The sequence below is a fragment of the Rhizobium sp. BK313 genome (assembly GCF_014193655.1).
In the GTDB taxonomy this organism is placed as follows: domain Bacteria; phylum Pseudomonadota; class Alphaproteobacteria; order Rhizobiales; family Rhizobiaceae; genus Rhizobium.
This window is the reverse complement of record NZ_JACHZQ010000008.1, coordinates 344580-401507: the sequence shown is the minus strand read 5'-3', so window position 1 is coordinate 401507 and position 56928 is coordinate 344580. Positions and strand designations below refer to the sequence as shown.

At 57.3% G+C, this 56928-nt stretch carries 54 protein-coding genes and 1 pseudogene (2 of these 55 running past the window's edge); 33 read left to right on the top strand and 22 right to left on the bottom strand.

Going from position 1 to position 56928, the window contains the following annotated elements:
* On the bottom strand, positions 1-849 hold the 5' portion of the coding sequence (locus tag FHT86_RS32345) for a TROVE domain-containing protein (protein WP_133710655.1). It extends 708 nt beyond the left edge of the window; 849 of the gene's 1557 nt are visible here — the first part of the coding sequence; its start codon is at positions 847-849; its stop codon lies off the left edge, out of view.
* A 210-nt stretch (positions 850-1059) separates the two neighbouring features.
* Between FHT86_RS32345 and rtcR the strand changes: the two genes are divergently transcribed.
* Complete coding sequence (gene rtcR / locus FHT86_RS32340; RefSeq protein WP_133710656.1) at positions 1060-2664, top strand: RNA repair transcriptional activator RtcR; 1605 nt, start codon at positions 1060-1062, stop codon at positions 2662-2664.
* Positions 2665-2782: 118 nt separating this feature from the next.
* On the opposite strand, the gene FHT86_RS32335 is transcribed toward rtcR, so the two are convergent.
* Positions 2783-4612 (bottom strand): tetratricopeptide repeat protein, encoded by a 1830-nt coding sequence (locus FHT86_RS32335; RefSeq protein ID WP_166656959.1) that lies wholly within the window; start codon positions 4610-4612, stop codon positions 2783-2785.
* A gap of 1219 nt (positions 4613-5831) precedes the next feature.
* On the opposite strand from FHT86_RS32335, the gene FHT86_RS32330 reads away from it, so the two are divergent.
* Complete coding sequence (locus FHT86_RS32330) at positions 5832-6044, top strand: DUF1515 family protein (RefSeq protein WP_312862604.1); 213 nt, start codon at positions 5832-5834, stop codon at positions 6042-6044.
* 269 nt (positions 6045-6313) lie between these two features.
* On the opposite strand, the pseudogene FHT86_RS38300 reads toward FHT86_RS32330, so the two are convergent.
* The 3 genes and pseudogenes from FHT86_RS38300 to FHT86_RS32315 form a co-directional block, all read right to left on the bottom strand.
* Positions 6314-6601: pseudogene (locus FHT86_RS38300) on the bottom strand (lactate racemase domain-containing protein); the annotation flags it as partial.
* A 21-nt stretch (positions 6602-6622) separates the two neighbouring features.
* On the bottom strand, positions 6623-7312 hold the full coding sequence (locus FHT86_RS32320) for an MBL fold metallo-hydrolase (protein WP_133710659.1): 690 nt from the start codon (positions 7310-7312) through the stop codon (positions 6623-6625).
* Positions 7312-8007, bottom strand: a complete 696-nt coding sequence (locus tag FHT86_RS32315) for a GntR family transcriptional regulator (RefSeq protein WP_133710660.1) — start codon at positions 8005-8007, stop codon at positions 7312-7314. The genes FHT86_RS32320 and FHT86_RS32315 overlap by 1 nt, the downstream gene beginning before the upstream one ends.
* A 196-nt stretch (positions 8008-8203) precedes the next feature.
* Between FHT86_RS32315 and pcaD the strand changes: the two genes are divergently transcribed.
* From pcaD to FHT86_RS38995, 9 genes are all read left to right on the top strand, one after another.
* Positions 8204-9031 (top strand): 3-oxoadipate enol-lactonase, encoded by an 828-nt coding sequence (gene pcaD / locus FHT86_RS32310; protein WP_133710661.1) that lies wholly within the window; start codon positions 8204-8206, stop codon positions 9029-9031.
* A gap of 31 nt (positions 9032-9062) precedes the next feature.
* Positions 9063-9821, top strand: a complete 759-nt coding sequence (locus FHT86_RS32305; RefSeq protein WP_133710662.1) for an SDR family NAD(P)-dependent oxidoreductase — start codon at positions 9063-9065, stop codon at positions 9819-9821.
* 40 nt (positions 9822-9861) lie between these two features.
* A complete protein-coding gene (locus tag FHT86_RS32300) occupies positions 9862-11397 on the top strand; it encodes a sugar ABC transporter ATP-binding protein (RefSeq protein ID WP_133710663.1) in 1536 nt (511 codons plus the stop codon).
* 14 nt (positions 11398-11411) lie between these two features.
* Positions 11412-12386, top strand: coding sequence for an ABC transporter permease (locus tag FHT86_RS32295; RefSeq protein ID WP_208116688.1), 975 nt, complete (start codon positions 11412-11414; stop codon positions 12384-12386).
* Positions 12383-13426, top strand: a complete 1044-nt coding sequence (locus FHT86_RS32290; protein ID WP_133710665.1) for an ABC transporter permease — start codon at positions 12383-12385, stop codon at positions 13424-13426. The genes FHT86_RS32295 and FHT86_RS32290 overlap by 4 nt, the downstream gene beginning before the upstream one ends.
* Before the next feature lie 55 nt (positions 13427-13481).
* Positions 13482-14711 (top strand): sugar ABC transporter substrate-binding protein, encoded by a 1230-nt coding sequence (locus tag FHT86_RS32285; protein WP_133710666.1) that lies wholly within the window; start codon positions 13482-13484, stop codon positions 14709-14711.
* A gap of 78 nt (positions 14712-14789) precedes the next feature.
* Complete coding sequence (locus tag FHT86_RS32280) at positions 14790-15671, top strand: amidohydrolase family protein (RefSeq protein ID WP_208116689.1); 882 nt, start codon at positions 14790-14792, stop codon at positions 15669-15671.
* A gap of 159 nt (positions 15672-15830) precedes the next feature.
* A complete protein-coding gene (locus tag FHT86_RS38295) occupies positions 15831-16010 on the top strand; it encodes a S41 family peptidase (RefSeq protein ID WP_246779753.1) in 180 nt (59 codons plus the stop codon).
* An 87-nt stretch (positions 16011-16097) separates the two neighbouring features.
* Entirely contained in the window at positions 16098-16289 is a 192-nt protein-coding gene (locus FHT86_RS38995) for a DUF3658 domain-containing protein (protein WP_133710668.1), read from the top strand.
* Here the strand turns inward: FHT86_RS38995 and FHT86_RS32265 are convergent.
* Positions 16263-16490, bottom strand: coding sequence for a hypothetical protein (locus FHT86_RS32265; protein WP_133710669.1), 228 nt, complete (start codon positions 16488-16490; stop codon positions 16263-16265). The two genes, FHT86_RS38995 and FHT86_RS32265, sit on opposite strands and share 27 nt — an antisense overlap.
* A gap of 318 nt (positions 16491-16808) precedes the next feature.
* On the opposite strand from FHT86_RS32265, the gene FHT86_RS32260 reads away from it, so the two are divergent.
* Positions 16809-17402: an ankyrin repeat domain-containing protein gene (locus FHT86_RS32260; protein WP_133710670.1), complete on the top strand. Its 594-nt coding sequence runs from the start codon at positions 16809-16811 to the stop codon at positions 17400-17402.
* A 13-nt stretch (positions 17403-17415) separates the two neighbouring features.
* A complete protein-coding gene (locus FHT86_RS32255; protein WP_133710671.1) occupies positions 17416-17925 on the top strand; it encodes a YHS domain-containing (seleno)protein in 510 nt (169 codons plus the stop codon).
* Between the two features lie 13 nt (positions 17926-17938).
* Here the strand turns inward: FHT86_RS32255 and FHT86_RS32250 are convergent, their stop codons facing one another.
* Positions 17939-20107 (bottom strand): adenylate/guanylate cyclase domain-containing protein, encoded by a 2169-nt coding sequence (locus FHT86_RS32250; protein WP_133710672.1) that lies wholly within the window; start codon positions 20105-20107, stop codon positions 17939-17941.
* 256 nt (positions 20108-20363) lie between these two features.
* On the opposite strand from FHT86_RS32250, the gene FHT86_RS32245 reads away from it, so the two are divergent.
* Positions 20364-20681: a hypothetical protein gene (locus FHT86_RS32245; RefSeq protein ID WP_133710673.1), complete on the top strand. Its 318-nt coding sequence runs from the start codon at positions 20364-20366 to the stop codon at positions 20679-20681.
* 110 nt (positions 20682-20791) lie between these two features.
* On the opposite strand, the gene FHT86_RS32240 is transcribed toward FHT86_RS32245, so the two are convergent.
* The 4 genes from FHT86_RS32240 to FHT86_RS32225 form a co-directional block, all read right to left on the bottom strand.
* Positions 20792-22327: a UxaA family hydrolase gene (locus FHT86_RS32240; protein WP_133710674.1), complete on the bottom strand. Its 1536-nt coding sequence runs from the start codon at positions 22325-22327 to the stop codon at positions 20792-20794.
* A gap of 171 nt (positions 22328-22498) precedes the next feature.
* Positions 22499-23629 carry an esterase-like activity of phytase family protein gene (locus tag FHT86_RS32235; RefSeq protein ID WP_133710675.1) on the bottom strand — a complete coding sequence of 377 codons (1131 nt, stop codon included), beginning with the start codon at positions 23627-23629 and terminating at the stop codon, positions 22499-22501.
* A 197-nt stretch (positions 23630-23826) separates the two neighbouring features.
* Positions 23827-25308, bottom strand: coding sequence for an AMP nucleosidase (locus FHT86_RS32230; protein ID WP_133710676.1), 1482 nt, complete (start codon positions 25306-25308; stop codon positions 23827-23829).
* The gene (locus tag FHT86_RS32225) at positions 25305-26381 is read right to left on the bottom strand and encodes a nucleoside hydrolase (protein ID WP_166656960.1); all 1077 of its coding nucleotides are present in this window, start codon (positions 26379-26381) and stop codon (positions 25305-25307) included. Before FHT86_RS32225 ends, FHT86_RS32230 begins: the two co-directional genes overlap by 4 nt.
* Positions 26382-26545: 164 nt before the next feature.
* Between FHT86_RS32225 and FHT86_RS32220 the strand changes: the two genes are divergently transcribed.
* Entirely contained in the window at positions 26546-27493 is a 948-nt protein-coding gene (locus FHT86_RS32220; protein ID WP_166656961.1) for a LysR family transcriptional regulator, read from the top strand.
* A gap of 174 nt (positions 27494-27667) precedes the next feature.
* Here the strand turns inward: FHT86_RS32220 and FHT86_RS32215 are convergent, their stop codons facing one another.
* Positions 27668-28618, bottom strand: a complete 951-nt coding sequence (locus FHT86_RS32215) for a LysR family transcriptional regulator (RefSeq protein ID WP_133710679.1) — start codon at positions 28616-28618, stop codon at positions 27668-27670.
* A 268-nt stretch (positions 28619-28886) separates the two neighbouring features.
* Between FHT86_RS32215 and FHT86_RS38990 the strand changes: the two genes are divergently transcribed.
* The 8 genes from FHT86_RS38990 to FHT86_RS32175 all read left to right on the top strand — a co-directional run bounded on the left by FHT86_RS38990 (position 28887) and on the right by FHT86_RS32175 (position 35734).
* The gene (locus FHT86_RS38990; protein ID WP_133710680.1) at positions 28887-29282 is read left to right on the top strand and encodes an ABC transporter substrate-binding protein; all 396 of its coding nucleotides are present in this window, start codon (positions 28887-28889) and stop codon (positions 29280-29282) included.
* A complete protein-coding gene (locus FHT86_RS38985) occupies positions 29279-29851 on the top strand; it encodes an ABC transporter substrate-binding protein (RefSeq protein WP_409527633.1) in 573 nt (190 codons plus the stop codon). The genes FHT86_RS38990 and FHT86_RS38985 overlap by 4 nt, the downstream gene beginning before the upstream one ends.
* Before the next feature lie 37 nt (positions 29852-29888).
* Positions 29889-30749, top strand: coding sequence for an ABC transporter ATP-binding protein (locus tag FHT86_RS32200; RefSeq protein ID WP_133710682.1), 861 nt, complete (start codon positions 29889-29891; stop codon positions 30747-30749).
* Positions 30746-31504, top strand: coding sequence for an ABC transporter permease (locus FHT86_RS32195; RefSeq protein ID WP_133710683.1), 759 nt, complete (start codon positions 30746-30748; stop codon positions 31502-31504). The genes FHT86_RS32200 and FHT86_RS32195 overlap by 4 nt, the downstream gene beginning before the upstream one ends.
* A gap of 8 nt (positions 31505-31512) precedes the next feature.
* Positions 31513-32259 carry an ABC transporter permease gene (locus tag FHT86_RS32190; protein WP_246779752.1) on the top strand — a complete coding sequence of 249 codons (747 nt, stop codon included), beginning with the start codon at positions 31513-31515 and terminating at the stop codon, positions 32257-32259.
* 77 nt (positions 32260-32336) lie between these two features.
* Complete coding sequence (locus FHT86_RS32185) at positions 32337-34190, top strand: adenine deaminase (protein ID WP_133710685.1); 1854 nt, start codon at positions 32337-32339, stop codon at positions 34188-34190.
* A 44-nt stretch (positions 34191-34234) separates the two neighbouring features.
* The gene (locus tag FHT86_RS32180) at positions 34235-35011 is read left to right on the top strand and encodes a TatD family hydrolase (RefSeq protein WP_133710686.1); all 777 of its coding nucleotides are present in this window, start codon (positions 34235-34237) and stop codon (positions 35009-35011) included.
* A 54-nt stretch (positions 35012-35065) separates the two neighbouring features.
* The gene (locus tag FHT86_RS32175; RefSeq protein WP_133710687.1) at positions 35066-35734 is read left to right on the top strand and encodes an aspartate/glutamate racemase family protein; all 669 of its coding nucleotides are present in this window, start codon (positions 35066-35068) and stop codon (positions 35732-35734) included.
* Positions 35735-36089: 355 nt separating this feature from the next.
* Here FHT86_RS32175 and FHT86_RS38290 read toward each other — a convergent pair whose 3' ends face one another.
* The 3 genes from FHT86_RS38290 to FHT86_RS32160 are packed head-to-tail and all read right to left on the bottom strand — an operon-like array spanning position 36090 to position 38541.
* Positions 36090-36557, bottom strand: coding sequence for a MarR family winged helix-turn-helix transcriptional regulator (locus tag FHT86_RS38290; protein ID WP_166656963.1), 468 nt, complete (start codon positions 36555-36557; stop codon positions 36090-36092).
* Positions 36558-36595: 38 nt separating this feature from the next.
* A complete protein-coding gene (locus tag FHT86_RS32165) occupies positions 36596-37312 on the bottom strand; it encodes a flavin reductase family protein (RefSeq protein WP_133710689.1) in 717 nt (238 codons plus the stop codon).
* A gap of 20 nt (positions 37313-37332) precedes the next feature.
* A complete protein-coding gene (locus tag FHT86_RS32160; protein WP_133710690.1) occupies positions 37333-38541 on the bottom strand; it encodes an alpha/beta fold hydrolase in 1209 nt (402 codons plus the stop codon).
* Between the two features lie 119 nt (positions 38542-38660).
* Between FHT86_RS32160 and FHT86_RS32155 the strand changes: the two genes are divergently transcribed.
* The 5 genes from FHT86_RS32155 (at position 38661) to FHT86_RS32135 (ending at position 43286) form a co-directional block, all read left to right on the top strand.
* Positions 38661-39560, top strand: coding sequence for an alpha/beta hydrolase (locus tag FHT86_RS32155; RefSeq protein WP_133710691.1), 900 nt, complete (start codon positions 38661-38663; stop codon positions 39558-39560).
* An 11-nt stretch (positions 39561-39571) separates the two neighbouring features.
* Positions 39572-40360 (top strand): enoyl-CoA hydratase/isomerase family protein, encoded by a 789-nt coding sequence (locus tag FHT86_RS32150; protein ID WP_133710692.1) that lies wholly within the window; start codon positions 39572-39574, stop codon positions 40358-40360.
* 53 nt (positions 40361-40413) lie between these two features.
* A complete protein-coding gene (locus tag FHT86_RS32145; protein WP_246779751.1) occupies positions 40414-41028 on the top strand; it encodes a DUF302 domain-containing protein in 615 nt (204 codons plus the stop codon).
* Between the two features lie 266 nt (positions 41029-41294).
* Complete coding sequence (locus tag FHT86_RS32140; protein WP_208116690.1) at positions 41295-42278, top strand: haloacid dehalogenase type II; 984 nt, start codon at positions 41295-41297, stop codon at positions 42276-42278.
* 540 nt (positions 42279-42818) lie between these two features.
* Positions 42819-43286 (top strand): cupin domain-containing protein, encoded by a 468-nt coding sequence (locus FHT86_RS32135; RefSeq protein WP_133710694.1) that lies wholly within the window; start codon positions 42819-42821, stop codon positions 43284-43286.
* Positions 43287-43644: 358 nt separating this feature from the next.
* Here FHT86_RS32135 and FHT86_RS32130 read toward each other — a convergent pair whose 3' ends face one another.
* Complete coding sequence (locus FHT86_RS32130) at positions 43645-44586, bottom strand: AraC family transcriptional regulator (RefSeq protein WP_166656964.1); 942 nt, start codon at positions 44584-44586, stop codon at positions 43645-43647.
* 107 nt (positions 44587-44693) lie between these two features.
* Here FHT86_RS32130 and FHT86_RS32125 point away from each other — a divergent pair, with 107 nt between their 5' ends.
* The 3 genes from FHT86_RS32125 to FHT86_RS32115 are packed head-to-tail and all read left to right on the top strand — an operon-like array spanning position 44694 to position 47267.
* A complete protein-coding gene (locus tag FHT86_RS32125) occupies positions 44694-45143 on the top strand; it encodes a nuclear transport factor 2 family protein (RefSeq protein ID WP_133710695.1) in 450 nt (149 codons plus the stop codon).
* Entirely contained in the window at positions 45140-46231 is a 1092-nt protein-coding gene (locus FHT86_RS32120) for a Gfo/Idh/MocA family protein (protein WP_133710696.1), read from the top strand. Before FHT86_RS32125 ends, FHT86_RS32120 begins: the two co-directional genes overlap by 4 nt.
* The gene (locus tag FHT86_RS32115) at positions 46224-47267 is read left to right on the top strand and encodes a zinc-binding dehydrogenase (protein WP_133710697.1); all 1044 of its coding nucleotides are present in this window, start codon (positions 46224-46226) and stop codon (positions 47265-47267) included. The genes FHT86_RS32120 and FHT86_RS32115 overlap by 8 nt, the downstream gene beginning before the upstream one ends.
* Before the next feature lie 259 nt (positions 47268-47526).
* On the opposite strand, the gene FHT86_RS32110 is transcribed toward FHT86_RS32115, so the two are convergent.
* The 4 genes from FHT86_RS32110 to FHT86_RS32095 form a co-directional block, all read right to left on the bottom strand.
* Positions 47527-48099, bottom strand: a complete 573-nt coding sequence (locus FHT86_RS32110; RefSeq protein WP_133710698.1) for a TetR/AcrR family transcriptional regulator — start codon at positions 48097-48099, stop codon at positions 47527-47529.
* A 759-nt stretch (positions 48100-48858) separates the two neighbouring features.
* On the bottom strand, positions 48859-50241 hold the full coding sequence (locus tag FHT86_RS32105; protein WP_133710997.1) for an NAD(P)(+) transhydrogenase (Re/Si-specific) subunit beta: 1383 nt from the start codon (positions 50239-50241) through the stop codon (positions 48859-48861).
* Between the two features lie 6 nt (positions 50242-50247).
* The gene (locus tag FHT86_RS32100; protein ID WP_133710998.1) at positions 50248-50556 is read right to left on the bottom strand and encodes an NAD(P) transhydrogenase subunit alpha; all 309 of its coding nucleotides are present in this window, start codon (positions 50554-50556) and stop codon (positions 50248-50250) included.
* Positions 50556-51695: an NAD(P) transhydrogenase subunit alpha gene (locus tag FHT86_RS32095; RefSeq protein ID WP_166656965.1), complete on the bottom strand. Its 1140-nt coding sequence runs from the start codon at positions 51693-51695 to the stop codon at positions 50556-50558. The genes FHT86_RS32100 and FHT86_RS32095 overlap by 1 nt, the downstream gene beginning before the upstream one ends.
* A 648-nt stretch (positions 51696-52343) precedes the next feature.
* Between FHT86_RS32095 and FHT86_RS32090 the strand changes: the two genes are divergently transcribed.
* Complete coding sequence (locus tag FHT86_RS32090; protein ID WP_133710700.1) at positions 52344-53768, top strand: aldehyde dehydrogenase family protein; 1425 nt, start codon at positions 52344-52346, stop codon at positions 53766-53768.
* Positions 53769-53937: 169 nt separating this feature from the next.
* Positions 53938-54990 carry a zinc-binding dehydrogenase gene (locus FHT86_RS32085; RefSeq protein ID WP_166656966.1) on the top strand — a complete coding sequence of 351 codons (1053 nt, stop codon included), beginning with the start codon at positions 53938-53940 and terminating at the stop codon, positions 54988-54990.
* Between the two features lie 359 nt (positions 54991-55349).
* Here the strand turns inward: FHT86_RS32085 and FHT86_RS32080 are convergent, their stop codons facing one another.
* A complete protein-coding gene (locus FHT86_RS32080) occupies positions 55350-56336 on the bottom strand; it encodes a LacI family DNA-binding transcriptional regulator (protein WP_246779749.1) in 987 nt (328 codons plus the stop codon).
* A gap of 153 nt (positions 56337-56489) precedes the next feature.
* Positions 56490-56928 carry the final stretch of an NAD-dependent epimerase/dehydratase family protein gene (locus FHT86_RS32075; protein WP_133710703.1) on the bottom strand. The gene runs 458 nt beyond the window's last position, so only the last 439 of its 897 coding nucleotides appear in the window; its start codon lies beyond the right edge, outside the window; it ends in the stop codon at positions 56490-56492.

Genomic DNA, 56928 nt, shown 5'->3' with positions numbered 1-56928 from the left:
TGCCTTGCGGATCTCATCCGGATCGGCTAGCCGCGCCGCCAGCGTCTCTGCAAAACCCTTCACCTCGAACACACCGTTGCGTGCGAAGGTGTTGAGGTTCTGCCGCACCATCTGCCAGCCGCCCTTGCGGGCGATCTCGACCCAATGCTCCCGCGTTAGAGGCAATGAGGTCAGCATCTGGAACGGGACCTCCGGAACTTGGCAGGTCTGGTCACGCCGAAAAGCTTCCAGTGCCTTGACGAGATCCGGCAGCGCCGCATAGTCGTACGGCTTGCCGATCGCCCAGGCATAGAGCGCCTTGCGCTCTTCCGTTGTCGGCTTCGGATGCACCATGCGGACGACATCGGCGAGCGAAGGATCGGTTCCGACCATCGCACGAAGGATCTGTGCGGTGCTGGCCCGTTCGAGCCATGCCTGCACGACCTTCTTTGGTCGTGTGCCAAGCGACTTGCGACCGGTGGCGCCGGAGCGCATGACCTGCACAAAGCCGCGCAGCATCTTGCCGCTCTTCACTACGCGCGGGAACGCACGGGCGAAGCCATCGCTCTGAAGGCTCGAGAGCATGGCGAGCAACGTCACCGGCATGTCCTTCATGTGACCCTTTTCCGCCGCGTAGATAGCTACCTTGGCGAGGAACTCCGGCTCGACCTGAAGGGCCAGCGTCTTTACCGTTTCGAGCTGCTCGGCTCCATCCGTGTAGAAGGTGCCGTTGAATGTGCCGGTCACAGCATACTGCGCCAGCGCGTCGCGCGGCGTTAGCTGATAGGCCGGCGCGGCTTCATGATTTGTCGTATCCGCTGCCGGGAGCAGTTTCCCGAAGTAGGATTTGAAGATTGCCTTGTTGACCATAACGGCACCTCTTGTTTCGTTCGTGCCAGGTACATTTCAAGAGGCGTGCCAGTTTGGAGAAAAGGTCGGGAGAAACGAGAAGCTTTCTTCTATCTGTTTGTTTTAACGCGGGAAAAAATTTTGACTCCATTCTTGAAATGCATGGTTGCAAAAATCCAGAGCCTGGGAATATTATTCTACTGTATAGACTTTTATAATTTTGGATAATCGATGAAGCGCCGCGTTGCCATCAGCATATTGGGAACCACTCTGGACGCGGGCAAATGGGAAAATCGTTGGAGCCGTTGGCGGCCCAATGTCGCGCTCTGCCAACAACCGGGTCTGTTCATCGACCGGCTGGAGTTGATCTACGACAACCACGCGCAAGCTCTCAGTCATCGTATCGTTGGCGACATCGCAACCGTTTCGCCGGCGACAGAGGTCAGAAGCAATGTTATCAACTTCCGCGATCCATGGGATTTTTCAGAGGTCTACACAAACCTCAGGGACTTCGCGCGCGGCTACAGCTTCGACCCTGACACCGAGGACTACCTCGTCAACATCACCACTGGCACGCATGTGGCACAGATTTGCTGGTTCCTGCTGACCGAAGCCCGCATTATTCCTGGTCAGCTGTTGCAGCTTTCGCCCCCGCGTGAACGCGAGCCAGCGGAGGATTTCGCCGGCACACATCGGATCATCGACCTCGACCTTTCCCGCTACGACGAGATCGCCAAGCGCTTTGCGTCCGAACGCGAAGACGCGGCCTCCTTCCTGAAATCTGGCATATCGACCCGCAATGCCGCCTTTAACAGGATGATCGATGAGATCGAGAGAGTGGTGATCCGCTCGACGGCGCCCGTTCTCCTGACCGGGCCGACCGGTGCCGGCAAGTCGCAACTTGCGCGCCGGATCTACGAGCTGAAAAAGAGCCAACGCAAAATCAGCGGCCCCTTCATCGAGGTCAACTGTGCGACACTACGGGGCGACCAGGCGATGTCTACGCTGTTCGGCCACGTGAAAGGTGCGTTTACCGGCGCTGCGGGTGAGCGTGCTGGTTTGCTCAAGTCGGCTGACAAGGGCGTTTTATTCCTGGATGAGATCGGCGAACTCGGCCTTGACGAACAGGCCATGTGTCTACGCGCAATTGAGGAAAAGAGATTTCTGCCCGTCGGTGCCGACCGAGAGGTCGCCGCAGACTTTCAGCTGCTTGCAGGGACCAATCGCGACCTCGGCGAGGATGTCCGCAAGGGAAGGTTCCGCGAAGACCTCTATGCCCGCCTCAATCTTTGGACGTTCCAGCTGCCGGCGCTACGCGAGCGCAAGGAGGACATCGAGCCCAATCTCGACTTCGAACTCAAGCGCTATCTGGAGCGGGAAGGCGAAAACATCACCTTCAACAAAGAGGCCCGCGATCGCTACCTGACCTTCGCCACCAGCCCGCAAGCCGTCTGGAGCGCGAACTTTCGTGATCTGTCGGCCTCAGTGACACGCATGGCAACACTCGCGCCGCATGGGCGCATCACGACCGACGTTGTTGATGGCGAGGTCCAGCGCTTGAAGGCTTTTTGGCGCACCTCAAATGACGATGACCCAACCGATGCTATTATCATGGAACTGCTGGGCCCCGAAGCTGCGACTCGTCTTGACCCCTTCGACGCAACGCAACTTGCCACCGTCCTTCGCACTTGCCGCGAGCACGCGACCGCAAGCGCTGCCGGTAGAGCACTGTTTGCCAATTCGCGCCTGGAGAAGAAAAGTAGCAACGACGCCGATCGCCTGACGAAATATCTTGCTCGCTTTGGTCTTAGGTTCGAAGAAATCAAAAGACTATGAGCCGCCTGTGGCAGGCACTTCATTGTGTTTCGGTGGAAAGTCGCCGGGCCGACTCTTTACGGGAAAGAATGATCACGATTTGCTGCTTACCGTTGCAGACCTCGTGACCTGATATTCATCACATAACGCAACCACCGTTTGAACTCAGTGATAAATCGATTTCGTGCAGTCGCGAGACGAGATCGGCATCGGCAAAAGAAAATTTACTGGCGGAAATCAACTCTGCGCAGGCTTCTCGTAAAAAAGTAAGCTTCTGATCGCCGTTTTCGCGGTCGGCCATCGTCTCCAGCACCTGAGCCAGTTTTGCATGAAGGGAGGAGTTCTCCGGCACACTCCTGATCGCCGTCTTGTAATTCTCGAGCGCATCGTTCAACCGACCCAGCTGTAGCAGTAAATCGGATAGCTCGATGTAAGTTGGCGCCAATGTCCGTGCGAGATGGATAGTCTCCCGCAATTCCTTGATCGCCTCGTCCACGTCACCATGGCCGCGCAAGGCAACTGCAAGATCTTCGTGATAAATAAAGATGGTCGGCGCCAATCTTATTGTTTCGCGAAATTCAGCAATGGCATCCTCAAGCTTACCCTGCCGCATAAAGGCTTGGCCAAGCGCCTCATGGTTGTCGAGATTGTTAGGACTGCGTGCGATATCGGCTTTGATGCGGGCGATATCCTCGGCGGCCACGGCGTCCGCCTCGGCGATACGTCCCGCAGCGCGCAGCACCTTCTGCAAGCCTTCCTTGGCCATTATATCAGCGGGATCCTGTGCAATAGCGAGCCGGTATTCATCAATAGCCTCGTTGGATCTGCTCTGAGCCTGATAAATATCGGCAACGCTCCGGTGATAGGCATGATGCTTTGGGTCGAGCCTGGTCGCCTCCTCATACTGGGCTAGTGCCTGATTCCATTTCCTCTCATCCGCATAGAGACTGGCGAGGTAGAAGTGTGGCGCGTATGCATTCGGAAACGTCGAGATTGCGTCGAGGTAAGCCCGTTCGGCTTCATCATACTTTCTAGTGGATTTGAGTTTGACGCCCAGCCGCATGCGGGCATCCAGATCTCCTGGAGCGAGGCGAATTGCTTCGCGATAATGCGAAATGGCCTCGGCATCCGCGCTGGGTGACCCCGTCAACTGGCCGGCGAGGCCGAGATGGGCGGTGGCGCTGTTGCCATCAAGGCGAAGTGCTTCGCGGTATTCTGCCAGCGCCTCCTTTTTGGCACCAGAAACGCTCAGCGCCAAATGGCGGGCCAGAGCGAGATGCGCCAGGACGTTCGCCGGTTCGACGCGTACCCATTCGCGATAAGCGATATCCTCATAATCGATATCCTGCGCGAACCCAAGGTGAGCGGTTCGAAGCGCCGGATTTTGCAGTATCGCATGCGTCGGGTCCGTATCGATAGCCGCCTTTAATTCGGAGACGGCTTCCTCCTTTTTTCCCTGGGTCGCCATTAGTATCCAAAGATACCCATGGGCTTGGGCGGCTTTTGGATCGACTTGGACCGCCTGACGCATCTCAGCCTCGGCCTTTTCGAACTTGGCCTGAAGCATGTAGATGGACCCCAGCCAAATATGCGGTTTGGCCGATTTCGGCGACACCAAAATCGCCTGCTGAGCCTGGGCGATGGCGTCCTCGTATTTTTTCTGAATGACCAGAACAGCGAATACCTTTTCCTGCGCAGCAGCCGATGAGGGATCCTCCTTCAGTGCCGCGCGGTAGACCTCGACCGCATCATCCCATTTATGCTGTCGCACCAACTGGTCGCCTTGCGTGAGGAGCAAGGCGATCTTGTCAACAGACGCAGAAGGTAATGCTTCTGCATCTCGCTTGGCATCGCTTCCGGTTTGCTCGGTTAGTTGTACTGTCACGAAAAGTGCATCGGCAGAGATATTCAGGTCGGCAGATGGAGCCGCGTAGGGCGACGAAGCGACACCAACGATAAAAAATGGCAACGCGATTGTCCGGAGAGAGCACAAAGTTGAAGCCATGGTGACATTTACTCGAAGGTTATGTTCTCGGTCGCCTTCGGGAATGCGAAATCCGAGATGATCGTGCGCAGGATTCCGAGGCCTTGCCGGGCAGTATTCCGACAATTGCCCACTAGCTCCAGTCCAATTAGAGGGCGCGGCGTTGTTTTCCCGTTAAACGTTATGACCTCTCCCACTTCCCGCAAAGCAGCCGGTGTAGGGGGCGGCTATCCCAGGCGAAGAAGCACGTCAGTTTGCGAGAAGGCTTTCAGGCCATGGGCTTTACGCCTCAGCAGATCGATGACTTCTTTGCCGCGGCTGAGAAGCTCTAGTCTTGATGACGGGAGTCCCACGTTCCCGACCAAGGGTTGCTCCGGGACTCCCGGCCGTCGCGTAGGTGTCCCCGCTTCAGCGCGTGCAATAAATCGCCCGTTGCCGGGTTAAACCAGAGCAAACCTCCTCGAGTCAGAAATGCGAGATTAATATCCACTGAGGCGTGTGCCGTTTCAGATCGCGGCCGCGCAAACACCCTGGCATCAAACCATGGGAAGGGAAATTCTTCGCTCCGCGGCGGCCGGGCTTCAGTGGTGCGAACGAAGCAGCACCATTGCCGGGCCTGCGAGAGCCGCAGCCGCGATCACGAGTGAAATCCCCACCTTTAAGGCCTTTATCCGGCGCGTCCTGACGCCGCTCCAATCGTACGCCAACTGATCCCCCCAAGTGCTGCTCAGCGTAAAGGACCTAGCGGCCTCCTACCGTAAGGCAAGGGGATCTATCCCCTTAAAAGGAGACGCAACCGAATGAAATGGCCCTACCTCGTGGCAGGGAGGTAGGGCCAGGGAACCGGGTACGGCTCATGCTGCGCGAGCAATTTTCCGGGGGGGGGGCGTCTTGTTCGCGCGAGGTTTGTTACCACCGCAAGATGAAACCAAGCTGAAATCCCGCTGAAGAAAGGAAAACATCATAGATCGCGCGAAGTTCTTCACCGCGGTGCGCCCAACCGTGTTTGACGGCCACCTCGCTTACATCCTGGCCATCCGATGATCGAGACAGGCGGCAGTTTTGTGCCAATCAGTGAGAACCCGAATTACAACGCCGTCGGGCTGCCGAAGACCTTCCCGAAGTACTTCACGGCCGCACAAATAGGCGCGTACGCCCACCAGCGGCAACGCATCGCAAACCGTGCCTCACGGCTAAGGTCGACATGCTGATTGAAGCGTCAAGACGATCGGAGGAGAAATCTGACGTAAGCCGCGCCTCTATGCATCGGCGCATAGATGAAATGGTCGACAGGGTAATCAAGGTCGAGACTTCGATGGCCACCGTCCAGGACGACATTTCGGAAATGCGACCTGTCACGGACGATGTTAAGCGCTGGAAGCTTATGGGACTCGGGCACTCGGAGTCATCGGGATAGGCGGCATGGCGATGGGGGTGAACATTTGCCGATGCGATACGGCGAATCCGCAGCGGCTCGCGCTGACAGAAGAAGGTAGCGACGGTTCGACTCTTTTCAAGGCGTGGGATCGCCACGAATCGACCTAAAAGAACGATCCTGTCATCTCCGGAGGACCTTCAAGAGCATGGCTCGTGAATTCAACCGCGTTGCGCAACGTATCGCATGGGATCGGGCCGCCGAGGCAGATGCGGACAGCTTCGTTTGCAGGACTCGGAAATCGCCTTGAGCGGAATGCCCGATGCGACCATAGTTTCGATCATCGGCCGCAGAAACAGCCCGTTCGGTACCGGCCGGGTGATATCGCAGATCAGAATGCAGGCGCCCGTGCGCCCTCGCGCCAGTTCGGCAAGTGGCGCCGAGCCGACCGGGGCCTTCAGCGCCGCCGCAATCGCCGCACCCGGATCGGCCAGCTTCGGCAGCGGCTTCTTGCGCACCAGCGTCGCTCTCGCATCCACAGGCAGGGCAATATCCAGGTGGCCGCGGCCGTAGGAAAGGGTAGTCGGATCCTGCGCCATTGATTGTCCTCCGATTCAAGCCTAGCGGATCAGCAGGTCGAAAGGCGCAGCATCGTTCCAGCTGAAAGCGCCATTCGGCTGTTTGATGAGTTCGGGAAAATGTCCCGGCATGATGCGGTCGGCACGATCGAGAATCCGCTCGATGGTGCGGGTACCGTTCTCGATCGTATCGAAGGCCATGTCGCAGGCCCGGATGATCGCCTCCTTCGCATATTTGATCGCATCTCCGGCAATGACCACCGTACCGCGATCATCGGTCGCAAGCTCGAGCGCGTAGCATCCGGGCGTGTGGCCGGGTGCGGGAAAGAAGCTGATGCCCTCATCGAGCATCCCTTCGCCTTCGATAAAATCCACTCGAGATTTCGACAGCTGCTGGCGGATGCCCCAAGGCACCAGCAGGTCGTTCGGATGGGGATTTTCGACATAGTCCCATTCTCTGCGGCTGACGATGAACCGGGCGTGGGAGAACAGATCGACATTGTGGGCATGGTCGAAATGCAGGTGGGACAGGAAGACGACCGGGATATCGGCTGGTCTCAGCCCCCGGGCGGCGAGCGCCTTGATGAGCCCTAACCGGGAAACATAGCCGCCGGTGTCAAACAGGATCGGACCGCTTTTGCCTCTAATCAGGGTCACGTTCGACATTCCGAGAAAATCGTCTTTCAGTCGCAGGTTGTTTCCCTGGACGAGCAGATCATAGGTCGGTTTCATCAGGGCACCTTTGGTTGTGCGATGTCGTCTGCCACAGCTACCGGCGCTGCGATACCGTGGGCACGCCGGAACGCCTCGAGTGGTGGCAGGATATGATCGACGGCGAGGGTGACGAAGCCGTCGCGGTCGCCGACTTGCAACTGCTCGATCATACGTTGGTGATCGCTGCGGGAATGAGAGAGAAGCACCATGTCGCCGACGCCGTACCAACGAATTCCGGTCGTTTCCACCCAGAGCCTTTCGATCGTGTCCGCCAGATATTTGTTCGGGCATGTCTGCCAGATACGGCGATGGAAGGCATCGTTTAGGATGTTGACGTCGATCAGCCTGCCGGCATCAAGCGCCGTGCAATACTGCTCGTGGATCGCTTGCAGATCGGCAATAGTTTCGGGATCGGCTGGCATCGGGAGCCGCCGCCCCGCCTCCGCCTGCAAGATGATGCGAACGTCATAGATCTCTTCCACTTGCTGCACGGAAAAGTCGCGGACAACCGCACCCTTGTTTGGTCGGCGTGTGATCAGACCCATCTGTTCAAGATTGGCAAGGACCGTCCGAACAGTGTGCCGTGAGGCATCGAACTTCCCCATGATGTCGTCTTCAACCAGATGTTCGCGTGGGCGCAGCCGACCGATGATGATGTCCGCTTTTATAGCTTCCACCACCTTGTTGATCTGTGCGTCGGTTTTGCTGCCCAAGTTTTTTCTCCTGCGTCGTCATCGTGTCTGCATATCTAGCCTGAAGACGACTTCAATGCCCCAGGTCTTCGGTTTTATGCACGCGAAAAATCAAGCGATAGTCGCAATATAACTCGTAGAAAATATTATTGACAATCATGTATATGAAAATATATCTAATGTCGGCAAGCAGGCGGAGCGACCTGCGGAGGATCACATGCCGTCATTTTCAGTCATCAACGGAGTGAGGGCCGCCTGGTCGCTGACCGGGCCGGAAGGCGCTCCCGTTGTGCTGCTGGCAAACGGGCTGGCGGCCGACAGCACGATGTGGGATCCTCAGATGGAGGCTTTCGCGAGCACGTACCGCCTGCTGCGGTACGACATGCGCGGGCATGGAGAGAGCGAGGGAACGCCTGGAGATTATTCGCTCTCGCTTCTCGCCGATGATGTCGTCGCCCTTCTTGACGCATTATCGCTCGAGCGCGTCCATCTCGTCGGCTGCTCGCTCGGCGCGATGGTCGGTCAGTTCATGGGCGTGCACCATTCCTCGCGCCTGAAGAGCCTCACGCTATGTGCGACATCCAGTGAAGCGCCAAAGTCGACTTGGGAGTCGCGCGTGGCCGCGGTTCGCAAACACGGCGTGCCGCCGCAGATAGAGGCGACAATCGATCGCTGGTTCACGCCGGCATTCCGCGACGCTCATCCGGAGACGATGAACAGGATGCGTGAGATGGTGCTGCGCACGACGCAGGACGGTTACGCGGGATGTGCTGCGGCAATCCGGGACATGACCTTGTCGAGCATCATCGCGGCTATCGAGCTTCCCACGCTGGTGGTTGCGGGCGAACACGATCTTTCGACGCCGCTACCGACCCTCGAGCGGATTGCCGATACGATCCCAGGCGCTGTCCTGGTGACGGTCGCCGATGCGGCACACATGCCGACGATCGAGCAGCCAGAGGAATGCAACAGAGTGATCATGGATTTTCTTCAATCCGTCGACGACGGGACCGTGCGCGACCACACCCAACGGATCCGCGCCTGACGGCTGCATAGACGAAAGGATAGCGATCAACATGACAGGACGTTTGAACGGCAAGCGCATCATCATTACTGGCGCCGTGGCCAATATCGGCAAAGAGGCGGTCGTCGGCTTCGTAGCCGAGGGTGCGCGCGTCGTCGTCGGCGATCGCGATGAGCAGGCCGGCGCCGTACTCGTTAAGGAGCTCGGAGACGCCGTCAGCTTCGTCAAGGTCGATCTCTCGTCCGAGGCCGACATTAAGGCGTTTATCGAGACGGCGGTCGGTCGATTGGGCGGGTTGGACGTACTCGTCCAGAATGCCGGGGTTCAGCATTCGGGGCAGATCGTCGATTTCGACGTCGCGCGTTGGGACGCACTTTTCACCGTCAATGCCCGGGCGCAATTCCTGGGTGCCAAATATGCGATCCCGCATCTGAAAGCGTCGGGCAAGGGCTCGATCATCAATACGTCGTCGCTGGCCGGCAAGCGGGGCGGCCCTGGACTTGTCGCCTATTCGGCATCGAAAGGCGCCGTCGTCGCCTTTACCACGGCGCTTGCGGTGGAGCTTGCGCCGGACAATATCCGCGTAAACGCCGTTTGCCCCGGCTGGGTCGACACCGCATTCAATAAACCGGCCATCGATTTCATGGGCGGGCAGACAGCGCAGGAGGCCAAGATCGCGGCGCTGGTTCCGCTCGGCCGACAGGCGACGTCGGCGGAGATTGCGCCGCTCTTCGTCTATCTCGCCTCCGAAGAATCCTCCTACATGACTGCCCAGTCCATAGTGATCGATGGCGGCGTCTACAATTCATAGGAGACGGCGCCATGGCCAGAGACGATAGGGCAGGGCCCACATGCTGAACTCGAGTGCGACATCCTCCGCTATATCCGTTCGTCCCACTCTGGTTATGCAGGACATCTCTAAGGCGTATGGGGCGACGATTGCCGTCCGCCGTGTTTCCTTCGATATCGAGCCGGGCGAAATCCACGCCATCCTCGGCGAGAATGGCGCCGGAAAATCCACCATCGTCAAGGTCTTGAGCGGTATCGTCACCCCCGACAAGGGTGTTCTGAAGCTCGACGGCGCCGATTTTGCGCCCCGCACTCCCATGGATGCCCGCGCGGCCGGCGTTTCCACTGCTTTTCAGGAGCTCAGCCTGCTGCCGAACCTCACGGTGGCGCAGAATCTGATGCTGCCTCATCAGATCAAGGGAACGCTCGGCCTCAACTCGGCACGCGGCAGCCGTGAACGCGCATCGCAAATGCTCGCTGAATACGACCTTTCGCATATTCATCCCGATCTGCCTGTTCGATCGCTCTCGCTTGCGGAAAAGCAGCGCATCGAGATCATGCGGGCGGTCAGCCGCAATCCGAAGCTTCTGGTTCTTGACGAGCCAACGGCCGCTCTCGCGGAGCCGAAATGGCTCTTCGACATTCTCGCGCGCGTGACTGCCGCGGGGACAGGCGTGCTCTACATTTCGCACCGCCTCTCCGAAGTGCGTCGCCTATGCCGGCGCGGCACCATACTGCGCAACGGCGAAAGTATAGAGACCCTCTCGCTGAAGGGTGTCGAGGATGACCGCATTTTCGAAATGATGGTCGGCTCTGCCGTGCGCGCCCACAAACCAAGCGGCGCCGGTGTTTCGGCAACCGCCAATCCGGTCGCTGTGTCTGTCAAGAAACTTGCCGGTGGAAATGTGCACGACGTCAGCCTGGATGTGCGTCGCGGAGAGATTGTCGGCATTGCGGCCCTTGAAGGTCAAGGCCAGCGCGATCTCTTTCGGATGCTGGCGGGCCTGACGAAAATCGATAGCGGCGAAGTAACGATCGATGGTGAACGCGCTGTTCTTGTTTCTCCCGCTGCAGCCGTGAAAGCCGGGATTGGCTTCGTGCCGGAGGAGCGCAAGACGGAAGGCGTCTTTCTGGGGCTGCGAACGGATACCAACATGTCCCTCTCGCTTCTGCGCGTCCTCAGTCGCTTCGGCGTGATGAACCGGGCGCGAGAGCGTCAGGTCGTCGCCGATGAAGCCAAGCGCGTCGATCTGGCGGAACGTTATCTGAAACTGAAGATCGGCGAGCTCTCCGGCGGCAATCAACAGAAGGCGCTGATCGGCCGCGTCGTCGCGTCCGGCGCCCGCAACCTCGTGCTGTTCGATCCGACGCGCGGCGTCGACGTGGGCACGAAAGCCGTCATCTACGGTGTCATCAGGGATTTTGTTCGGGAGGGCGGCTCGGCGCTGGTGTATTCGACCGAGCTTTCGGAGCTTGTTCATCTCGCCGATCGCTGCGTCGTCATCTATCGCGGCCGCGTCGCCGGCGAGGTTCCGGGCGATGAACTTTCGGAGCCGCGCCTCGTCGCCTTGGCTACAGGACAGAGGACAGGCCATTGAGTGTGGAAATGAATATGCTTCGGCCTGAACACTGGTATCGCCGCCTTTTCGGCGATGGCACTTCGGTCATCATCGCATTGCTGGCGGTGCTGTTTGCGATCTTCGTCTGGACTCAGAATGATGCGCTGACCCAGTCGGTGCTCACCGATATTTTCAACAACAGCCTGCCTCTGGCTCTGGCGGCAGCCGGCGGGACACTCGTCGTGCTGACGCGCGGCTTCGATCTCTCGGTCGCGGGCGTCGTTTCCCTGACCAACGTGCTCGTTGCGGTCTATGCCGGAGACGGGCCGCTCGGCGCGCTTGGCGGCCTTGCGATCGCGGTCGTTGTCGGTGGCCTGGTTGGTGCCGTCAACGGTGTGTTGATTGCCTATTTGAATCTCCAGTCGATCGCTCTGACGCTGTCTTCGATGATCGTCTGCTCAGGCGCCGCACTCCTCATTCTCGATGCGCCGGGCGGCAACGTGTCGGATTTCATGGTCTACGGCCTCACCGACCAGTTGGCGGGCGTCATTCCCGTCGCGCTGGCTATTGCAGTCGTCGTCTACCTTATCTGGGTCGTTCTTCTGCGCACCAACTGGGGTGTCGGACTCTATGCGATCGGGGCCGATGAAACGGCTGCGGTTCTGGCCGGCGTGCCCGCCGCTCGCACAAAAGTCATCGCCTATGTGCTCGCCGGTGTCTGCTACGGGCTTGCCGGCTTCATGCTGACGGCTCTCACCGCAACTGGCACGCCCAATGTCGGCGATCCCTACCTGCTGCTGGTCTTTGCCGCGATTGCGCTCGGAGGAACGTCCTTCTCTGGTGGGCGTGGCGGCATTGCTGGTTCGATGCTCGGCGCGCTGACGCTGACGCTTCTTCAGAAGGTGCTGTTTTCGACCGGCGTATCGTCCTTTTACACGGGCATTTTCCAAGGCGCGGTCATGATCATCGCTGTCGTGATCGCCGCCGTCTCCGCGCGCTTTTCATCGAACCGGGAGGGCCACGCATGAGCCAGGAAACTCTGGACAACAAGAGCGGCCGGCCGGTCGATACCCGTGGCGACGTGGGAAATGGCAGAGGTTTCCGTCTTGACCGGGATGTCCGCAATGCGATTGCGCTCTTCGGTGTTTCGATCGTCCTCATCGCCGCGTCGCGCGTGCTCGGCCCAGGCTTCGGCAGCCTCGCGCAGATCGAAGCGATCCTTCTGATTTCCAGCTTCTTGATGGTGGTCGCCTTCGGTCAGCAGATGGTCATCCTCATCGGCGGACTCGATCTCAGCGTCGCTTCCATGGTGACGCTTGGCGGCGTTCTGACCTTCAGCTGGATCGGCAATTCCGGCGCGGCGCTGATCTGGGGCGTGCCGGCTATCCTGCTGCTTACCGGCGCGATCGGCGCATGCAGTGGCATCGGCATCAGTCTTCTCGGCGTTCCGCCCTTCATCATGACATTGGCCATGGGGATCATTCTCTATGGCGCCACGCTCGGCTTTACCCAGGGAACGCCAAGCGGCGCAGCCTCGCCATTCCTGTCGTCGCTTTTCGCCCATACCCCCGTCGGCGTTCCCATGTTGTACCTAATGGTTCTCGTCGTTCTCGGGGGATGGTTTCTGCAAGTCAGGACCAGTTTCGGTCGTAAGCTCTATGCCCTCGGCACCAATCCAATCGCGGCATATGTCGCCGGCCTTCCGGTGCTCAGGCTGACGATTCTCACCTATGCGATCAGCGGCGCCAGCGCCGGCCTCGCTGGGATGCTGTTGGTCGGTTATGTCACCGGCGTCACCCTGATGATGGGGCAAAGCTACCTTCTACCCTCGGTTGCTGCCGTTGTCATAGGCGGAACCTCGATTGTCGGCGGGCGCGGGATCTATCTCGGCGCTGCGGCGGGCGCGATCCTGCTTACCACTCTTTCAACCATCGTCTCCTCTCTCGGTATCGCCGAGGGATGGCGGACCATCATTTACGGCGCGGTCATTTTCGTCGCGCTGGTTCTTCTGCGTGATGATCTGCAGGTATTGCTGAAGCGCAGCCTGCCTGATGCCGGGAAGAAATAGCAATTCGGCTTGTACCGAACAACCGCCTAGTCACGGGCATTCAAGGGAGAGGAAAATGACCGATCGAATGAAAAGCAGGAAGCGCTTCGCGATGGTCGCCGCATTCGCGGCGCTTGCGGGGCTCGCATCTCACGGCTCCGCCGATGCACAGGACAAGAAATTCAAAGTCTACCTGAGCATGAGCTATAGCGGCAACGGCTACCAGACGGAAACGTCCAACCTCATCAAGGCCCTGGCAGCAACGCCGCCCTACGACAAAATGGTCGATCTGAAGACCGTGATCTCCGGCACGGACGTTCAGGCGCAGGCTTCGGCGTATCAAAGTATGGTTTCTGCCGGTGCAGACGCCATCATCACCTTCCCGATTTCCGCGACCGGCCTTAATCGTGCGATCCATCAAGCTTGCGAGAAGAAGGTTCTCGTCTATACCTATAGTGCCACCGTTACCGAGCCATGTGCCCGCACGGTCAGCTATATCACCGCTGGTTTTCCGCAGAACACCGCGCAATGGATCGTTAATAAGCTGAACGGCAAGGGGAATGTCTTCGTCGTGCGCGGCGTGCCGGGCAATTCCGTCGACAAGATGAACTATGACGGCGCGATGAGCGTCTTCAAGAAGTACCCCGGTATCAAGGTTGTCGCCGAATACAACGGCATGTGGAGCAGCCAGACGACGCAGCAGGAAACCGCCAAGGCGCTTGCCGCCCATCCTGACGTGGACGCAATCTTTGCGCAAAACGGTGAAGACGGCGCGGTCAAGGCGATGATCGCCGCCAACATGCAGAAGCTGGTGCCGGTTACCGGCGAAAACACCAACGGCTTCCGGCTTGCCCTCGCCGATCCAGACCTCCGCAAGCGCGGGCTAGACGGCATTTCGTCCGGCGATCCCATCACGGTTTCAGCGCTGGCGTTCAAGCTGATGATGGAAGAACTCACCGGCAAGCGTAAGGTGACGGTGCACAACATCCAGACGCCTCTTCCGTGGGTCCCTGCCGATCAAGTGAAGGTTTGCGCCGGCGACAAGTTCGAAGGCGGCTGCAACGCATTCAAGCCTGATCTCGTCCCGGATTCCTTCAACACCGAAATCTTCGATCCTGTTCTCTTCCCCGAACTGTCGCTGGCTTCGGCACTCAATGGAACGCCGACCCCCGGCGCAACTATCCAGCCGCTCCCGGCGAATATTGTCCAGGAAGCACCGAACGTTCCGGAAGTAAACTGCAACAAGTGCGAAGCGCCTGCCGACCTTTACAAGCTTACGAAGGTCAATGCTACGGTTCAGCCCTGAGGACCAGCCGCCCACAAGCGATCCGTTGATCCGCGTCGCAGCTTCATGGCTGCGACGTTTCCACAGGAGAACCAGATAATGACTATCCTCGAATGTGCGCCGGCCCGAGCGGTCAGCCGCCGGCCCATTCGCCGGTTGCCGGCAGGGGCCGTCGATTGCCACTTTCACGTCTTTGGTCCGCAAGATCGGTTTCCCTATGCATCCGGCCGTAGCTACACGCCTCCCGACGCATCGATTGGCGACTATGAGGTCCTCGCCGAGATGCTTGGATTTTCGCGAGCAGTCATCGTGCAACCGAGTGTTTATGGACTCGATAACAGCCGTACACTGTCCTTCTTGTATGAAAGCCGCATCCCGGCACGAGCTGTGCTCGTTCTGGACCCAAGCGTTTCGGAGAACGAACTGGAAGCATTGCATGAGTCTGGTGTGCGGGGCGTGCGCCTCAATCTCGTCTTCGCCGCCGGGCTTGCGATGACGGCGGCTGCTGGTCTTGCAGACAAGATCCGAGATCTAGGCTGGCACCTGCAGTTTCTTGCCGACGTCTCGCAGATCGAGGATCTGAAAGCTCTGGTTTCCAGATTGGACATCCCGATAGTATTCGATCATCTCGGGCACGTTCCGGTAGAGAGGGGTGTCCACAATCGCGGGTTTCAAGACCTTCTAGGTCTTGTGCGCGACGGGCGTGCGTGGGTAAAAATGACAGGCGCCTACCGGGTGACCGCAATGCAGACGCCGCCTTATGACGATGCCGCTCCCTTTGTCGAGGCGCTTTTGAAAACCGGTCCGGGACAGCTTGTCACCGGCACCGACTGGCCACATCCTTCTATCACCGTGCCGGTGCCCGACGATACCGATCTCATGGACATGTTCGGAAGTTGGGTTGGTGACGCAGAATTACGCCAGAAGATCTTTGTCGAGAATCCCGAACGGCTTTACGGATTTGACGCCTGGCCGACGTGACAACACGCCTGACAACCTACTTTGTCTCATCATGACGAAACCCTATCGAGGCACGCTTGGCGCAACTCCTATGGCGATCGCCATGTCTAATGCCTCCGACTCCTTTAACGGCGCCGCTCCTGCGCTGCCAGCCATGATTATGCGCTTGGACCGGATAGGATGGCGCCGCTGTCAGACGCCTGGAAGGGAAAAATAGCATTGCTTATTGATGGCGGCGGTGTTTCGGCGTGTGAAGATTTCGCCTTGCACTTTAAGGATGGCGACCGTGGCCCTGTTCTTAAAGAGCCGTCTTTCGGGTCGACAGGCCAGCCTGGCATTGTAGTCTCGATAGGCCCCTGATGCTGTCCTCGAAGATTGAGGAGCGAAATGGACGCAGACAAATGGCTTTTACGCGTCAAAATAACGGTTTACCGGTTTGGAGTCTAAATGAGTCGCCGCCGGTTCGAATCTGATCAGGAGCGAACCGTCTCCACTGATGAAGATATGCTGAACCAGCGGAAATGGGAAAAACTTACGGCCGACAATGCACCTTTCCGTGTCGTATCAGCAGATGGTTTGGCGTCCGCACCTATCGATCATTTTGACGCGTTGCTACTGGCGCAGGCCACTTCGGAGTGAAGAAAAGTTGCCTTTATAGTCGGCAACGCGCTCGGCCTGAGCTGCGACCCATATTTGCAGGTCGGCGACATGGCATTGCATGAGCGCATGATTGCTTTGGTTGAGGAGGGTGCGCTTATCGCAGATGGCGATCCATCGAAAATGAGGATTTGCCGAGTCCGGCTGCCAAGCTAACATTGCAGGGCAATCAGCAAATGCCATTTAGTCGCAATCCTTGCAAACTGAGTCCCAACATTTGTGTCAATGTGCGAGCGAGACAGCGCTTACGGCTCATTGTGTAGTTCGCCACATAGGTCTGGCAAAAAACCTGAAAAACCAACTGTCCAGGAATGCGTCCAGGCCTGTCCATGTTTGCGCAGAGCCAGGGCTCGATCCTTCGTGAAGTGATCAAACTGCTCGTCGTTCGATAGCCTGCGGGTGTCCTCGCGCCATGCCATCGCAGCGCCTCTACAAGCGCACATTGCCTATCCAAAGTCCAAGGGTTGTGCTATTTATATTAGAACTCGCTAAGGTGAAGCCATGCGCCAGTTGCTTGCATCGGCTGTGTTCATTTTCGCGGCGACAATGACGGCCGCGGGGGAACCCTTGTTCGATGCCGTTGCGGCTGGAGATAGCACAGCCGTCGAGCAGGCCTTGGCCTCGGGTATAAGTGTGGACAGCCGGACCCGCGATCAGGCAACACCTCTCATGAACGCCGCGCTCGCGGAGCAACTCGGCATAGCCGAATTGCTGATCGGCAAAGGTGCCGACGTCATGGCGCGTAACTCGGGTGGCTTTACGCCGCTTCATGCTGCCGCCTTTTCCGGCAGCTTGCCGATCAGCAAACTGCTGCTCGCCCACGGCGCGACGCTCGATGACGCGGCCAATAAAGCGGGTGTGACGCCGCTGATGGTCGCCGGTGAGGAAAATCACGTCGCTCTCGCCACGTTTCTGCTCGCTGAGGGGGCCGACGTCGGTCATGCGGAGGCTCACGGCTACACGCCGATCACGCGGGCGTTCTGGAAAGGCAACACCGACATCGTCCGGCTGTTCAAGCGGCATGGCGCGACCTGCCCTCCGGCGAGCCTCCTTGGCAAGGAAGATTACGCGAAGTGCATGGAAATCCACGATTGAACAGGAGGCACAGATGGATGTAGGGACCAGAAGCGGTGTACGAGCGATTGGTCGCTCTGTGGCGGTGATCAGTTTGGCTGTAGCAGCGGCTGTCGGCGGATCGTCGGCCTTTGCCGACGACTCGGTAAACACCGGGTACTTCGGCGGCGTGGCGATCATGGGATACGACACGGTCGCCTATTTCACCGAAGGCAAAGCGGTGAAAGGCTCCGAGAAATTCTCCTACGAATGGCTGGGGACGCCCTGGCATTTCGCCAATGCAGAACACCGCGAAATGTTCATGAGTGAGCCGCTGAAATACGCGCCTCAGTATGGCGGCTACTGCGCGGGCGAGGTGACCCACGGGTCTGTCACGGTCAACATCGATCCAGAAGCGTTCAAGATTGTTGATGGCAAGCTTTACCTCATCTACGACAAGGGACATGCGGAGGGGTTCGCCGCCCACGCGGTGGACGCCGTGGCTCAGGCGGATGGCAAGTGGCCGAGGGTCGCAGCCGATCTCGAACTGGATCAGTATCACTGACCGCAGAACGCATCTATTTGACGGGCGAAAAATAGAAGACCTTGGTCGAGTTCACGTAGGTATAGCCGGTTTCGTCGGGCGAGTTTGCGCGTCTGTAGACCGGGCCGCAATCGGCTCGACCAAATGCATTTTCACTCTGCTCGCAGAGCAGGTCGCCATTGACGGAAACCGTCTCCGTCATCATCTGTGTTGCCGAGCGGGTTGCTGCCTTGCCATCGAGGCCGATTTGCATGAGCGCCGGGCTTTGCGAGGGCTCGGTCTTGCCCCGCAGGAGCTTTCCCATGACGGTGGTTGCGATCTCGTCGCCGTTCAACCGATCCCGTTCGTCTCCCTTGAAACCGAACGGCCATTCCGGCAGGCCGGCCTCGCGCAGCGCATCGAGGATAAACGATAAATCCTGCTTGCGGAAATGGGCATTGCCAAGCCGCCAGCCCGCCAGACAATCGCGCCCGGTCTGAAGGCGGACTCCCTCTGCGACAGCGGCACGGGCGTCATCGAGGCGACCGGCACGGACATAGGCCAGGGCGAGGGGAGTGACGAATTCGCCGTTCCCTGGAGAACCGTCGCGAGCGCGTTCGAAATTGTCGAGCGCCTTCGTGTAATCGCGTTGCAGATAGAAAACCAGGCCGGCAGTGTACCGGTCGATAGCCGATAGGTTCGGGTCGTACCTCAGCGCCGTCTCGACGGCCGCAACGGCTTCGGCATGATTGCCCGAGATCAACTGGACGTATGCGAGCGCCATATAGGCTTCGGCGTCGGTGGGGCCGAGCGACACTGCCTGCTGCGCCGAGGCGATCGCCGGCTCGTAGCGGCGGTCGACGACCTGAATGACGGCAAGAACGGCGTACGGCGACGAAAGATCGGGGTCGAGGGCCAAGGCGCGACTTGCCTTGTCGTAGGCCCGTTTTCGCGCCAACGCGCTCTGGAGAACGTCGTCGTAGGCGCTTCGCCACACATAGGCGGTAGCACGCGCGTCGGCCGCGAAGGCCTCCGCAAAACCGGGGTCGAGCGCCTCCGCCTTGTCAAAGAGCGCCAGTGCCTCCAGCAACCGGGAACGGCGGCCGGTGCGCGCTGCCTGCTCGGCACGCAGGTAGTAGTCGTATGCTTCGAGATTGGCGGTCGGCGGACGGGCAAGCCGCTCAGTCTCGGACCGCGTCAGCTCCAGGCCCAGCGCTTCGGCGATCTGCCTGCTCATCTCGTCCTGCACGGCAAACACATCCGCCCCGCGGTCAAATCGGTTGGCCCACAGATGGTCGCCGCTTGCCACATCGATCAGTTGCGCATTGACGCGGATTTGATCGCCGGTCCGTTGCACACTGCCCTCGACGACAAAGCGCGCACCGAGATCGCGTTTGATGTCCGCCAAAACGTGGGGCTTGCCTTTGTAGGCAAACACCGAATTCTGGGAGATGACGTCAAGGTCAGAAAGCCTGGCGAGATCGGTGATCAGGTTGTCGGTGATGCCATCGGTGAAATAGTCCTGGCCGGGATCGCCACTCAAATTTGTGAACGGCAGCACCGCGATCGATGGACGTTGCGGCGCAAACGGCCATTGCCACACGAAGACAATCGCCGCGGTCGCGATCAGCAGCGCTGCGAGCGTTGCAAGGATCAGCCGCCGCCTGGGCGGGCGGGTAGGGGCGGCGACGACCTTGCCTGCCTGAGAGGGGTCTAACAGAACGCGATAGACGCGAACAGGATCGGCTAGGTTCTTCAGCCGCTGCTCACCGAGAGATGAAAAGCCGACGTCGGCCTTGTGCACCGCATGGTCGAAAGCGGTGCCGGATATGCAAATTCCGCCGGGCTGAGCAATACCCTCCAGGCGCGCAGCTATGTTGACGCCGTCGCCGTAGATGTCTTCGCCTTCGACAATGATGTCGCCGAGATTGACGCCGATGCGAAACTGAATTCTCTTTTCCTCGGAGGTGTTCTGGTCGTAGCAGGCCATCTTCCGTTGGATGATCGCGGCACATTGGACCGCGTCCACGACGCTCGCGAACTCGACAAGGGCACCATCGCCCATGAGCTTGATGATGCGGCCGTGGAATTCCGCGATGGCGGGATCGACCAAGTTCCTGCGACATGCCTTCAACCGCTCCAGTGTGCCGCTCTCATCCTCTCCCATGAGGCGGCTGTAGCCGACCACATCGGCGGAAAGTATAGCGGTGAGACGCCTCTCCATGTCTCTGGCCATCCTTTCGATGTCGTAAGCGAGCCGGATATCTTATCACGTCGAAGGCGCGCAGGCACCGCAGCCTCAGTTTTCGTGAAGTTCTAACAACGCTTTCGTGGCTGTACCCTCAGCCGAAAGCCCTTCAGTAAGGCGATCGGGGACAACGCGAAGTTGCCGCTGCGGCTGCTGACGATCTAAGTACGGCAGCTCCGACCAGCACGTGCAAAAAGTCAAAAACATCTTGCCAACCCGGAGCCGTCCACACATGGCGCATTCGAGACGGACGAAGGGACCGATTTTGCCCCTTGCGGGCTGTTTTCCACCTGACCCATGCGGCACTCGCGCCGGCTCGGCCCATGTGGGGTTCGGTCAGGTCGTCATCGGGGGAAAGGTCGTCGAGATGACCTGCTACGATCACTATCTCCATCACAAGTACTTCGAGTGCAATCACACGGAAAGCATGATCCGGTTGGAAAAGTGGTTCGGCTCATTCCACGACGGCTCCAAGGAATTGGAAACACGGATGAACGAGCATTTCCCGGCACGTGCCGGCAGGCAGATGGTCACGCGAAACAGCGCCTAACAGCGGGGGGCCCGGGGGCGTGTATTGCTCCCGAAGGACCGCCGGGTTGCCTTGCAATCCGGCCATCGCCTACAGATGGCGCGAAAGCCACCGTTCGGGCGGCGCTGCGCTCAGGTGATCGCACCCACCTGCCACGGAACGAATTCGTTGTCCCCGTAGTCATACAGCTCGCTGACGGTCTTTTTCCCGGAAGCCGTGGCAATAACGTGTTCAAATATCTTTGAGCCCGCTTCCTCGATCGTTTCCGCCCCGGTCGCGATACCGCCAGTGTCGATATCCATGTCTTCGCGCATGTGTTCGTACATTTCGGTATTCGTGGCGATCTTGATAGTGGGGGCCGGCTTCCAGCCCGAAACAGAACCACGTCCCGTCGTGAAGCAGACAACATTGCAGCCGCCGGCAACCTGACCCGTTACGGCCACCGGATCGTAGCCTGGGGTATCCATGAAGACGAAACCGTTTGCGGCGATGATTTCCCCGTACTCGTAAACCGCCTTCAAGGGCATGGACCCGCCTTTGGCCACAGCTCCGAGGGACTTCTCGAGGATCGTGGTGAGACCACCCTGCTTGTTGCCGTAGCTCGGGTTGTTGTTCAGTTCGGCACCGTTGCGCTCGGTATAATCGCGCCACCAGGCGATGCGATCCAGCAGCTTCTGGGCGACTTCGGGGCGGACCGCGCGCCGCGTCAATAGATGCTCGGCTCCGTAGATTTCGGGTGTTTCGGCCAGACAGGTCGTTCCGCCGTTCTGCACTATGAGATCGGAGGCGTACCCCAGCGCGGGATTAGCGGTAACGCCGGAATATCCGTCCGACCCACCGCATTCGAGGGCGACCTTCAGGCCGGAAAGAGGCTGCTCAGTCCGGACAGCTGAATTGACCGACGGAAGCATCTCCTTGATCATGCCGCAGGCAGCGTCGATCGTTTTCCTGGTGCCGCCCATCCCCTGGATGGTCAGCGTACGGAAGCGTTCGCCCTCCTCCAATTTGTAGTGCTCGAGTATCGGCTGGATTTGGTTGGTTTCACATCCTAGCCCAACCATGATGACCCCCCCGAAATTCGGATGGCGAGCATAGCCCTGGATGACGCGGGTGAGATACAAATACCCTTCGGTCTTGGTGCTAACCGCGCATCCAAGTCCGTGGGTCAAGGCAACGACGCCGTCGACATTGCCGAAGCCCTCGAGACCCCCCATCCTGTTGAAATGGTCGGCGACGTAGCGCGACACCGTGGCCGAACAGTTTACCGTCGTCAGCACCCCGATGAAATTCCGCGTTCCGACGCCGCCGGCCCCGCGATCGTATCCCATGAACGTCCGCCGCTCGGCCGGATCGACCATGCCGACTTCGTCTATCTCCGTCGAAAAATGATGCTGGGCGTGGCTCTCCACCATGGCGAGATTGTGCAGGTGAACATGGCTGCCTGGCTGGATGTCCTGTGTCGCTACTCCGATCACCTGTCCGAACTTCCGTAGCTCCGCCCCTTTTGAAATAGGCCGCAACGCAATCTTGTGGCCGCGCGGGATCAGCTGACTGGCGACGACGTCATAAACGCCGGCGGATTCATTTGTGGCGATGCGTCGCCTTGCGACTGCAACATCATCGGCTGGATTTAGAAGGATTGCGGCGGACTGGGCATCGGAGGCCATGCGAAGGTTCTTTCCTCATATTGAATGTACCCACCGAACCCATGAAAGAAATCGTTGTCAATCATTGTTTGCTTCGGCGGTTGTAGGTGACGCGGCAGGCTCCTGAATTCGGATCGGCTTAGGTCCGTGCGACTTGATCCGGGGAGAAAAAGATTGTCCCCTCGGGAACCGCTAAGGGCGTTTGAGCACTTTGAAGGCAAGAAATTGCGTCTTCTGGTCCTTCGAGAAATTGTTGTCTGCGACGAAGACTAGCAGATCGCTGCCATCCGAGCCCTTGGCGAAAGTCATGCCCTCGATATTATCAGGCGTAAGCCCAATTGCCCGCATGTCGAGCACTTGGGCTTTTCGCACTGGCACGATAGACTTATCGCTGCTCGCGAGGGAGCCTATCGCAGAAATGTCGGTCGCGCCGTCAGTGTCGATCATGTAAACTTTCGCAAAATTGCCATAGCCCGGCGAAGCGCCTCGCTCGATTACAAGCATCCTGTGCTCATCGAGAGCCAGCATTTCCGAAACCCCATTATCGTTCCAACCCGTGCCCGCAGTCGGCGGCTGGGGAATTGGGGCAACTGTGTAAGCATATTCCGCCTTAGGCTTTCCGTTTGCGGTGTCATATCGGATTATGCGAGCAAGTGATCCATGCGTCAGATCTGCAATCGGGCCATCCTGCTCAAGCGCAGATTCTGTCCCCACGATGAGATCTCCGCTCGGAAGGAACGTCAAAGACTCAAAAGCAAGGTTGTCGCGAATGCCCGTGGACTTGTCTGCGGTCGGAGCAAATCCTTCGGGCAGCTCGAATTCCCGCTTGAAGGAGCCGTCTGGTCCAGTGACCCGCACGAAGGGCGGCAGCAATTGCTTCGCGTCACCTTCGCTTGACCAGTAAATGCCGTCCTTTCCGAGGCGGATTGCCTCCGGATCAACGGCCCGCTTTGCGAAGGCCTGCCCATTCTTGTCCTTGAAGATAACGGTCTTCAGTACCTTGACGTCACTGATGCCGGCGGCGGTCGCATCAATTGACAGCTCATAATAGCGAGCAGGAGCCTTTTCGGACCGGTCGTCGGAAATCGCGATGTAGTGATTGGAGGCGGGATCGAAATCTAGTCCCGATATTCCGCCGAATTCGATGCCATCGAATTGCGTACCAGTCGGAATCACGAATTCCCCGGCGAACTGAAGACTGATCGCCGCTTTACAGTCGCCAAACGGACAGGGCGTCGTGACGGTAACGTCCGTGTCGGCGGCGTAAGCAACTCCAGCAAGCACGGAAACGAGAGCTGCTGTTGATAGCAGGAATTTAATCATCGTAACACTTGGGGCTAATGTGATCGTTGCACGATCGGTTCTTGGAAATAGGAGACCTCTTTTGTCCTGATCGTCCCGATTGATTGACTACAGAGGGCATGCGATTTTCACGCATCCCACAGTTGTCTAAGATATATAGATCAACTAACGCGCGAGATCGGAGCAATCGTAATAGCTTCAAACGCTTCGTTTATCTCCTATTGGAATGCCGTTTCGAAGAAGCTGCGCAGCTTGCGTGAATGCAGCGTTTCCGGCGGCATCGCGGCCAGCTTCTGGATGGCGCGGATGCCGATCTGCAGATGCTGGTTCACCTGCGTCCGGTAGAAGGCGGTCGCCATGCCCGGCAGTTTCAGCTCGCCGTGCAGCGGCTTGTCCGAAACGCAGAGCAGTGTGCCGTAGGGGACGCGGAAGCGGAAACCGTTGGCGGCAATGGTCGCCGACTCCATGTCCAGCGCCACGGCGCGGGCCTGCGACAGGCGCTTGACCGGGCCTGCCTGATCGCGCAGTTCCCAGTTGCGGTTGTCGATCGTTCCGACCGTGCCGGTGCGCATGATGCGCTTCAGCTCGAAACCTTCGTAGCCGGTAATCTCGGCAACCGCCGCTTCCAGCGCCACCTGCACTTCGGCGAGCGCCGGGATCGGCACCCAGACCGGCAGGTCGTCGTCGAGGACGTGATCCTCGCGCATATAGGCATGCGCCAGCACATAGTCGCCGAGCCGCTGGCTGTTGCGCAGGCCGGCGCAGTGACCGAGCATCAGCCAGGCGTGCGGGCGCAGCACCGCGACGTGGTCTGTGATCGTCTTGGCGTTGGACGGGCCGACGCCGATATTGATCATGGTGATGCCGGCGTGGCCCTTCTTTTTCAGATGGTAGGCCGGCATTTGCGGCAGCCGCGGCGGGCTGGCGCCGGCCTCCGGCTGGCTGGAACCGGCCGGCGTGATGATATTGCCCGGCTCGACAAAGGCGGTGTAGCCGTCACCACCGCCCTTGGCCATCAGATCACGCGCCCAGTTGCAGAATTCGTCGATGTAGAACTGATAGTTCGTGAAAAGTACGAAGTTCTGGAAATGCGACGCGCTGGTTGCGGTGTAGTGTGCCAGGCGGGCAAGCGAGTAGTCGATGCGTTGCGCGGTAAACGGCGCGAGCGGCGAGGGCTGGCCCGGCGGCGGAATATATTCGCCATTGGCGATCTCATCGTCGGTGGTGTTCAGGTCCGGGGTATCGAAGAGATCGCGCAGCGGAATGTCGTCGAAAGCGGCAGCGGAAGCTTCCACATGTGCACCTTCGCCAAAGGCGAAGTGCAGCGGGATCGGCGTCGTCGACTCCGACACGATGACCGGAACATTGTGGCTGCGCATCAGCAGCGCGAGCTGTTCCTTGAGATAGTGGCGGAAGAGCACCGGTCGGGTGATGGTCGTCGTATAGATGCCGGGCGCCGTCACATGGCCATAGGAGAGGCGGGAATCGACATGGCTGAAGCTGGTCGTCTCGATGCTGACCTGGGGATAAAAGGCGCGGTAGCGCGCCGTGATCGGCACACCCTTGGCGAGCTTGCCGAAACTGTCGATTAGGAAAGCGGTGTTGCGCTCATAAAGTTCTGTGATTGCGTCAAGGGCTTTTGCGGGGTCGTCGAAGCTTTGCGGCGCCACCGTTGACGGCGTGTCAGTCGCGGAGATCATTGCGCGGCCACAGCTTTCAGGAACATGTCGCGGAATCGGGCTTTGTCGAGGTCCAGCACGACACTGATCTTGCCTGCTCCCTCGGGAGCGCTCTTGTCGCCATATGTGATGAACTGTCCGCGCTCGGGACCGTCGCTGGTGTCAACGTCGGCAAAGACATCGGCGCTCCGTGTCGCGAGCGTCGGATCGATCGCAATCGCGGTCGTTATCTCGTCCCACATCGGCAGGTCTTTCCATGCATTTTTCGTGAGATATTCCGTCAGCGCGGGGGAGCCGGTTTTGATGTCGTTGATCAAGCCGTCATCGACGACGACATCGCTGGTCACAAGGCCCGTCGCCACGATGGAGGGAAAGCCAGCGGTGAGGACAATATGCGCCGCTTCAGGATCGAAGATTGAATTGAAAGCATCTTGGGAGACCGCTTTTCCGGATACGGGATCGAAATTCGCCTTTGGTGCGCCAGTCAGATAAAGGCGCTTCACCAACGACGCGAATTGAGGATCGGTTCGCACCGCGAGCGCGATATTGGTTGCGGGCCCCGCAGAAATGATGCTGACTTCATGCGGATACTTGTGGACCTGTTCAATAAGAAAGGCGACGGCGAACGTCCCCTGAGGCTTGATGGTCGGATTCGCCTCCGCGAGTTGCGGCACCGCGGATGGATCAAAACCCGGTTTCGTACCATCGGTCTCCGGCTTGTTCCACGCGCCTTTCCAACTCAATGCTCCATAGCGCGCTTCCCAGTTCGCAAGCCTGGCAGGAGTGTTCACAAGCGGCATCAGCGCCCCCTGATAGACCGGAATCTCCGAATGGCCGGCGATTTCCAGAAATCTCAGCGCTTGCGCGACCCCCTTGTTCATCCACTCATCGCCGGTTACCCCGGTGAGGCCAAGGAGTTGCGCATCCGGATTGTGCATGAAGAACAGGATCGGCTGCAGATCCGACCCTCCGGGACCGGCGAAATCCTGATCAAGAATGAATTTGGCCTGCTCGGCCCTCGCGGCTCCGCCACCGGCCAAGCCCAGGCAAAGCGCCACAACAAAGCCCGCCGTTCGAAATTTTGAACTGCTCATTCTGATTCCCCTTTGATTCAACGATGTAGCGAATGGGAACAACATCGAAATCGTTCAGTCTTCCCGATTCTTGCTTGGTTTTGGCGATGATAGCGGTGATTGGGGGATTGTCACGACCGCGAAAATCTGAACTTCTGTCCAAGTTCTTGAACGCGGAGGCATGCTTGCAGATCGACGACATTCGCGCCTTTGAGCGCATCGCCGCGTGCGGAACCCTCTCGGAAGTCTCTAGGCGATATGGCAATGCAAAGAGCTCACTGAGCCATCAGTTGCGTCGGCTGGAAACGGAGCTGGGTACGACGCTATTCGAACGCAAAGGAAGCCAGCTTGTGCTGACAGAGGCAGGAGAAACCTTCCTGGAACACGCCAGAGACATCGCCCGGGCTTGTGAGCGGGCGGAAGACGCTGCCAGAAGCCAGCGTGGCGGCGCCGTAAAATTGAGGATCGGCACGACCGATGAGCTCGGCACAAACCTGATGGCTCCGATGTGCCTTAGCTATATGAGACGCAACAGAGATATTTCGCTTGACCTCCTAGTGCTGAACAAGGTGGACCTCTTCCATCGCGATGCCGAACTCGACTGCATCCTTTTCGCAGGCCCGCCGCCGGAAGAAGAAGCAAAGAATATGATCCAGAGGCGCATCGCCCGCTATGTCAGCCGGATGTACGCGGCGCCAGATCATCTTGCAGCCTACGGGACGCCGCACACCCTCGATGATCTTCGACATCACCCTCTCATCGAGAACAGGGGTGCTGGCGGATCTCCCGTCTGGTCGATTTCGAACGACCGCGAGAGAGCTGTCATCCGACCCGAAGGCCCTGTCGCGTCAAATGATAACTGGGTCGCTAAACTCAGCGCAATCCAGGCGGTGGGAGTCGGCTTTTTTCCTGACTGGTTTACCGTAGACGAGGTTCGCGCCGGGCTGTTGGTTCCGGTAATGCCCGAATGGCACTCGGATGTCGTATCCATCAGTGTACTCTACCACACTCATCGCTTTTCCAACCCGCATATCCGAGCTTTGGCAGACTTTCTTGCCGGTCGTTTCCAGGGCTTTTACCACTTTCCCTACCGCGAAAATGATCTTGAGCTTTTCGGTATCCAACCGAGCTGACCGGCACACAGCTAATTCCAAGCTACAGCGATCTCGAACAAGGTGTCGTCGTCGAGTGGGACAAGCTCGGCAAATGGGCCGAGCAATTTGACGCGCCCCTCAACCGCATTAATGACGAAGAGATGAGCCAGTTCCGCGAGACATAGAGCTCGAAAGGAATGACCCGCGAGACAGCTAATTTTGGTCAGACCCCCGAAGCATCATATCGGAGTCCCGATAGGGATAGTGGTAAAAACCGTTGAACCTCTCCAGCACGAAAGCAATCAGGGAATTGATGTGCGGATTCCGGTGTCGATGTGAATGTCTGAGGGCCATGAGCGGTCGCGGATCTGTCACCCAGTCATTCAGTACGGGTTGCAGTGTCCCCGTTCGGATTTCGTAATCGACGAAAAAGTCCGAAAACAAACCAATGCCGCGATCGCGGACTGCGCTCATTTTTACAATCCAGTTGTCGTTCGACGACAGATAGCCTTCCGGCCTTATAATTACGCGACGGGCTCCGTTGGAAAGCGACCAACGTTTTGCGCCGGTTTCGCCATTGTTCAAAATGAGATCATGCGCTTCAAGGTCCTCGGGAGTTTGAGGCGAGCCGTGGCGCTCGATATATCCTGGAGACGCGTACAGGCGGCTAACATATTTTCCGAATCGGCGCGCTGTCATGTTCTTCGCCTCCTCTTCAGGAGGGTCGCCACCGTATATGATACAGTCCAGATCTGAGTCAGGATGAAAGAGTTCGCTGACCCTCATGATCCGGAGATCAAGGTTCATTTCGGGGTTGTCCCGGCAAAAGTCCAGAACGAGTGGTCCGACAAGGGTTGTACCGAGTTCATCGGGCGCCCCAATCTTGAGATGGACGGCCTTCGACGAACGTTGTTCCAGAATGGCGTCTTCCGCGAGTTCACACGAGCGCGTGACGTTTTTCGCATGCGCAGCGAGCACTTTACCGGCATCGCTGAGTAGCAGCCGGTTTCCGGAGCGCTGAAAAAGATCTACGCCGAGATAGCTCTCCAGCCTGCGAAGGCTATGGCTGAGGCTCGCTTTCGGAAGTGCGTGTCTTCGGGCGGCTTCGGAGATCGATTCACAATCGACAATTTTCGTAAAGGCACGAAGGTCTTCGAGTTTCATCTCACACCGTTCAAGATCTTAGACGACAGTCTGAGTATCGCGCTCCTGACGAGGGTGTCAACATTTGCTAAGTATTGAATGTCAGACGATCTAATCAAATACCAGCGACAAAAGAGAGCGGGCTGACCAAAAAATGGAACGATTTTAGCCGCCGCTGCCTCCAAAAAAACGAATGCGAGGCGATGGTGTAACTCGGAGGTAGCCTACCGTGGAATCCCTTCTTCATCCGAAGCGACGCGACATCCTAGTCGGCACGCTCGCTGCTAGTTTGATCGCGGCATCGAGCGGACGTCTACTAGCGCAGGACGGCACAACAAAAATCAACATGGCGCTGGGCTGGGTGCCGACTGTCCAATATGCTGGTCTTTGGATTGCAGACGCGCGCAACTATTTGAGTGACGCACATATCTCTCCGGAGTGGGCGCCGGGCGGCCCAAATGCCCCAGATCCGCTCGCGCAGCTCGCCGCCGACAGTGCACAGATTGCTCTTGGTGAATGGCTCCCGTTCCTCGATGCCCGTGCAAAAGGCAATGACTTTGTCATTCTTGGCGCAATCTACCAGAAGGCACCGAATGCGATCATGTCGCTCGCGAGAAAGCCGATCCTAACACTAAGGATCTGGTTGGTGCGAAAATCCTCGCTCAGAATCCGAACGACAAATTGATCATCAATTCCATTCTTGGTCGGGCAGGGTTGCCACTAGAATACGAAATAATTCCAACCGGGTTTTCGCCCGATCCTTTGATGAACGGAGACGGTGACGCATATCTTTCGTTCGCCATCAATCAACCTATCATTCTCGAAAGCATGGGCCTCAAGCAGGACAAAGATTTTTTCGTCAGACTTTATGCTGATCTCGGTTATTCGATCCCCGGCGGCTTTCTCATGTCCAAGCGTTCGTTTGTCGAAAAAAATCGAGCAGCGGTCGTTGCCTACCTGAAGGCTTTTGCTCACGGGTGGAGGGACAATGCCAAGGATCCTGCTTACGCAACAGACTTGACTGTCAATAAATATGGCGCGGATCTCTCGCTCGATCGCGCACAGCAGTTGAGGCAAAACGAGTTGCAAATCCCTCTCGTCATGCGCAGCGGCCAACCGGATTGCATTTGGTTGGATCAGGACGCTGTCGCCGACGGTTTGGCACAAGCGGCCAAAGGAGCTGGTCGGCAGATGCCGCCGATCGCAGACATACTCGTCTTAGATCCGCTGAAAGAAGCTTTCGCAACCCTTTGAACGGCGTGCAACCTCAAAGGTTTGGGAGTGAGGCCATATGAGCCATATATCTACAATCGGCATCTCCGCCAAGCGCCAAGCCTCTGGGCAAGCCGATGTGTTGACACTTGCGGATACCAGTCCTGAAGCGGCAGCGATCGAGATTGATCACTGCATCAAGAAATTCAGGCTTGGTTCCGGACCTGAAATGACTGCACTGGCGGACGTCTCGTTGAAGATTCGAAGCGGCGAGTTCGTCGCTATTATCGGCCCATCTGGTTGCGGAAAAAGTACGGTCCTGAGACTTATCGCGTCGTTAGAACAACCTACGAGCGGTCACGTGTCGATAAAGGGAAACTCACCTAGCGAGTTGGCCGATCAACATCGCCTTGGCGTTGCGTTTCAAGATCACGCGCTTCTTCCCTGGCTGACGACAGAACAAAATATTGCCTTGCCCTATCGCCTTGCCGGTAAAAAAACCGATCATGACAGGGTCAAGGATCTTATTCGGCTAATCGGACTTGCGGGTTTCGAAAAAGCACGTCCGAAACAGATGTCCGGCGGGATGCGGCAGCGCGTTTCAATCGCGCGTGCGCTCGTCCTGAAACCGGAGGTGCTTCTCTTGGACGAGCCGTTCGGCGCTCTGGATGCCGTAACCCGCCGTCAGATGAATATTGAACTGCAGCGGACTTGGACGGAGCTACGCACCACTACGCTATTGGTTACGCACTCAGTCGACGAGGCCCTTTTCCTAGCTGATCGAATCTTCGTGATGACGGGAAGGCCTGGGCGAGTGCTCCAAGAAGTTTCGGTACCGTTTGCGCGGCCACGGACACCGGAAATCATGCGAAGTGAGGAGTTCCACCGGCTGGTGGACAGTTTGACGCTTGCTTTGGAGCCTCATGGAGCGCCGCAATGACCAATCCACGGCGAATTGCGGGAGATGTAGCTCTAGGATTTGCGGGGATCCTTGTCGTATGTGTCGCATGGGAGGTGACAGGGCGGTACAAACTAGCTGGACCATCCTGGCCGGCTCTCAGTGCTGTGATTGGCTTGCTCATCGATCCCGCACAACGCCCGGCAGTGATGAGAGCAACGACCGCAAGTTTTTCCAGAGCCGCAGCTGGATGCGCGCTTGGAACAGCACTGGGGATAGGCTTTGGTGCGATGGCTCATATGACGACTGCCTTGCGGCCGGGGCTCGATCGGCTGATAAGCACGATTAACGCCGTTCCCGCAATTGCGCTCGCGCCACTCTTCATTTTGCTGCTATCTCGCGAATACACCGGTATGGCGATCGCCACGCTGAGTGTGTTCTACATCACATACGTGGCGACGACGTCGGGGCTTTCATCGTCATCGGCTTCCCATCGGGATTTCTTCAAAGCGTTTGGGTCAAGCAAGTTTCTGCAGTTAATCTATCTTGACCTCCCAGCAGCGTTTCCAGTTCTTGTGGGGGGCTTGAAATACGCGGTCCCGGCAGCGCTTCTTGGCGCGATCCTGGGAGAATGGTTTGGATCGTCACGTGGTTTGGGACTGATGATGATCAGCGCCATGCAAAACTTCCAGATACAGCTTCTCTGGGGCGCGATGCTTATCACTGCCCTCGGAGCCATGATCGCGTTTGGCCTGCTTAGTCTTGGCGAGGCCATTTTGAGGGGCCGGTTCGAATGATTTTTTGCTTGAAGTTCGCGAAGGTCGCTTTGAAACGTTACTGGGGTATCGCCGCGCTGCTCGTGTTTTGGCAGGTCGGTGTCACATGGTCCGGCCTGAACTCAATCGTTCTGCCACCGCCGACCGCCGTCGTGGCGGACATCGTGTCGAATCCGACAATCTATGTCGAAAACAGCGTTTATACGCTTGAATTGGCGCTCGTGGGCCTACTGCTTGGGACTGTCTTCGGAACTGCGATGGCGGTCGGCGCATGGTCTTCAAGGGTGTTGCGGGGGATGTTTCTTCCGCTTGCGCTCTTCCTCTCGTCCATTCCCGTGGTGGCGATCATCCCAGTGATTGCACGCCTGCTTGGCTACAATATTCTGACCGTGGGCGCTGTGGTGGTGATCATCTCATTTTTCCCCGCCTTCATTTTTACATCCACTGGTTTGAAAGCTGCTCCTGCGGGAAGCGGCGATCTTTTCAAAGTGTTAGGTGCGGGCCGGTGGTCTCGTTTTGCCGCTCTGGCTCTCCCGTCTTCCGTTCCGAGTTGGATGACGGGCTTGCGGATCGCAGCCCCTCCAGCCGTGCTTGCTGCGATGCTCGGCGAGTACCTCATCGGTAAAGATGGTCTTGGCTATCTTTTTCGGTCAGCAGCGGCGGATTTTAATGTTGAGCGCGCGTTGGGAGTGAGCGTCTTGGCGACCATCGTATCGGTATTGAGTTTCGGTGCGGCACGTGCCGCGGAAGAGATTGTGTCAGAACGTTTTCGGTAACGTCGACGGCGCCACGCAGCAGCAAATGGTTGGGAATGAACGGTGAGACCTCAGGTCCACAGTCGTAAGGTATTGTCATGAAAGATCTGCTTTTAAATGGCGAGGACGAAATCGCGATCCGCCAACGTCTCACCCTCGTTGCGCTCGGCAAGGTCTCTGCAGATGTTGTGCTGCGCGTAGGTAAGTTGTTTGACGTTCACACGCGCAGCTGGATGATCGATCACGAGATCGTCCTCAGTGGAAAGCGGATCGCTTACGTTGGACCAGCCGGCAGCTACAAAGGGGAGGCGGGCAAACGCGTTTACGAGCCAGACCTGATGGCAATTCCGGGCATGGGCGAAGTTCACAAGCACATCGAAAGCTCGCATCTGACGCCGGAATGGGAGGCAGCCCTCGTTCTGCCTCGAGGCAATACTTGGACATGCGAAGCAAGCCATGAGTTTTCGAACGTTGACGGGCCGCATAATCTAGAATTTTGGCTTGAACCGAGACTACGCGGGTCTCCGCTTAAGATTTTTCCGTTACCTGGATCGGCTGTTCCTCCGACCGCCTTCGAACATGGCGGAGGATGGTTTGGCTTTACGGAACAGCAGCGATTTATCGCGGAAAGCATGATGGTCGCCGGCTTGGACGAAGTGATGGATTGGCCCGCTGTATGGAATCCAGCCAACCCGTCACATGGCCGCTTATGGGGCATGATCCGTGCGACATTCGAAGGCAGAGGGGTGGTCGAAGGCCACGCGGCTGGTATGCGTGACCTTCCTTCGATCAACGCCTTTGCGGCAAGCGGAATTGCATCGGATCACGAAGCTTGGACGCCAGACGAATTCTGGGACAAGCTGCAGCGTGGTCTGTTTTTGGAACTGCGTCCGTTCAACATGCCCGAGGTGATCCGCAGTCTTCTTGCCCGGTCCCTCAGCGACTGGTCGCAAATCGCGTTCACGACTGATGACCGAAGTGCATCAGATACGCTTCGGCTTGGTGCGACAGACTATAACGCTCGGCTTGCGATCGAGGCTGGCCTGGCTCCGGAAATAGCGATCCAATGCGTAACGTTGAACCCGGCAAGACACATGCGACTGACCCCCTGGGTGGGAAGCTTAGCTCCCGGACGCTTTGCAGATATTGTTCTCCTTTCTGACCTATCGACATTCGAGATTGAGAAGGTCTGGGCAGACGGGACACAAGTATCGGAAAAGAAGCGTTACCTTCCGCAAGTCCCGCGGATTGAATGGCCAGACTGGGCTGCAAACACCATTCACATTGGCAGATCGATCGTTGCGGAAGACTTTCGGATCAACGCCGAGGCCGGACGTGAAACGATGAATGCTGCAGTATTGCGGCCCTATCACTGGGCCGATGAGTTCTTGACGTTTGAACTTCCCGTACGTGCTGGTGTCGTCCGCCGCGATCCAGATCGCAATATCACCAAATTTTCAATCGTCGATCGCTTCTCGGGAAGCGGTGCCGTCTCCAAAATGTTTTGGCTTGGCTGCGGGCCGCGAGATCCAAACACGGCGCTCGCATGTTCTGTGTCTCACGACAAACACAATATCTGGTGCATTGGCTCCTCAGACGAAGCCATGGCGTTGGCGGTCAATGCCATCGCAGAAAACCGCGGAGGCTGGGCACTTGTCCGCGACGGCGTCGTAGCGGCGACGGTACAGTATGAGATTGGTGGCCTCATGTCTTGTCGTTCCGCCGAAGAACTCGATCAAGAGACGGAGCGGTTTCACGCGGAAGCTAGCAAAGTCGACTGGATGTATGAGCCTTCCTATTCACCCCGTTGGATTCCTGGTTTTCCCGAGCGGCTCATCTTCTGCACCCTTACCTGCGCGCCTTGGCGGTGGGTGCTCGTCGCACCAAGGGCGTCGATCCCCCAGGGACTTGTCAATGTGCAAACCGGCGCTGCCCATCCTGTCGTCTGGTAGCTGCCGGCAGCAAGAGCTTTGAACACAAAACGGAAAATCTGAAGATGTTTATCGATAGCCATTGCCACCTCGATTGGGATGAATTTGCAGACGATCGTGAAACAGTCCTAGCCAGGGCCCAAAAGCTCGGGGTGGAGAAATTTCTGACCATCTCGATAAGAGTGCGAGAATTCGATCGGGTTTTGCGAGTTGCCGAACAGTTCGATCAGGTGTTCTGCGCTGTCGGAACTCATCCGCATTTCGCGCATGAGGAACCAGATGTGACGACAGAGGAACTGGTCGCGCTCTCACGCCATCGAAAGGTGGTTGCGATCGGAGAAAGTGGCCTGGACAGCTTCCTGTGCAAGACGCCACTGGAAGATCAGCGTCGCGCTTTTGCCAATCATATCGCCGCCGCTCGTCAAGCACAGTTGCCACTGGTCATCCACTCGGTTCGGGTTGACGAGGAGATGAGCGAGACCCTGGTTTCGGAAACTCGAAAGGGAGCTTTCCCGATCATCATGCACTGTTTTTCCGGTGGTACAAAACTCGCCGAGACCTGTCTTTCACTCGGCGCCTACATTTCATTCTCCGGGATTCTTTGCTGGGAAGAGGAAGACGAGTTGCGGAGCCTCGCCGCAACGATCCCGGATGACCGGATCCTGTTGGAAACCGATGCCCCGTCACTTTCTCCCATCCCTAAAATTCAATCCCGCAACGAGCCAGCACTGATCACTCATGTTGCCGAGACGCTTGCCAGAGTAAGAGGCCAAAATGTGAACGCGGTCGCCGCTCTGACCAGTGAGAATTTCCGTCGCGTTTGTCGTAAGGCGTTCAGCTAGCATTCTGCCTGGGCTTTTGCACAATTTCGAAAGTCTATACTGCGGGAATTCGAGATGGCATCATTAGCGCTCATCCACACGGTGACGACCTTACCGGCAATGTTCCAACCGCTTGTCAAGGAAGCACTTCCTGAATGGCACGCCTTCAATATTGTCGATGAAAGTCTGCTCCAGACGACTGTTGCGGATGGGTTCTTGGCGCCCCAAACGAAGCAGCGTCTCGCAGGCTACATTTTTTCGGCAGCGCAGGCGGGGGCGGACGCGATCGTGGTTACGTGCTCGACGCTCGGTGAGGCAGTGAATTCGATCCGTCCGATGTCAGCAGTCCCTCTTTTTCGCATCGATCAAGGAATGGCGGATGAGGCTGTGAAAATTGCCACGCGGATCGGAATCCTCGCAACTTTGCCGACAACCCTTGAGCCGACGGGCACGATGATCAGAAGAGCGGCCATAGCCGCCTGCAAGGAGTGTACCGTCGTGGAGAAACTATGCAGCGGAGCTTTCCAGCTTCTCACGGGGGGAGACAAAAAAGGTCATGACGCATTGGTAATGGAGGGATTTGAAGAATTGGCCTCGCAGGTGGAAGTAGTCGTACTCGCCCAGGCTTCTATGGCGCAAGCACTCGCGTCTCTCAAGCGACCAGGAGTGCCGTATTTGACGAGCCCAAAGCTCGGTATAGCCCAGGTAGCCCGGAAGCTCAGATTGATGCACAATCAGACTTAAGCGGCCGGTTCTTGCGATGGTTGAATATCATCGCCATAACGAGCGGGTTCATGGTCGCTCCTCGAAAAGCAGTATGAAGCACCTACTTTAGCAACCTGCACGATCCGCTCGCATCGCTGTTATTCAACTCAGAGTGGATAACAGGTCAAAAGAAAATGCGCATCGGCTTTCCTCCACAAAAGCCTTCACTGAGGAATTCTCGTCTAACGGTGGCCGTTCAAGACCGCATACGGTGGCGCTAAATATTTCAAACTGAGTGATAAACGATTGTGGCCCCTCCCGGGAAAAGGAAGTGGCCACAATCTTTCAATGTTTCATGAGCGGCTGGGCCGTGTAGTGTCCCACAGGCGACTGGTCACAACGGACCATCCAGCGGTCCAAGATCGCATTCGAGCACCTTGTCCATCATTCCGCGCATTAACAGGGCTTCACTTCCGCCATAAAACTTCTCGAACTCCGCTTGGGCTCGATCCCAATTCGGTCGACCTTCCGCGATCCGCTGCAGTCCAGCCTCCGTGATCGAAATGATGCGAGAGCGCCGATCTGTTTCGCCTACGGTGATTTTCACAAGGCCATCCCGCTCCAGCAGGCGCAGATTTTGGGCGATTGTCGCACGATCAATCGCCATGAGTTGGGCAAGTTGTAACATCGGCATCGGCCCGCGATGTTTGAGGAAGGCGATGAGGGTGTACTGCGTTGTCTTCAATCCGATGGGAGCAAGGCAACTATCATAGTAACGCGTGATATATCGCGCCGCTCTCCTAATCTTCGTGCAATTGCAGAGAGATGGGATTTCTAGATCGTCGATTGTTTCTGTGTTCACTCTTCTCACCGTCCAATTTCATCAAGCCCATTAACGCCTCATTTTGACATCACACTGCCGGACGCGGACCAGTCCTTCTGATCAATCGGAGACCAATCGGTGGCTTGACCGTCGAGGCGATGCATACGGGCAGTGGCGCGGGCTGCCAAAGTTTCCGGATCAAGCGGCGTCGTGAATACATTGTCAACTAGCGAATATTCTGCTGCCAGTCGTCCGACTGGAGCAAGAGCTGCGGTATCGACCCGCCCATTGGCGAGATAGGCGTCGTCACGGATGTGAAAGCGGACTACACGTCCCCAAACGACGTGATCCTCAAGGTCTCCGACTGTGAAGATGCGATCCACCTTGCACTCCATCGACACTGGCGCCGCCGCGACGCGTGGTGGCCTGACGACAACGCTCGGCGCCTTTTCCAGGCCGGCAAACTCGAATTCATCCACTTCGGCGGAGTGTTCGGCCGCAGAGCGGTGCATTGCGTCGGCAAGCGAAAGCGTGACGAGATTTGTCACGAACTCGCCGGTATCACGGATATTTACATAAGTGTCCTTCAACGTCACGCCATCGGACTTGTGTTGGATCGTGATCGATACGACCGGCGGCTTCCGCCCGACAACGGTAAAAAAAGAGAAGGGCGCGAGATTTGCCACCCCATCCTTTGACAACGTGCTGATCCAACCGATCGCTCTCGGCACAACGGTTGCGATGAGCAGCTTATAAGTCTGGGCGGCATCTAAATCATCGGCGTCGATAATCATGATGGTTCTCCAATCCGGGTTCAATTGCGAGCGATGGCGGGGAAGAAATGGGCTGCGTCGATCTGGCCACGCAGGCTCTCGCCCAAGCGGGTCGAAAATTCGATCAGCGCCGGCAAAGGCCGATGATGAATCGCGATGTTTCGGATCTGCCCCGCGTCATTCCGCGTGAGGATTGTGACACCGAACATCTCGACACCACCAAACGCCTTCGCCGTCCATTCGATATATTGACGTGCGCCAGCGCTTGCTTGCTCGGTGAAGACAAGGTTCTCATAGAGTTTGCTTGCCGCCTCCATGACCCGCTTCACGTTTTCGCGGCCGCTCACCGGGACATTCAGGACCGTTGCTTCGAGAACAACCTCTTCGACAAACGCGTCTGCAAAAGCGCTCGAGGACTTTTGCGCAAAGGCACCCTTCCAGTCGCTCGCGGGTTTGGGTTCTGCATCTCTCCCCCAATCGACCGATGCTAGAAAACCATCGACGAGTTCAGCCAGAATTTGGGGGCGTTCGACGTGAGCCCAATGCCCTGCATTAGCAATGGAGGCTGACACCGGACGGGCGAAGCGCGATGCAATGCTGTTTGCCATCGCCTCGTTGACGAATGGATCGTCCTTGCCCCGGACAATAAGGACCGGACCACTGAACCGGCTAGCTGTCTCACCCGTGGGATCGCCTTCGTTCCAAACATCGACGAGGCGTGCAACTGTTGAGGGCGCTACGACGTCGCCGAATTGCCCAAGCCGCTCCAGATCTTCGGCAGTGAGTGCGTGAGACAGTGCCCGCCGCTGCTGGCGTTGCACGCCTGGGTCAGCGCCAAGTTGCCGAAACGGCCGAATAATCTCCTCCGGAGCTTGCACGCCGCCGAGCGGCACAGGCGTGACAAGCACCAGGCCTTTCGTCAGCTCCGGATGGTCGGCCGCGACAAGCTCCGCAACCTGCGCCCCCATGCTCTGGGCGATGATTACAACCGGTTTTCCAATAGCCTGGATGATCGATCCGACCTCCTCGGCGTAACGCTCCAAGGAAATCGGCCAGGTATCCCCGCTTCGGCTACCCATTCCCGGCAGGTCGAAAGTGACCTTCTGCAAGTTCGTTGTCGTCAGCGCGCCTAATAGCCGCTCCCAAACACCACCTGCGTCCAGGAAACCGTGCACGAATATCGCTACATGTTCGCCGTTCCCGTGGCTGGAATAGGCAAGTCGCGCCTTACCGCCCTTTGTATCGACCATTGGTTTGTCTCCTTCTCCTCGTCAAGACGCCCCTTGCGCCCTCCGTGCTATCCTGTATAGTCTGATATAAGACTAATTGCAATATAGTCTGATATCAATCTTTCAGAGGAGCCAAAATCATGGCTGAGCGCAGAAATATCGAGTTCGAAATCGAGGGTGGACTGAAGCTCCGAGGATGGCTTTTCACGCCAGGTGGCCCCGGCCCCCATCCCGCGATTACAATGGCGCATGGATATGCGGGTGTGAAGGAACATGGCCTTGAGCGTTTCGCGATAGCGTTTGCAGAAGCCGGTTTCGTGGTGTTGCTGCATGACCATCGCAATTTCGGAGCAAGCGATGGCGTGGAACGAGGCGACGTTGATCCCTGGCGTCAGATCGCTGACTGGCGACGCGCGATTTCTTACCTTGAAATCCAACCCGAAGTCGATCCCAAGCGGATTGGCCTGTGGGGAACAAGCTATGCCGGTGGCCACGCCATCGTCCTCGGCGCTACCGACCGACGCTTGAAAGCCGTTGTCTCGCAGGTACCAACGATAAGTGGCTTCGAGCAAGGTCTTCGTCGCATCTCACCGGATGCAATTCCAGCACTGGAGGAAGCATTCTCCAACGACGAACGGGGTCAACTGCGCGGGGAACCGTTGCGCCGCCAGCTCGTGGTGAGCGACGACCCCAGTGTTGCTGCGTCTTACCGCAGTAAAGACGCTATCGAGTTCTATCTGCAGCCTTTGCCGGCTGGTGCCTGGGAGAACACGGTTACGATCCGCTCGACGCGCGCCGCACGCATGTATGAGCCGGGAGCTTGGGTACCTCGTGTATCTCCGACGCCCTTGCTGATGGTCGTGGCGTTGGCCGATACGATCACGGTCACAGATGTCGCACTCGCCGCTTATGAGCGCGCCCTTGAGCCCAAGAAGCTGGTCACAATCCCTGGTGGTCACTTCGACCCGTATCTGTCGCAGTTCCCGATGGCAAGTGCAGCAGCAGTTGCCTGGTTTCGTGCCCATCTTCTTGACGCGTAGGAGAACGAAAAATGTCGCATCTCGTCTATCATATCGAGGGCAACCTCGCGACGATCACTTTGACAAACCCGCCGCAGAACCGGCTGTCGCCGCAAATGCTCGGCGAGCTGACCTCAGCGCTGAAGGCGATCGGTGGCAGCGGCGCGCGAGCGCTGCTCCTTTGCGCCGAAGGCGAGGACTTCAGCTTCGGTGGCGACATCGTCCCTTGGCCGGATATGAGCCACCGGGAACTGCGCGTCCTGCTCGAAGACTATATGACAACGTTCAATCAGTTCGAGCGCCTGTCAATACCGACTATCGCAGCCGTGCAGGGACTATGTTTTGGCGGCGGACTTGAGCTGGCCGTTCGAGCCGACGTCATCTTCGCCGGCGACACTGCTCGCTTCGGGCATCCCGAGCAATCGCTCGCCATCGTCACGGTTCTTGGCGGCATCTACCGGGTCGCTGAACGCGCCGGTCGATCGCGGGCGATCGAATGGGCACTAACCTCCGAGCAGGTTCCGGCTCAAGTGATGGAGCATCATGGTGTCGTCAATCGGGTCGTTGCGAATGATAAGTTGTTCGATGAGGCAAAGGCCTTTGCACAAAAACTCGCGAACGGACCGACTCGCGCCCATGCAGCTCACAAGGCTCTGCTGCGGATATGGGCCACGGGAGGCATTGCAGCTGCCGATGAAGCCATGGCGGATATCGCCATGCCGCTATTCGAGAGCGAAGACGTGAAACTAGCTCTGCCGGTATCGGTCGAGGCTTTCAAGGCAAAGGCACCTCGCCCCGCTTTTCCGTTTAAAGGGCGATAGGCCAACTCCCGGTAAGCAGGAAAAAATCTCCAAAAGAAGGAGATCATAGTCAAATGCAACCGAAGTCGACGCGATATCAAATCGCTGTGCTGGCAATGGAACCTCTCGACGCGGCTGTCGATCGCGGCGAGGACGACGTCCACCCCCAAACTTGTACGGAGACCTCTGTGACTAGGTCCATCATCTCTCAACGAAAGATTAGTGTCGATCACATCAGAATCGAGTGCTCGGCCAAACTCGAAGACGTAAAAGCGACCCTTGAAAAACTCGTTCCGCAACTAGACCCTAGCATTGCGGAAATGCTCCGAAATAGGGATCGCGAAAAAGTGGAATGGTTGCAGGACCATGGCCCAAAACTCTTTCTGTTCCTGATACGCAATCATGGAAGTCTGCTCGAAATTGTGGGCAGACCCCGCAAAGCCTACCAGTATGAGATCGGCAACCAGATTACGGCATCGCGGATGACGCGGCATGACATCCGATCCGCACTGTACGCGCCATTGCGCATCGTGCTGTACGAAGACGACCGAGGCTTAGCCATCTTTGAATACGACCGGCCGTCGTCCCTCTTTGGGCAATTCGCCGATGACCGGGTGACTGAGGTAGGGCTCGAACTCGATGAGACCCTCAAGGGCGTTCTTCTTCGCGCCGGCGATGCAATTGGCTGAAGTTGCCCAAGTTTGTGCCCAGTACAGAACAGACGTTGACAATTCAACCGAGCGTGATGATCACGAGATTTTGACGCGAGCGCACGTCGGTGCCCGTGGGACACGTTGGGGCCGGCTCGCCAATGCCTTTAGCAGTTTTCGAATACCAGGGATCGCGCACCTGTCCTAAAACGCGGCGGATATGACCTTTGTTCTCCGGAAGAGGGCGCGCAATATCCAAACCGAAGGGGCAAATGGCTTTGCTCTTACGGAATTGGAGACCAAAATTGACTACAACATCGAAATTTGGTCGCGTCGAACGACATATCGACGTCGATAAAATCCCAAGAAGCGATGATACCATTCTGTACGGGAACGGCCAGGGTGTTCTTCGTCAGACCGGTGATCAGCAGCTGGCCGCTCAACCGGCCAAACGGTGGTCGCGGTCGCATGAAGTGGGCCTCCCGCTATCACGCCGGAATTTGATAGCTGCCGGTGCCGCTCTTGCATTCACCGGGTTCCCGCCGATATTCACGCGCCCTGCCAACGCACAGGGTTACGATACCTCCACGATTAAGGCTCTGGTATTCGATGTTATCGGAACCTGCACCGACTACTGGAGCACGATTGTGCACGAGGGCCAGGTCATTAATCGAGAGAAAGGGCTGAACGTCGATTGGGGAGCGGTAGCGACTGCTTGGCACGGATTGTTTCCACCAGGCTTCGCCGACGTCCTTAACGGTCGCCGTCCCTGGCAGAGTTTATCCTCGCTGCGTCGCGAGGCGCTCGACAAAGTGATGAATGAGCAGGGGCCGGGCGAGTTCACCGCCGATGAAATGGCGCATATCAATTCGGTTTGGCAGCGTTTGGAGCTGTGGCCCGACACCTTATCCGGTCTACAGCGTTTGAAGCGGAGCTATACCCTGTCGACGCTGTCGAATGCCGACATGGCGGACATGGTTAAGCTAGCTAAGTTCCGCGATTTGCCTTGGGACCTCATTATGACGTCCGAACTCGCACAGAGTGTGAAGCCTAGCCCGAAGGTGTATCAGCTTGCGCCTCAATTTTTGGGCTTGCGACCCGACGAGATCATGATGGTTGCCTGTCATAAACAGGATCTCCAAGCAGCCAAGGCCCAGGGCATGCGGACGGCATTCATCTCCCGTCCATTAGAAGCAGGACCGTCCGGCCAGGTCGACGCCAAACCCGATCCCCAATTCGACCTGAATGCCGCGAGTTTTGGCGAGCTTGCTGACCTTTTGAAAGCTTAGAGCTCACCCCTGTCGATGTGCGGATCGACTTCGGAATGATTGACTGTCGTGCGCGATCGCGGCCTTCGCGCACGGCAGTCGAGGAGGTAGCGTTTCTTAAACTGTCTCGGGTTCGCCATCTTCTGCCATCGATCAATCGTCGGCTATCTCGATGGGGCGCGAATTAACGCGACACTCAAGTGCCGACATACAAGCGAGATTTCGATCCGCGGATGTCGCCGACAATCGCTTCGGATGCCCGTAATCGTATTTTCGTCAAAACAAGTCAAGTTATGAGGAAAAATTAAAAGCCGGATTAATAGAAAAACCATGAAAATACGTTATGTATTTCAAATATGCGCGGAGTAGTCACGATAAACGGAAATATTACTATCGTAACTCTAAATATTTCATTGAAATACATAAGAAATACCATCGTTAGATATTTGTATTGTTCGGCGTTCAACGACAGATGGCTGCCTCGTGGGTTGCCCGGATGTCGCTGTACACGATGAACCTACGAAGATCTCAACATCCATTTGATTCAAAATAGGAGCTAACATGACGACACAGCCAACGATATCTGACGCCGAATCCATTGATCGTAACGGCGGGGATGGATGGCTCGAAACGAGGCCCGGCGAGCGTTGCAAGATCCGCGTTTCTGCCGCCGACACTCAAGGGGCATATTCTGTCGTTGAGATCGTCTCAAGCCCTGGGGACAGTACGCCAATGCATGTGCATGAGAACGAGGATGAGCACTTTGTCGTCGTGGAAGGCACGGCACGCATCGCTTGTGGCGACAAGACGATCGATGCTCCTGCCGGGTCGGTCATTTCCTTGCCGAGAAAGGTTCCCCACGCATGGGGCAACCCTTCAGATGTGCCTCTTCGCGTCGTCGTGACGACGACGCCTGGCGGAGTGGAAGAGGTTCTTAGGTTGAGAGCGCAAGGCGGCGACATCGATATGAGAGCTGTTGCACAATCTTACGGCGTTTCGGTTGTGGGCCCGCTGCTGCTTCAGGGATAACATCCGGAATGGGATGTTCAGTGATCGAGCAAAGCAAACTGAATTTCCCGATATTGGATCGCAATTTAGTTTCGTCCCGGCATAGTTTGCCGGGACCTCGACGGTTGCGAACATAGCTTTCTCTCGCTTTTCTTGAGCAAGGTCTACGAATCTGCCGCAAGCTGAACCGGACTAGGGATTTGGGTGCTCTTCTCCGCAGCACCTGCCTTTGGCGATCAAAACAGCAGCACCGATATCGCGGGAGAAGGTGGTGACCAACTCGGGTCCACGATTTCGAATGCGCGCCGTTTGCGGACTTTGCGGGGCGCGATCATCCGGAGTTCCAGGAGGAACTCCAAGGCCCGCGCTCGGGGTCGCGTCACAGAGGCAACGGAGCCGGTGGCGACTGTTCGGAATGATCTCTGCGAAATGCGCCAGGCGTTGTACCAACCTCGCGTTTGAAGATCCTGTTGAACGCGGCCTCGGAATGGTAGCCGACATCTTGAGCGATTTCCGACAGCGACAGGTCGTTGCGCTGGATCAGTAGCGTGGCTTTGTGCATTCGCCACTCCGTCAGATATTCAAGAGGTGTTTGGCCAACGACCGACCTGAACCTCGAAGCAAAAGCCGAACGAGACATGCCGGCTGCCTTGGCCAAGGCCTCCAACGTCCAATTGTTCGCCAAGTTGCCATGCATTTCTTTGATCGCCTCGGATAATAGTCGATCGACGACCGCTGCAAGCCATCCTTTTTTGGGCGCGCTGTATTGGCTTGAATAAGCGCGGATCGCATGAATGAAAAGAAGCTCAAAGAGTCGGCTGATCATGGCCTCAGAGCCGAGGCCGGGTTGACTGGTCTCGGTTGCCAGGAGTTCGAGAACGGATTCAAAAGCGCGAGTCCGGCTCTCCTCTGACTTCAAAAGCAGAAAATTCGGCAAAACAGAGAAAAGCGGCTTTGCTTCGAGCGCACTGATTTCGAAAAAGCCGCTAACGAAGGTTGTCAAAGCTCCGTCGCCACCGACCCTGATATAATTTCCAACCCGCCTTTTCTCCACGTCAATACAATCCATCAGAACTGAACCGCTCTGGTCAAACATCTTGTAGGGTGTGTCGTCCAGCATGATGAACAAATCACCCCCACGCAGCGCAACCGGCACGGGTTCAGTCGGTAGCATCAGGACCCCCGCGCCACGGACGACGAGTACGAACTTGACCACAAGCTCACCTGACGATGCCCAACCCCACGGCGCATATGCGTCGATCCGAGTGAACATGGCTCTTCGAACGCGCAATGACGCGCAAATCTCGGTCAAAGGGTCCATACTCCAAATCTCCTCTAAAAAATTGTACGATTGATCAATAAACGCGGACGTTTTGAGCTCGATCGTACTAGAAAATGACAATAAATAGCAAGGCGAAGGAGATCTCTATGGACAAGCGAGATATCGTAGACACCGTCGCGCTACGCAAGGCGCAGTACTGCCGCCATCTTGATACGAAACGTTGGGATGAATTCGCGGCACTGTTTCACGAAACGCCTGAGCTCACATTTTTGGGACCTGAGGGCGAAACAACAGCATCGTTTAGCACCACATCTGAGTTTGTCGCATTGACGCGGTCCTTCCTGGACGGCGCACAAAGCATCCACCAGATTCACAATGCGGAAATCGTTGTCGTCTCGGACCATGAGGTGGCGGCGATCTGGTCGATGGAAGACTACATCATCTTTCCGGCAGGACACGAACACCACCTGCGTTCCATGCATGGTTACGGTCACTATCACGAGACTTGGAAGCGCCAACGGGGCGACTGGGTCATTACCCGCCTTGAACTCCGCCGCACGATCTTTGAACTTCAACACCAGGACAGTCAGGCATGAGCAAGAATCGCATCAGAGTTGGAATCGTAGGTGTGCATCCAGATAAAGGATGGGCAGCAACCGGACATATCCCGGCACTGCGGCTCCTTCCCGAATATGAGATCACGACCATCAGCCATCATGAGCGGGAACTCGCGAATGCAGCGGCGGAAAAGTTCGGCATCAAAAACGCGGTTGCAACGACTGAGGAGCTTGTAAGCCGCCGAGACGTCGACCTGGTCGTCATTTCCGTAAAAGTTCCCCGTCACCTGGACCTCGTCACACAGGCAATCAATGCCGGGAAATCCGTCCTTTGCGAATGGCCGCTCGGCATCAATCTCGCCGACGCCGCGAAGATGAATGAACTGGCAAAGACGAAAGGGGTTCATGCCGCAGTCGGGCTCCAGACCAGGTCTGCCCCCGCGATCAACTTCGTGCGCGATCTGGTCAGGGAAGGTTATGTCGGGACCGTTCGGTCGTCCACACTGATAGGCTCCGGTATCATCTGGGGGGACTCAATGAACGAGATGTTTAAATACACTCTCGATCCCCAGAACGGCGCTGGGATGCTGAGGGTGCCTTTCGGTCATTCGGTCGATGCGGTTCTATATGCTTTGGATTCCCGTTTCGCCGAGGTGAGCGGCACTCTTGCCTCCGTTCGCAAGACGACCCGGATCATCGAAACGGGTCAGGACGCTCCGATGGGTGTACCAGATCAGATTGCCGTCTCGGGAGTTCTGGAAAGCGGTGTGTTTATTAACATCCACTTCCGGGGTGGCCTCTCGCGGGCGACAAACTTCCATTGGGAGATCAATGGCAGTGAGGGCGACATTGTTGTGACGACGCCGGTTGGCTACATCGGCGCAGGTGGGTATCAGGTCCGTGGCGCTCAGGGCGATGACGTCCTGCGCCAGCTCGATATTCCGAGCAAATATGGCGACGATCGGTTCGAAATCGGCATCCCGCAGAGCATGGCCGTCGCATATCAGCGCCTCGCTTCGGATATCTTAACGGGAACACGGCTGTGCCCGACCTTCGAAGACGCGATTGCCCTGCACCGCCTGCTTGCGGACATTGAAAGTAGCGATCGGAGCGCTCATCATGTCTGATACCATGACAGCGTTGGCGATGACCGAGGCGGGTGGACCGGAGGTTCTTCACATCCGGCAGATTGAACGACCACAACTTCAAAGAGAAACGGACATTCTTGTCAGGGTCAAAGCGGCGGGGGTCAATCCCGCCGATTGGCAGAATAGAAAGAATGGCGGTGGATTTGCAGGCAAAGCCGGTGAGATTATTATATTGGGCATTGACGGCGTCGGCGTTGTCGAGGCCGTCGGCGCCGCAGTTCATCACTTCAAGGTTGGTGATGAAGTCTGGTACATAGATGGTGGCTATAGGGGCAACTTCGGGAGCTATGCTGAACTCAAGGTCTTGAACGGTGATTACGCGACACTGAAGCCGAAGTCGCTCGGCTTTGTGGAAGCCGCCGGACTTCCCGTCGCCGCTCTTACCGCGTGGGAGGCCGTTTACGAGAAGGCTGAGATCAAACCAGGTGATTTCGTCCTGATCCACGGCGGTGCTGGCGGGCTCGGGCATCTCAGCATCCAACTGGCACTTTCACTGGGCGCGCGGGTTGCAGCGACAGTATCCAATGAGGATAAAGCGGCGTTTGTGCGCAAATTGGGGGTCGAGCGTGCGATCAATTACAAGCATGAAAGTGTGGTCAAGGCTCTACAAGCCTGGACGGGAAAGGAGGGCGCTGATCACGTCTTCGATTTCGTCGGCCACGGAAATTTCGCGAACAGTTTCGAGCATGTCGCTCCTTATGGCTCCCTGATCAATACTGTGGTCTCCGATTGGCCCAGGGAAACGAATGCCTTGGCCGAATGGAGAAACATCGACGTCAAATTCGTCAATATCGGCTATCCGCAGATTGCTGGACATCACGAATACCGTTTGCAACAAACGGCGGTTCTTAAGCAGATCGCGGAACTTGTCGATTCAGGCAAACTGACGGTCCACATCGATCGCGTCGTACCATTTGCAGGCGTGGGAGAGGCCCACACGGCTCTGGAGACGGGGGCAACGATTGGACGTGTTGTGTTGGATATAGGCGCGTCGACAATGGTTGCTCACACTTGAAGCGTTCGTTGCGAGACAACACCCACCGGCTCGCCTCAGGATGCCGATGGTAAGATCTCAGCCATTCTCACCGACGTCGATGCGGTTTCGATCGGAAGGCTGTATCGAAACCGGGTCCATTGGAGGCATCAATCCGGGGGCGACCCCGGAGCGATGAACATTCGGCACAAGGGTCGTCCGAAAGCGGTCCGGTTTGTATCGGTCAGGCCAACCTGGAGGTTTCGGGGCCCACCGTGACGTCCGGTCTGGGCAGCGTTCCTTACCGCTGGCCCTTCAGATTGGAAAGGCTGGCCTCCAAGATCTCCTTCGACATTGCAGGGTCATCGCAGGCACGCGCTAAAATAACTGCTCCCACCATTTCCGAGAGCGATGACAAAACCTGCTTGCGCTTCAAGCCACCCCTACGGCCGGGCATTGCTCGAGACAGAGTGTCGATGTAAGAGCGAATTCCTCTCGTGAACACCGATCGGATGCTCCCACCGTGTCGCGCAGCATCGGGAGCGAGGGCTGCGAGTGCACAACCGGTACCCGGATGGTCGCAATGGTGCTTCGACAAATAGAATTCGACGATTGCCGAAAAAGCGTCGTCCTTCGAATTTTCTGCAGCGCTTTCCCAACGCTCGCGTGTGCCTTCGAAGGCGCGCTCGCAAGCTTGGGCAGCAAGGTCTTCCTTCGATGCGAAGCTGTTGTAGAAGCCACCATGTGTCAGTCCGGCGCTTTTCATAAGCTCGGTAATGCCGATACCGTCGAAGCCGTGCTCGCGGAACAGTTGCCCGGCAACATCAATAATATGGCGATGATTTCGCTCGGCCTGAGCCCTGTTTACCTTCAAGTCTCGGTCCTCGTCGGTCTGAATGCACCTGGTTATATGTTGGTCAACATTTATCAAATGGGATCTACCGTCGCAAATGCAATGCGCACGCTCGAAGCAGCAGCAGCTTTTCTAACCTGCGCGATCGTTTCGGCGATCATAGGTTTCAGTTGGCGCGGAGAACCTAGGCACGTTTTGAGGTCGGTCCCTTGGAGGAGAACGCATGGCAACTGAGGCGGAGCATGAGATCAGGTGTTGATGGTTCGGCTTTGCAGGCGGCGCCACATCAGCAGCGCGCGCGTTGGTTGCCGTGTTTCTAGGACGGAGTGCTGGCAGGGTGCGATGTTCGCACCGCCTATAATCTCAAGCATCGAGAGCGGAAAACGATATTCAAATCGGCAACCTTGGTAGGCATGGAACGTGTAGCGATAGGGCACAATCTACGCCCCATAGTGGTCTATCCGAAGGATGGGCGAACCGGCATCAATTCCACCACAGACAATCGGGCCTGATCGTTTGGCAGCCCGCCGACCGGGCTGTGATCGAGCCAAGTCAGAATTAAATCCGTGATTTGGGGCGGAGCAAACGGAAGCAATGCGTTAGAAACGCGAAGATGTAGTCGACTGCGACCGCGTGGATGATACCCAGACGCCATCGCAAACCGGACCAACTTGAAGCTGCCTGGGTTCCATTTCGTATTGATGACGCAATAGATTCAGACTGGCCGGTGGGGTGTCCGGAGGCTTTTCCTCCACCCCACCGAGCGATTGTCCGATGGTCTTATGCGCTTTTCACCTCATTGCCGAGATTGACAAGCGACAGCTTCGCGTCCCCAAACAGCATCGACGTCTTTGGATCAACGAAGAGATCGTTCTCGATGCCGGAGAAGCCGGCGCCTTGGCCGCGCTTTAATACGATGACGCTCTTGGCATCGGAGACGTTTAAGATGGGCATGCCGAAGATCGGCGAGGCGGGATTGGTTCGCGCCGCCGGGTTAACGACATCGTTAGCACCAACCACAAGAGCGACATCCGCCTCTCCAAAACGGTCATTAATGTCTTCCATATCGACAAGCTTGTCATAGGAAACGCCCGCCTCAGCTAGCAGCACATTCATGTGCCCGGGCATGCGGCCTGCGACGGGATGGATCGCAAAGCGGACATCACCGCCACGCTTCTCCACCAGATCTGCAAGTTCACGCGCCTGATGCTGCGCCTGAGCTACCGCGAGCCCATAGCCAGGAACAACAATCACGCGATCGGCGAATGCCAGCCGCATTGCCGCATCCTCCGGATCAATCGGGGACATTTCCCCATCTGCGGAATCCTGCTGTCCACCGCTGGCGGGAGAACCGAAGGCGCCGAAAAGAACATTTGAGAAGGATCGGTTCATCGCCTTACTCATTGCAATCGAGAGGATTAGGCCACTGGCGCCGTCCAACGAGCCGACGACGATCAGGATATTGTTGTCGATTGCAAAGCCTGTCGCCACGGCGGCGAGCCCTGCATATGAGTTCAGCAACGACACGACGACGGGCATATCCGCGCCACCAATGGGCAGCACGAAAAGAATGCCGACGAGGCTACTGATTGCAATCATGGCTACGAAGGCGGGAACGCTGTTTGTGAAGGCAATCAGATAGACAAAGCAACCCGCTGCGGCGCAAAGCAGGATCAGGTTCGACACATTCTGAAAGCGGAAGGTGATCGGACGTCCGGGCAGGAGGCCCTGTAGTTTCCCGAAAGCCATTAGGCTGCCCGTTACGGTGAGGCCACCCAGCAGAACTTCGAAGCCCAATGCAGTCACATGACCTCGGCCGATTTCCCCAGCTTCAATGCCGTGGCCAAATTCACCGATCCCTACCAGGGTTGCCGCAAGCGCGCCAAAAGCATGGCTAAGGGCGATGCGTTGCGGCATAGCCGTCATCGGCACCCACATTCCCAGAGGATAGCCAGCAACGGCGCCGACCACCAAGCCAACGACAATCCATTTGTATGAGATTATATCGGCGTGCAGCAAAGTTGCTGCTATCGCGATCACCATTCCGATGGCGGCAAATTGCATTCCTTGTCGTGCAGTGTCCGGCCGGCCGAGCGCCCGAAGGGCCACGATGAACAGAAATGCGGCTGCTAGATAGGAGACTTGAATCAATGTTTCGGTCATATTCATCTAGTCCTCCTTGACGTCCTTTACGGCAGCGGTGCGTCGGAACATTGCAAGCATGCGGTCGGTAATCAGGAAACCACCGAAGACGTTAGCGCTTGCGCAGGCGACCGCGGTTGTGCCGAGCACGATTGCGAAAACGCCTCGATCGGTGCCAGCAAGCACAAGCGAGGCAACGAGCGATATTCCGGAAATGGCATTGGTTGCCGCCATCAGCGGTGTATGCAGGAGTGGCGGAATGCGGCTGATGGTTTGAAAACCGACGAAGCCCGCCAGCATGAAAACAAAAAGTTGAATGGTCGTGGTCGTGGGCATCATGCTTCGGCTCCAATTGTTGGGGTGCTGGTGTTCGGGGCTACTTGTTCAGCCAAAAGCGCGCGGGTGATCGGGTCACTCGCGTCGAGCCGAAAACGGTCCTCCTTGTCGAGTAGATACTCAAGCAGCGCGCGAATGTTGCCGCTGAAGAGACGGCTGGCGTCCGTCGCAAAGAGCGACGACAGGTTTGTCGGTCCAAGAATGTGGACACCGCCGACGTCGACGATGTCGTTGGCCTTGGTTAGGGCACAGTTGCCGCCGCTTTCGACTGCAAGATCGACGATGACCGAACCTTTGCGGAGCCCGACCACCGTTTCCTTGTCGATGAGCAGAGGTGCCGCGCGTCCCGGTATCTGAGCACTTGTGATGATCAAATCCATCGTTGTGAGTTCTGCGGCAAGCGCCCTGCGCAAGCGCAGCTGCTGGTCGTCCGATTGTTCCCGCGCATAGCCTCCGAATCCCTCCGTCGATTCTAATGCGATTTCCGGAAAGACAAACTTTGCGCCGAGGCTTTCGATCTGCTCGCGGGCCGCCTCACGGACGTCAAAGCCATGGGTGATCGCGCCAAGGCGGCGTGCGGTCGCGATCGCCTGCAATCCAGCCACACCGCCGCCAAGAGCGATCATGCGGGCGGGTTTAATCACCCCAGCTGCTGTAGTGAGCATGGGGAGCAATATGTCGAGTACACGCGCGCCTTCCATGACAGCAGCATAACCCGCAATCGTGGCTTGCGATGAGAGGACGTCCATTGCCTGTGCTCGTGACGTGCGAGGCAGGCGCTCCAGTCCGAGATGGGTAATGTCACGCTCCCGCAGACGCCGGTTCAAGTCCGCGTCACGGCCGCCGAGCGAGATGAGCGTACTGCGGCGTGGGAGCTCCTCTATGACCTCGGGAGGCTGCACGGAGAGAAGAATATCGCAGGTAGAGAGGATCTCGGCGCGGCCTGACAGCTGTGCTCCTGCCTCGGCATACGCCTGATCGACAAATCCAGCAGCCGTGCCCGCCGATTCTTCCACGCAGATGTTCATTCTTCCCATGAGCCGCTTCACGTCGGATGGCGTCAGCGCAACCCGCCGCTCGCGGGGTGCGGTTTCGCGAAGCAGACCGACCATTCCAGGCCTGAAAGGCTTTGATGTCATCGCGTGCTCCAACGGGTGTCTTTTGAAAACGCTAATACTGAAAGTTTCGCCCTCATTGTTCCTCCTTGCAGGCATGGGACCTGCGTCTCCGGGTCATGCCGATTGAGCTTTGAAACTAATGTTTGGCGCATTTGGTTTTTCGCCTTGCAAATAGTCTCATATCAGACTTATATACGTTATATGATAATCGCAATATATAATTTTGACCTCCCGTCGGAAATAGAGAACGAAATGAGTGAAAACAGTCGTGACGACCACAAGGACGGACGGTTTGTGATTGCGCGTTTTCTGGCAATAGCCGACGTCGACGACAGGGTTGGAGCGTTCCGTTTGAGGCGATCGACCTTCAAATGGAGGTCAGGCATCAGGTATAAGGTACGGAAAATGTTTTCATATTTTCTGGAAACGATCAAAGAGCCAAAGATCCCTTTCCGCCCGCGTCATGGGCGTTACCCCGTCGTAAGCACAATTCTGATTTTCGCTGCGCGATGGCAATTCGGGCCATAACCCGGCCGCCGTTTATATTTCGTATGAAATATAAAAGCGAAGTGCTGCGTGTTAGCGGCACACATCAAGCCAGTCCGTAAAGCTGGCAAGTAAACCGCACGAAGCCAGCGGCGGTATCGCATTCAAAGAAGGAGAAACATCATGAGAGACTATACTCGCGCATATATCGACGGCGCCTGGGTCAAACCCATTGGTGGCAAAATTGTCGATGTCATCAATCCAGCGACGGAAAAGCCTGCCGGCCAGATCACGTTCGCCACGGCCACGGATGTCGACCTCGCGGTCGCTGCGGCCACTCGCGCTTTCAAGAGCTACTCCCGCACTACAGTTCCGGAGCGCCTTGACCTTCTGCAGAGTATTCTGTCCGTCTATGTCCGACGAATGGACGATTTGGCAGATGCTTTGACTGAGGAGCTGGGGGCGCCGAACAAATTTGCTAAGGATCTTCAGGTGGGCGCCGGTTATATGCACCTCCAGACGACGATCGCAACGCTCAAGGACTTTGCATTCGAGCACCCACAGGGTGGCCGCTCGGTGGTTCGCCGGGAGCCGATTGGTGTCGTCGGCATGATCACGCCGTGGAACTGGCCGATCAACCAGATAATGGTCAAAATCCTGCCGGCTCTGGCGGCTGGCTGCACCAGTGTTCACAAGCCCTCCGAGATCGCTCCGTTTAATGCGCATATCATCGCGGAGATTCTCCACGAGGCCGGCGTACCGAAGGGCGTCTACAATCTAGTGGACGGCGACGGCCCGACCGTTGGTGTGGCGATCTCCGCGCACAAGGATATTGCGATGGTGTCCTTCACGGGCTCGACTGCGGCCGGCATTGATGTGGCTAAACGGGCAGCCGAGAGCGTAAAACGCGTCCACCAGGAACTGGGTGGCAAGTCGCCGAACATCGTGCTCGACGACGCTGATCTCGGCAAGGCTGTCACCGAGAATATTTATCGCTTGATGATGAATTCCGGTCAAACTTGCCACGCTCCCACGCGTCTGCTCGTACCGAGAAACAAGGTTGAACAGGCCAAGTTGATTGCCAAGCAGGTCGTCGATTCTATCACCGTCGGTGATCCGCGCTCGGACGTCTACATGGGACCGGTCATCTCCGCCCGCCAATGGGAGCGTGTCCAGTCAATGATCAAGAAGGGCGTCGAAGAGGGCGCTCAAGTGGTGGCAGGCGGAGAGGGCCGGCCATCCGGTTTGGAGACCGGTTACTACGTCAAGCCCACTGTTTTCGCTGATGTGACCCGCGACATGACCATCGCCCGCGAAGAGATATTCGGCCCGGTTCTATGCATGATTGGCTATAGCGATATCGAGGAAGCCATCGCGATCGCCAACGACAGCGAATACGGCCTCGCCGCCTACGTCCAGTCCGGTAGCACGGAAAAGGCGACCGAAGTGGCAGCCCGCATCGAGGCCGGTATGGTCTACATCAACGGTGCTGGCGAAGACACCGAGGCTCCGTTCGGTGGGTATAAGAAGTCTGGAAACGGACGTGAATGGGGTGAAATCGGCGTTGGCGAGTTCCTTGAGACCAAGGCTCTAATCTACGCCGGCTGAACGCCGTCGACCTTCAAAATCATACAAGCAGACACAACGCGCTGATAGGCGCCTGCCTATCCGCGCGGGAATTGAGGTTCGGTGCGGCGCCGCGTTTCTCGTCGGCCGAGGCGCCTCCGAGACATGAATGGACCTGCTCATGACAGGGCAGGATATTTGGGAGAGTGCAATGAAAGCGTTTCGTGTCAAAGAATTCGGCAAGCCGGTCGTCGAGGAAATTCTTCCCGACCCCGTGCCGACAGGTAAACAGGTCGTCGTGCGCGTACATTCCTGCGGGTTGTGCCACTCCGACGTCCACTTCCAGGAAGGCTACATCAATCTCGGCGGTGGCGGGAGGCTGCCCTTGGAAGCCGCGGGCGCGCATCTGCCCCTGACGATGGGTCACGAAATCTATGGCTATATTTCGGATTTTGGCCCTCAGTCGGGTCTACAGGAAGCGGATCGGAATCGACCGGTCATCGTGTATCCGTGGATTGGCTGTGGTGAGTGCGATGCCTGCCAGGCAGGCTACGACAATGCCTGTACCCGCCCACAGAACCTTGGGCTGCAGCGGCCGGGCGGATATGCCGATAAGGTCGTGGTGCGGGATGCGAAATTCCTGATCGACGCCACGGGCATAGACGCCACAATCGGTGGTGTTTACGCTTGCTCGGGCCTTACATCCTATTCCGCCCTTCGGAAAGTGCCGACTAGGCAGGGCTGGGTTGGGATTATCGGTATGGGCGGCGTCGGTCTGATGGGGCTTTCCATCGCCAAGGGTATTGGATTCGAGAAGGTCGCCGCCATTGACATAAACAATTCACGTCTCGAATTGGCGCAAAATGAATTCGGCGCGGACCTGGTTGCCAACAGTCAAAGCCCTGACGCGGCGACAGTCGTCCTCGATCAGACCGGCGGCCTTCAGGCCATCGTCGATTTCGTCGGCTCGGACCAGACCTGCGCTCTCGCAATGGGATTGCTGGCTCCGGGCGGAACCTATGTCAATGTCGGGCTGTTCGGCGGCCAATTGCGTCTGCCACTTGCAGTCCTATCCTTGAAGCAGCTGACGATCCGCGGTTCCTATGTCGGCTCGCTTGCGGAGCTTCATGAGCTGATAGAGCATGTGCGTGCGGGCAATATAAAGCCCATCCCGGTGACGTCCAGACCGTTCTCCACGCTCAATGAGGGACTTGCGGCGTTGCAAAGCGGTCTCGTCCAGGGGCGGCAGGTTCTCGTAGTCTAACGCGTGTGGCAATGCCCGACACAGGCGTTGCACAAAGCTTGTGTCGGGCAAACGCTCGAAGCGGATCAGTCTGCGGATCATTTTCTGCAATTGATCTTTAGGCCATGCCAAATGATGGACCGGCGATAAAAGTGAACTGTGCAAGCATATGCGGTGCCGGCCTGTTTGGGATGATTTGGAGGACGAAAAGCGCTCCAACCATCGCGCTAAGGTATGGAGACAATGCACATCCTTTGAAAGAGCTGATGGTTTCTGGCGCGGCGATGATGGCTCAGATTGTTGGGCAAGCAATCCCGAGCAATGCGACACGAGGGAGCGAGGAGTTCCCGATGGCACTCTCGTTCACAACTGCGGAGTGGTTAGGCTGTCTCGCCTTTGAAGACTTCAAACCCAGTGTCGATGACGCATTTCTCGGGCGGGCGCTCGGGAGATTCAAAAGCCTTCTCCACCGAAATCTTACCGATCAGGAAGCGGTTGGAGCGGATGGTGGACAGTGCCTGCGGCAATTCACGGCCGATATCGAGGCCGTTGAAGCCAAAGACAGCGAGTTCATCCGGCATGCGGATGCCAGCCCCGAGGCAATGGAAAACGCCGCCAACTGCCATGTCATCATTGGAATAAATGATTGCATCCAGCTTCGTCGGCTGGCTGCAGAGACGGGCCGTCATCTCCCTGCCGGCGCCGACTGAGCTCGGTCCATCGAACATAGCATGAGCCGCGATGCCAAGGCCGGCGTCACGCAGCGCGTCGCTGATCCCGTCGTAGCGCAATCTTGCGCGCCTATCGGCCTTCCAGTCGTGACCGGCATAGCCGAATTGCCGGTAGCCGCGCTCAACAAGATACTGACCAGCGGCGTAGCCGGCATTGCGGTGCGACATGCCCACGGCGATGTCGATCGGCGTGGCGTCGATATCCATCATCTCGACAACCCTGACATCGCTCTCGGAGAGCATGCGATGGGTGGCCGGCGTATGGTCGAAACCTGCAATCAGGATTGCCGCAGGCTTCCATGAGAGCAGGCTGCGAACGATGTTTTCCTCAAGGTTGATATCGTAGTCCGTTATACTGATGACGGGCTGATAATCGCTGCCCCGAAGACCGGCATTGACGCCCTGCAACACCTCTGGAAACACGATGTTGGAGAGCGAAGGGACGATGACGCCGACAAGATGAGAATCCAGCGAAGCGAGCGAGCCCGCAATCCGGTTCGGGACGTAGCCGGTGGCCTGCACAGCCTCCATGACTCGCTGGCGTGTCTCGTCGGCGACAGGGCCCTTATTCCGCATGATACGAGAAACTGTCGATTCGCTGACGCCTGCGCGCAGAGCGACGTCCTTGACGGTCATCTTGCTCTTCTTCGTCGGCAAACGCTGTTTCGGGTGCATCTTTCTTGTATTCCAGTCCATTGGCGCAATGGTTCACCGTGGCGTGATCTCATTCCAATAGCAAGACGCCCGGTTCTATCAAAAACCGGGCGTCTGCTGGGAGGACCGAAGCAATCAGGCGGACTTCACATATTTGCGCCAGGAATGTTCCTGCTTGAAGCCCAGAACCTCTCTTGTCTTCTGGTTCGACAACAGCCCTTCATACTCGCCGAGTTCGCGGGTCAGCTTGACGCCCGGATAGAAGCGCTGCAGAAGTTCCTTCGTCGGTAGGTCGGAGGACGTCTCGTCATTGGCCGCATTGAAGATCTGAAAGCCGAGCCCGTCCTTGTTGACGGCGCGGTCGACGATCTGCCCGAGGTCACGCGCGTCGATGTAACTCCATGCAATCCGCTTGCGGAAACCAGGATCGGCGAACCATTTCGGGAAGAGTTCATATTCATTCGGCTCGATGACATTGCCGATGCGAATAGCATAAATGTCGAAGCCGGATCGCAGCGCAAATGCCTGAGCCGTTTTCTCATTGCAGATCTTCGACAGCGCATAGCTGTCCATC

Bases quoted from the DNA above. Each gene is read 5' to 3' on its own strand.
- rtcR (WP_133710656.1), top strand. From the start codon at position 1,060: ATGAAGCGCCGCGTTGCCATCAGCATATTGGGAACCACTCTGGACGCG.
- FHT86_RS32330 (WP_312862604.1), top strand. From the start codon at position 5,832: ATGCTGATTGAAGCGTCAAGACGATCGGAGGAGAAATCTGACGTAAGC.
- FHT86_RS32320 (WP_133710659.1), bottom strand. From the start codon at position 7,312: ATGAAACCGACCTATGATCTGCTCGTCCAGGGAAACAACCTGCGACTG.
- pcaD (WP_133710661.1), top strand. From the start codon at position 8,204: ATGCCGTCATTTTCAGTCATCAACGGAGTGAGGGCCGCCTGGTCGCTG.
- FHT86_RS32305 (WP_133710662.1), top strand. From the start codon at position 9,063: ATGACAGGACGTTTGAACGGCAAGCGCATCATCATTACTGGCGCCGTG.
- FHT86_RS32300 (WP_133710663.1), top strand. From the start codon at position 9,862: ATGCTGAACTCGAGTGCGACATCCTCCGCTATATCCGTTCGTCCCACT.
- FHT86_RS32295 (WP_208116688.1), top strand. From the start codon at position 11,412: ATGCTTCGGCCTGAACACTGGTATCGCCGCCTTTTCGGCGATGGCACT.
- FHT86_RS32290 (WP_133710665.1), top strand. From the start codon at position 12,383: ATGAGCCAGGAAACTCTGGACAACAAGAGCGGCCGGCCGGTCGATACC.
- FHT86_RS32285 (WP_133710666.1), top strand. From the start codon at position 13,482: ATGACCGATCGAATGAAAAGCAGGAAGCGCTTCGCGATGGTCGCCGCA.
- FHT86_RS32280 (WP_208116689.1), top strand. From the start codon at position 14,790: ATGACTATCCTCGAATGTGCGCCGGCCCGAGCGGTCAGCCGCCGGCCC.
- FHT86_RS38295 (WP_246779753.1), top strand. From the start codon at position 15,831: ATGGCGCCGCTGTCAGACGCCTGGAAGGGAAAAATAGCATTGCTTATT.
- FHT86_RS38995 (WP_133710668.1), top strand. From the start codon at position 16,098: ATGAGTCGCCGCCGGTTCGAATCTGATCAGGAGCGAACCGTCTCCACT.
- FHT86_RS32265 (WP_133710669.1), bottom strand. From the start codon at position 16,490: ATGGCATTTGCTGATTGCCCTGCAATGTTAGCTTGGCAGCCGGACTCG.
- FHT86_RS32260 (WP_133710670.1), top strand. From the start codon at position 16,809: ATGCGCCAGTTGCTTGCATCGGCTGTGTTCATTTTCGCGGCGACAATG.
- FHT86_RS32255 (WP_133710671.1), top strand. From the start codon at position 17,416: ATGGATGTAGGGACCAGAAGCGGTGTACGAGCGATTGGTCGCTCTGTG.
- FHT86_RS32250 (WP_133710672.1), bottom strand. From the start codon at position 20,107: ATGGAGAGGCGTCTCACCGCTATACTTTCCGCCGATGTGGTCGGCTAC.
- FHT86_RS32245 (WP_133710673.1), top strand. From the start codon at position 20,364: ATGGCGCATTCGAGACGGACGAAGGGACCGATTTTGCCCCTTGCGGGC.
- FHT86_RS32240 (WP_133710674.1), bottom strand. From the start codon at position 22,327: ATGGCCTCCGATGCCCAGTCCGCCGCAATCCTTCTAAATCCAGCCGAT.
- FHT86_RS32235 (WP_133710675.1), bottom strand. From the start codon at position 23,629: ATGATTAAATTCCTGCTATCAACAGCAGCTCTCGTTTCCGTGCTTGCT.
- FHT86_RS32230 (WP_133710676.1), bottom strand. From the start codon at position 25,308: ATGATCTCCGCGACTGACACGCCGTCAACGGTGGCGCCGCAAAGCTTC.
- FHT86_RS32225 (WP_166656960.1), bottom strand. From the start codon at position 26,381: ATGAGCAGTTCAAAATTTCGAACGGCGGGCTTTGTTGTGGCGCTTTGC.
- FHT86_RS32215 (WP_133710679.1), bottom strand. From the start codon at position 28,618: ATGAAACTCGAAGACCTTCGTGCCTTTACGAAAATTGTCGATTGTGAA.
- FHT86_RS32200 (WP_133710682.1), top strand. From the start codon at position 29,889: ATGAGCCATATATCTACAATCGGCATCTCCGCCAAGCGCCAAGCCTCT.
- FHT86_RS32195 (WP_133710683.1), top strand. From the start codon at position 30,746: ATGACCAATCCACGGCGAATTGCGGGAGATGTAGCTCTAGGATTTGCG.
- FHT86_RS32185 (WP_133710685.1), top strand. From the start codon at position 32,337: ATGAAAGATCTGCTTTTAAATGGCGAGGACGAAATCGCGATCCGCCAA.
- FHT86_RS32180 (WP_133710686.1), top strand. From the start codon at position 34,235: ATGTTTATCGATAGCCATTGCCACCTCGATTGGGATGAATTTGCAGAC.
- FHT86_RS32175 (WP_133710687.1), top strand. From the start codon at position 35,066: ATGGCATCATTAGCGCTCATCCACACGGTGACGACCTTACCGGCAATG.
- FHT86_RS32165 (WP_133710689.1), bottom strand. From the start codon at position 37,312: ATGATTATCGACGCCGATGATTTAGATGCCGCCCAGACTTATAAGCTG.
- FHT86_RS32160 (WP_133710690.1), bottom strand. From the start codon at position 38,541: ATGGTCGATACAAAGGGCGGTAAGGCGCGACTTGCCTATTCCAGCCAC.
- FHT86_RS32155 (WP_133710691.1), top strand. From the start codon at position 38,661: ATGGCTGAGCGCAGAAATATCGAGTTCGAAATCGAGGGTGGACTGAAG.
- FHT86_RS32150 (WP_133710692.1), top strand. From the start codon at position 39,572: ATGTCGCATCTCGTCTATCATATCGAGGGCAACCTCGCGACGATCACT.
- FHT86_RS32145 (WP_246779751.1), top strand. From the start codon at position 40,414: ATGCAACCGAAGTCGACGCGATATCAAATCGCTGTGCTGGCAATGGAA.
- FHT86_RS32135 (WP_133710694.1), top strand. From the start codon at position 42,819: ATGACGACACAGCCAACGATATCTGACGCCGAATCCATTGATCGTAAC.
- FHT86_RS32130 (WP_166656964.1), bottom strand. From the start codon at position 44,586: ATGGACCCTTTGACCGAGATTTGCGCGTCATTGCGCGTTCGAAGAGCC.
- FHT86_RS32125 (WP_133710695.1), top strand. From the start codon at position 44,694: ATGGACAAGCGAGATATCGTAGACACCGTCGCGCTACGCAAGGCGCAG.
- FHT86_RS32120 (WP_133710696.1), top strand. From the start codon at position 45,140: ATGAGCAAGAATCGCATCAGAGTTGGAATCGTAGGTGTGCATCCAGAT.
- FHT86_RS32115 (WP_133710697.1), top strand. From the start codon at position 46,224: ATGTCTGATACCATGACAGCGTTGGCGATGACCGAGGCGGGTGGACCG.
- FHT86_RS32105 (WP_133710997.1), bottom strand. From the start codon at position 50,241: ATGACCGAAACATTGATTCAAGTCTCCTATCTAGCAGCCGCATTTCTG.
- FHT86_RS32100 (WP_133710998.1), bottom strand. From the start codon at position 50,556: ATGCCCACGACCACGACCATTCAACTTTTTGTTTTCATGCTGGCGGGC.
- FHT86_RS32095 (WP_166656965.1), bottom strand. From the start codon at position 51,695: ATGACATCAAAGCCTTTCAGGCCTGGAATGGTCGGTCTGCTTCGCGAA.
- FHT86_RS32090 (WP_133710700.1), top strand. From the start codon at position 52,344: ATGAGAGACTATACTCGCGCATATATCGACGGCGCCTGGGTCAAACCC.
- FHT86_RS32085 (WP_166656966.1), top strand. From the start codon at position 53,938: ATGAAAGCGTTTCGTGTCAAAGAATTCGGCAAGCCGGTCGTCGAGGAA.
- FHT86_RS32080 (WP_246779749.1), bottom strand. From the start codon at position 56,336: ATGACCGTCAAGGACGTCGCTCTGCGCGCAGGCGTCAGCGAATCGACA.